Below are 55155 nucleotides of genomic sequence, written 5' to 3'. Positions count from 1 at the left end.
GCCATGTGTTCCCCGCGCCAGCGGGGATGAACCGCCGCCGAGGTTCGCAAGAATGCCCGCGTGGCCGTGTTCCCCGCGCCAGCGGGGATGAACCGCCCCCGAAGTCAGCAGCGAGAAGGCTACCACAGTGTTCCCCGCGCCAGCGGGGATGAACCGCTGTTGATTTATATGGGATTAATGCGTGTTAAGTGTTCCCCGCGCCAGCGGGGATGAACCGCCGACCGCGAGCGGTTCCCTACTGTTGACCAGGTGTTCCCCGCGCCAGCGGGGATGAACCTTGGTGGTGGTCGCGCGAACGGAGCTGTAAAGCGTGTTCCCCGCGCCAGCGGGGATGAACCGGCGCTGGTAGAGAAAATCGCGAAAATCTACAAGTGTTCCCCGCGCCAGCGGGGATGAACCGCGTACTGGCACGTTGTGAGCAACATCGGCAAAGTGTTCCCCGCGCCAGCGGGGATGAACCGGCCGGCAAGAAGTGATCGGCGCCGACGACCTCGTGTTCCCCGCGCCAGCGGGGATGAACCGCTGTCCGCATCCAGTCCGATCTTGATGTTCTTGTGTTCCCCGCGCCAGCGGGGATGAACCGTTCGCTTTCGTTCTGAATCTGTTCGGCTGGGAGTGTTCCCCGCGCCAGCGGGGATGAACCGCCGCTAGACATGCCGAAATGCTCAGCTGTCAAGTGTTCCCCGCGCCAGCGGGGATGAACCGGCTCGGCGGATGCGACTTCGAGCTGCGCGGAAGTGTTCCCCGCGCCAGCGGGGATGAACCGTATTCCAACCTCTTCTGTGCTTATGCGTATTTGTGTTCCCCGCGCCAGCGGGGATGAACCGCTGGTAGTGTCGAAAAAGTGTCGAAAACACTAGTGTTCCCCGCGCCAGCGGGGATGAACCGGGGATCATCCAGGGCATCGAGCGAGACGCCTGGTGTTCCCCGCGCCAGCGGGGATGAACCGGCATATGCAGTCACGGAGCGATCCGAGGCCATGTGTTCCCCGCGCCAGCGGGGATGAACCGATCAGGTTGTCAGTGAACTGGTTGTTACCAACGTGTTCCCCGCGCCAGCGGGGATGAACCCACTTCAACGTCTGGTGCCAGCAGGATGACCGGGTGTTCCCCGCGCCAGCGGGGATGAACCGAACGACCAAAGTGATCGTACTTCTGAGAAAGAGTGTTCCCCGCGCCAGCGGGGATGAACCGCTCCGACATTTCACGGCTGCTCATGGTGCGCGGTGTTCCCCGCGCCAGCGGGGATGAACCGGCTTATGAGGGTTTGGCTGGACGCTAGAGTCCGTGTACCCCGCGCCAGCGGGGATGAACCGGCGAACAGCGGGTCAGCGGAGCAGGTGCGCGAGTGTTCCCCGCGCCAGCGGGGATGAACCGCTGAGTTGGATATGCTCACCAAGGCCCGCGCCGTGTTCCCCGCGCCAGCGGGGATGAGCTTGGAGGGGGGCTCGGCACGCTGTTTTTTAGCCGGGCAGGCGAGTAATCTTGCCGCCGATGGTTCTGCGTGCACGTACATGACGCGGATGAAAAGGGAATAGGGTGCGGCGAATCTCGCCAACGCCCTGGCTGCCCCCGCAACTGTAAGCGGCGAACGATGCCCTCATGCCACTGACTCCGGTCGGGAAGGCGGGCGAAGTGCCAAGCCGTGAGCCAGGAGACCTGCCATCGATAACGGGCGTTTCGCCCATCCTTCATCCGAATCGTCGCGCGGTGGGCGCGGCAAAGGAACTCGCATGCATATCGAACCCGGTGTCGTCGAAGGCGCCAAGATCCTGCTCAGCTACGCAACGGCCGTCACCGCTTTCGGCCTGACCGCCAAACTCGCCCTGGACAGCGTCCGCAACAACGGCGGTGTCGCCGCCCTGGCGCTGCGCAGCCTGCTGACCACCGCGCTGGTGTTCTGCTTCTTCGAGGTGTTTCCGCATCATGCGGTGGGCGTTTCCGAGGTGCACCTGATCCTTGGTTCTACCCTGTTGTTGCTGTTCGGCGCTGGTGCCGCAGCCATCGGTCTGGCGGCTGGCTTGCTGTTGCAGGGCTTGTTGTTCGCGCCGTTCGATCTGCCGCAGTACGGCATGAACGTCACCACCCTGCTGGTACCGCTGTGGGCCATCAGTGTGTTGGCCAAGCGTATCGTTGCGCCGGGCACCGCCTACGTCGACCTGTCCTACAAGCAGGCGTTGGCGCTGTCGACCGCCTACCAGGGCGGCATTGTTGCCTGGGTCGGCTTCTGGGCCTTTTACGGCCATGGCTTCACCAGCGATAACCTGGCCGCTGTGGGCAGCTTCGGCCTGGCTTACATGAGCGTGATCCTGATCGAACCGCTGGTCGACCTAGGCGTGCTGGCCGCTGCCAAGGCGCTGGCGCGTTTCAGTCAGGGGTCGCTGTTCAACGTGCGTCTGCACCAGGCGGCGGTCTGATGCAATGCGCGGTGGCCGCTGATTCGGTCGCCGCGCTAGGTTTTGCCATGAGGATGCAGGCAAGATAGGCGCGTACGTTCAGTCAGGAAGATGCACTGTGAAAGCCTGCTCAGATGATTTCATCATTGCCCATACCCCCGAAGAGGCCGTCGACCGCCTCGCCGCCCTGCACCAGGAAGCCACCGGTGCGTTGAGCCATGCGCTCAAACGCTACCTCAAGGAGCGCATCCGCCCGGATGCCAGCGAGCACTGCCTGTTCCGCTACCCCGAATTGCGCCTGACCTACCTGTGCCAGGGCGAGGTGCCGACCACCGTGCGCGCCTATGCCAAGGTGCAGGTGCCGGGCACCTATGCCATCACCGTGACCCAGCCGGCAGCCTTCCGCAAATACCTGCTGGAGCAGCTGCGCCCATTAATGAACGACTTCACCCTGCGTGTGGAAGTCGGCCGCAGCCAGCAGAACATTCCCTACCCGTACGTGGTCGAGGGCGGCGATGAGCTGGCCGGCAGTGGTGTGACCGCCGCCGAGCTGGCACGAGTATTCCCCAGCACCGATCTGTCCGCCGCCACCGACGGCACCGCCGATGGTCTGTACGACTGGGAGAACATCGACCCACTGCCGCTGGCACTGTTCGACGCAGCGCGCACCGATTTCTCGCTCAAGCGTATCCAGCACTACACCGGCAGCGACTGGCGCCATGTGCAGCCGTGGATCCTGCTGACCAACTACCACCGTTACGTCGACCAGTTCATCCGCCACGGTCTGGACATGTTGGTGGGCGACTCGCGTTTCACCCGCATGGTGCTGCCGGGCAACGTGGTGATCGAGCGCGGCATGGCCGAAGGCGAGATGCAGGCGATCATCGAGAATGTGGTCTGGCACCGCTACCAGATGCCGGCCTATCACTTGCAGGCAGCGGACGGCCATGGCATCACCCTGGTCAACATCGGCGTCGGTCCGTCCAACGCCAAGAACATCACCGACCACCTGGCCGTGCTGCGTCCGCACTGCTGGCTGATGATCGGCCACTGCGGTGGCCTGCGCCAATCGCAGACCATCGGCGACTACGTGCTGGCCCACGCCTATATGCGCCGCGACGGCATTCTGGACCGCGTACTGCCGCCGCATATCCCGCTGCCGGCGCTGGCCGAGGTGCAGCAGGCGCTGCAGGAAGCCGCCAAGCTGGTTACCGGCGAAGAGGGCGACGAGCTGAAGAAGCGCCTGCGCACCGGCACCGTGTTGACCTACGACGACCGCAATTGGGAGCTGCGCTGGGCCCAGGAGCGGCCGCTGATCAACCTGTCGCGCGCGGTGGCGGTGGACATGGAAAGCGGTACCATCGCTGCTCAGGGCTATCGCCTGCGGGTGCCCTACGGCACGCTGCTGTGCGTATCGGACAAGCCGCTGCACAGTGAGATCAAGCTGCCCGGCGCAGCCGGCGCCTTCTACGAGCGCGCGGTGACCCAGCACCTGCATATCGGTATCGCGGCGCTGGAGTTGATGCGCAGCCAGCTCAACTCGCTGCACTCGCGCAAGTTGCGCAGCTTCGACGAGCCGCCGTTCCGCTGAGTCAGGCGGCCGCCGGCGCCTCGTCACGCAGCAGCTCGGCCAGTGCTGCGCGGTCGATATTGGCGCCGCTGAGCACCACGGCCACGCGCTGGCCGGCATTGAGCTTGCGTTCCTGCATCAGGGCGGCCAGCGCTGCTGCGCCGGCGCCTTCGGCGAGGTTGTGGGTGTCCTCGTGATAGGCGCGGATGGCGCCGCGGATTTCCTCGTCGTCGACCCGCACGATGCGTGCGGCGCCGGCGCGAATGATGTCCAGCGCCAGTTGCTGTGGCTGGCGGCAGGCCATGCCGTCGGCCAGGGTGTCGGCGCGTTCGGTCTGCACCAGCCGGCCTTGTTCGAAACTCTGCGCGTAGGCGTCGGCGCCACTGGCGACCACGCCGACGATCTCGGTGTCGAGGCCCAGCAGGTTGCGGGTGCGGATCATCCCGCAGATGCCCGAGCCGAGGCCGATGGGCACGTACACCCGGCGCAGGTTCGGCACCGCCTCCAGTAGCTCCAGCGTGTAGGTGGCCACGCCGCGCACCAGATCCTCGTGCAGTGACGGCACCCAGTGCAGGCCGTCGCGTTCGGCCAGGCGCGCGGCTTCGGCGCGGGCTTCGTCGAAGTCGCGGCCATGTTCGATCACCTCTGCGCCGAGTGCGCGCATCGCCGCGTTTTTCTCGCGGGCGTTGCCGTGTGGCACCAGGATGCGGATCGCCAGGCCTGCGGCACGCGCCGCCAGTGCCAGGCTCTGGCCGTGGTTACCACGGGTGGCGGTGACCAGCCCGCGCACCTGCGGTTCGCGGCGCAGCAGGGCGTCGATGTAGACCAGCCCACCGCGTACCTTGAAGGCGGCGGTGGGGGCATGGTTCTCGTGCTTGACCCAGACCTCGCAGCCTGTGCGCTGGGCGAGCAGCGGCCAGGCCAGTTGCGGTGTGGGCGCCATGTGGCGGTGAACCAGTTCAGAGCTCTGACGCAGTTGGGCGAGATCGAACATGAGGCGTGCTCCGGGTGGTGTTGACCCCGATGCTAGTGCGGCGCATTGTATGGGTAAATCTTTATATTGCATGGCAAGCAATGTGGCTTCCTGACCTGCAAGACAGCGCTCTCCCGACATACCTCGCCCTGGTCGAGGCCATTGCACTGGCCATTGGCCGAGGCGAACTCAAGTCTGGTGAACGGCTACCGCCGCAGCGCCGACTGGCCTGGACGCTGGGCATCAACCCGAGCACGGTGATGCTCGCCTACCGCGAAGCTGCGCGTCGACACCTGGTATCCGGCGAGGTCGGGCGCGGCACCTACGTGCTGTCCGGCAGTCATGAGGCAAGCCTGTTCCGTCTCAAGCAGCCGACCGCGCAGGGCGACCTGATCGACCTGTCGACCAACGTACCGGTGCATGACCCGGACAATCATGATCTCTCCGCCAGCCTCGCCGCACTGGCCGCACGCGGCAAACTCGATGCGCTGCAGGCCTACCCTTCGGCGGCATTGGTCGAGCGTGCGCATCTGGCGGGGGCAATCTGGTTGCGACGGCGTGGTCTGCAATTGGCACCGGGCGAATTGCTGCTCTGTGCTGGCGCCCAGCAGGGCGTGTCGGCGGCCTTGCTGGCGCTGTGCGAGGCCGGCGAGCCGATTCTGGTGGAGCGCTATACCGCGCCGGGGATCAAGGCCGCCGCAAGGCAGTTGCGCCTGCCGCTGCATGGCGTGGCGATGGACGAGCACGGCATTCTGCCCGATGACCTCGACCGCCAGGCCCGCGCTACCGGGGCTCGCGTGGCGGTGCTCACACCCTGTTTGCAGAATCCTACCGGCGCCAGCCTGGACGCCGAGCGCCGCGCGGCCATCGCCGAGGTGGCACGGCGGCGTGGCTTGTGGATCGTCGAGGACGATGTCTACGGCGTGCTCGGCAGCGAGGCGCCACTGGCGGTGCAGCTTGCCGAGCGTTGCCTGTTGATCAGCAGCCTGTCCAAGAGTGTTGCGCCGGGGCTGCGTCTGGGCTTCATCGCCGGCGCGCCGGAGCTGCTCGAACGCATCGACCGCGAGGCACAGGCCACGCGCTGGGCCGTGGCGCCGCTGAGTCTGGCGCTGGCCTGCGAATGGATCGAAAGCGGCGTCGCCGAGCAGCGCCTGGCCTGGCAGATGGAGGAGTTACAGCAGCGCTGGCGCCTGGCCGCGCGCGTGCTCGGGCCACGCATGCCGCAGGGACGGGCGGTGGCGCCGCATCTGTGGCTGGACGACTCGCCGCCCGCCGGCCTGGCCGAAGCCTGCCGGGATCACGGCGTGGAGGTGGTGGCGGCCGAGGTGTTTGCGGTCGACGCCAATCCGGGGCACGCGGTGCGCGTCAGTCTTGCCGCGGCGGCCAGCCGCGCCGAGCTCAAGCGGGCGCTGGAAGGGATAGTGGCGGCCTGGCCGCTCTGACGGTTAGTCCGCCTGGGGCTGTTCCAATAGGTTTGCAACAGCGGATCGTCTAACGAAGATCAATGGATCGAAGGCACCGCCATCGCTGCTGCCTTCGAACGTGCAGTGGCGTGTGTAGCCCGCCATTGGCGCTATGGCGGGTTGCACCCGCACTACGAGGAAGTCCTAGCTCTGTTCATCCGGTGTATCGGGGGCAGCGCTGGCTTGCGCCTGTTCGGCCTGGGCGAAGTTCATGATCACCTCGCGAATGAGCCGTCGGCGGGCTGGCGAGAGCGCCAGGAACGCTTCTATGGCCTCGCGCTCCTGGTGGGGAACGCACTCGTACAGTTGCTGTTGCCTTTTTATCTGCTCAGGAACCTCCTCTCCGAATCTCAGGGTGCGGGGATCTATTCGTAGCCACTGCGCCAACACCAGCAGTTTGTCCTCCGTCGGCAGAGCTTCGCCTTTCAGCCAGCGCCGAACGCCATGCAAAGTCACGGGTTTGCCCCAGTAGCGCAAGTTGAACTCACGCTCGAGTACGGCGGGTTTGGCCTCGTAGCCTGCTTGCTCGAGTGTGCTGCGCAGGCGTGCGGCAAATTTTTGACGTGTGTTTTCCATGACGGGAAACACTACGGAGGAACACGACAGCGTGGCGTAACACAATAGGCAATATTGATTAAGTTAATTACGTAAATTATGGTTACGTTAGTGCTGGCGTAATGATACCATCATGGCTCGATCATCAAGTGCATGCAGAGAGTATCCGATGAGACTGAATACCCCTGTGACGGGGCGAGAGCGTGACTTTCCGTCTGCGCAGCGCTTGATTTCGGCGACAGATACAAGGGGGCTCATCACTTACTGCAACGATGAGTTCGTCAGCGTCAGTGGCTTCGAACGTGAGCAACTGCTGGGGCAACCACACAATATCGTGCGTCATCCGGATATGCCGGAGGCGGTATTCGAACATATGTGGAGTCATCTCAAGGCCGGCAAGGCCTGGATGGGCATCGTCAAGAACCGCTGCCAGAACGGCGATTTCTATTGGGTCAGCGCCTATGTGACGCCGATTTCCGAGAATGGCCGGGTGAGCGGTTACGAGTCGGTGCGGGTGAAGCCGGATGCCGAGCAGGTACGCCGCGCCAGTCAACTCTATGCGCAGATACGCGCGGGTAGGTCGCCGGAGTCGTCGGGGCAAGGCCTGTGGCGTTGGGCCGAGATACTGGGTATCCCCGCCATGACCGGTTTGGCCGTGCTGGCGGCGTATCAGTGGGTTTCGCCTGTCGTGGGTCTGGCCTGTGCCCTGGCGGTGCCGTTCGCCCTGCAGGGGTGGAATGACCTGCGCCGGGAGCGCCTGCTGCAGCGTTTGCTGGATAGCCTGCAGGGGGCTTTCGACAGTGAACTGATCGCACGTACCTATACTGATTTGTCCGGCAGGCCCGCCCAGGTGCAGATGGCCCTGATCAGCGAGCGCGCGCGTATCCGCACGGTGCTCAGCCGCCTGGAGGATTATGCCGACCACAGTGCCGAACTGGCCCAGCGCAGTGGCCGTTTGACCAACAGTTCCGAAGCGTCCCTGCAGGCACAGCGTGGCGAGGCGGATATGGCGGCAACCGCGATGCACGAGATGGCGGCATCGATCGCCGAGGTATCGGCGCATGTTCACCGCACCGCCGATGAAGCCCGTCGGGCCAATATGCTGGCCCACGATGGCTCGGCCGAGGCTGGCAAGACCCGCGAGGTGATCGAGAAGCTGGCGCACACGGTGTCGGGGATCAGTGCATCGGTGGAGGGGCTGGCGCGCGATACCCAGTCCATCGAGCAGGCCGCCAGCATGATCCGGGCGATAGCCGAGCAGACCAACCTGCTGGCCCTGAATGCGGCCATCGAGGCTGCGCGGGCTGGTGAACAGGGCCGGGGCTTCGCAGTGGTGGCCGATGAGGTGCGGGCTCTGGCGTCGAAAACCCAGGATTCGACCCGGGCCATTCAGGACATCATCAAGACGCTGCAGGCCGGAGCACAGGGCTCGGTGGCTATTGCCCAGGCCGGTACGCAGGAGGCCGCCGCCGGTGTGCAGCAGGTAATCGCCACCCAGGACGCGCTGCAGGGGATCAGCAGTGCCGTCGACCTGATCCACGACATGGGTCAGCAGATGGCTGCGGCATCCGAGGAGCAGGCCCATGTCGCCGAGGATATTTCCCAGCAGATCACCCGGATTGCCCAGGCTTCGGATCTCAATGCCGAGCTGGCGGGGGAATCCGCGCAGGTCGGTAACGATCTGCAACAGACTTCGCGCGCCATGCATGCACTGGTCGAGCGTTTCAGCAGTTGAGAGAAATTATGGAAAACAGCGAAGACACTGTGGCCGCTGACCCGGACCAGTGGGATGGTGTCGACTCGGCGCTGGCCGGTGCCATTTTCGATGCTGCGGTGGATGCCATCATGGTCATCAATGCCCGTGGCATTCTCCAGGCGGCGAACCGGGCGACGGAGCAGACCTTCGGTTTCAGCGCCGACGAACTGCTTGGCAAGAACATCTCCATGCTGATGCCCGCGCCGCACGCCGAGGCGCATGACGGTTACCTGGACAACTACTGTGCCGGTGGCGAGCGCAAGATCATCGGGATCGGTCGGGAGGTCATGGGCCGGCGCAAGGATGGCGTCTGCTTCCCCTTGCACTTGAGCGTCGGTGAGTTCCAGCGCGACGGTCAGCGCCTGTTCGTCGGCATCTGTCACGATATCAGCGAGCGGCGCAAGTTCACCGAGCGCATCGCCTTTCTGGCCGCCTACGATGGCCTCACGGGCTGTGCCAACCGGCATGAGTTCATTCAGGGCCTGGCCATGGCCATGGAGGCGTGCGAGGTTTCCGGGCGGCAACTCGCGGTGCTGTTCATCGACCTGGACGGCTTCAAGCAGATCAATGACAACCATGGCCACAGGGTTGGCGACCGTCTGCTCAAGCTGGCGGCTGAACGCTTCCAGAAGAGCCTGCGCGATGGCGACATGCTGGGGCGGGTGGGCGGCGACGAGTTCGTCGCCTCGATCATGCTGGAGTCCGGGGCCGAGACTGCCGAGCGGGTTGCCGCGCGCCTGATCGAGGCGCTCAAGGAGCCCTTCGTTATCGACACCCGCGTTCTGAGCGTCAGCGCGAGCATCGGCATCAGCCTGTACCCGGACCATGGCCAGTCCGCCGACGAGGTGATGAACGAGGCGGATATCGCCATGTACCAGGCCAAGGTGGAGGGCGGGGCGTGCATTCGTCTGTTCGACCAGGCGCTGCGCGAGCGCTCCGAGCGGGTCTACCGGTTGCTCAGCCGCCTGCGCAAGGCCATCTCGCTCGATCAGTTCGAGCTGCACTACCAGTTGCAGTTCGACATGCAGACCTTGCAGCCCTGTGGCATGGAAGCCTTGCTGCGCTGGCGCGACGGCAGCAATGGCCTGGTGGCGCCCGATCAGTTCATTCCGGTGGCGCAGGAGTATGGCCTGATGCCGGCCATCGGCCGCTGGGTCATTCGACGGGCGTGCCGGGACAATGCGGCGCTGATCGAAGCGGGGCTGATGGATGTGGCGGTGGCGGTCAACATCTGCGCGCCGTTGTTCAGCGAGGCCGGCTTCGTCGCACTGGTTCGCCAGACTCTGCGCGACAGCGGCCTGCCGGCCGAACGCCTGGAGCTGGAAATCACCGAGGATGTGGCGATGAACGCCTCGGCGCAGGTATTGCAGACTTCGGTCGAGTTGCACGAAGCCGGAGTCCGTCTGGCGATGGATGATTTCGGCGTCGGCTTCTCGTCACTGGGGCGCTTGAAACAACTGCGTTTCGACAAGTTGAAGATCGACCGCTCGTTCGTCTCGGGCTTGCCCGGCAACCCCAGCGATCAGGCGATCATCCAGGCCATTCTCGGCATCGCCCAGGGGCTGGGTATGCGCACCGTGGCCGAGGGGGTCGAAACCGAGGCGCAACTGGCCCTCTTACAGGAGGGTGGATGCAGTCAGGGGCAAGGCTTCTGGTTCGCCAGGCCGATGCCGCTGGCGGAGTTGGTCGAGTGGCTGCGGGCGCGCTTGTAGGCGCGAATTCATTCGCGAAGGCCTGCTTTGCCGGTTCCGAGGGCCGCTACGCGATCCATCGTACAGTGCAGGCTTGCCTCTGACGTTGGAGCCCCTGGGGCCTGTTGACGTTTCGTCGCGAGCAGCACAGGTGATGCAGGTGCCGGATGCTCCTCCTCGTAGGGCGGGTTGCACCCGCCCTACGGCATCCGACCAGCCCCAGTCTCAAGTGCACCGTGACGGCACCGAAGAATCACAATATTTCTTTCTGGATCAAATTCTTATACTGAAACGTCAACAGCCCCTAGCAACTGGCATCCAGCACCACCCGATAGCGCGCCTTGCCGCTGCGCAGATGGTCGATTGCCGCGTTCACCTGGCTCATGGGGAATTGCTCGACCTGTGGCAGGATCTGATGCCGAGCGCAGAATTCGAGCATGGTCGCCATGCTTGAGGGCGAGCCTACCGGTGAGCCGGACAGGCTCTTTTGCTGCGGGATCAGGTTGAACACGTGCACTGGGATGGCGCTGGGCACGATGCCGACGAAGTGCAGGCGGCCCTTGCCGCGCAGGGTGCCGAGCAGGGCAATCCAGTCGAGGTCGGCGCTGGCGGTGACCAGGAGGAAATCCAGGGTGCCGGCAATGGCCTTCATTGCCGCGCTGTCGGTGGAGGCCACCACCTTGTGCGCGCCCAGGCGTTTGGCTTCATCTTGCTTGTTCAGCGACGAGGTAAAGGCCGTCACCTCACAGCCCCAGGCGTTGAGAAAGCGCAGCGCCAGGTGGCCGAGGCCGCCGATGCCGACCACGCCAACGCGGTCGGTGGGCTTGATGTCGAACTCCAACAGCGGGCTGAATACCGTGGAACCGGCGCAGAACAGCGGGCCGACCAGCGCCGGGTCGAGGCCGTCGGGCAGCGGCACCGCCCAGGCCCAGTGCGAGCGTAGGCGGTCGGCGAAACCACCGTGGCTGCCGACGATGGTCGGTTTCACCGAGCGGCACAACTGGTGCGAACCCTCCATGCACGAGCCGCAATGCATGCAACTGCCCTTGTACCAGCCGATGCCAACGCGCTGGCCCAGCTTGAGTCCGCGCGCCTGCTCGCCGAGACGGACGATGGTGCCGACCACCTCATGGCCGGGAATGAAGGGGTAGCGCGCATTGCCCCATTCGTTGTCGATCATCGACTGGTCGGAATGGCAGATGCCGCAGTATTCCACCGCCACTTCCACCTCTTCGGCGCCGAGCGGGCCGGGGTCGTAGCTCAGGCGTTCCAGTGGCGCCTTGGGTGCCGTGGCAGCCCAGCCGGTGAAGGTAGCGAGTTCGGCACTGTTGCTCATGGGAGGCTCCCGATTGCAGAGGTTGAGTCAGCAGCTTAGCTGCCGCTGCGCAACTGGGAAGCACCATCAGTGCCGCTGATCGTGGGTTACACTGCTTGGCTCATTTTTATCGAAGCCTGTTGCATGTCACGCCCTCGCCCTCCCGCCAATCGCCGTCCTGCCGCGCCACGCCGAGTGGCCAAGGCGCCACCCGCGCAGCCGCGCCTGTTGCTGCTGAACAAGCCGTTCGACGTGCTGACTCAGTTCAATGACGAGCAGGGCCGCGCCACGCTCAAGGATTTTGTCGATGTGCCCGGTGTCTACCCGGCCGGTCGTCTGGATCGCGACAGTGAAGGCCTGCTGTTGTTGACCAACGACGGTCGTCTGCAGGCGCGTATCGCCGACCCCAAGCACAAGCTGGCGAAGACCTACTGGGTGCAGGTGGAGGGCGAGCCGAGCGAGGAGCAACTGCAGCAATTGCGCACTGGCGTGATGCTCAACGACGGCCCGACTCTGCCGGCCGAGGCACGGCGCCTGGACGAGCCCGAGCTATGGGAGCGCAACCCGCCGGTACGTTTTCGCAAGAGCGTGCCGACCAGCTGGCTGGAACTGGTGATTCGCGAGGGGCGCAATCGTCAGGTGCGGCGCATGACCGCTGCGGTTGGCCTGCCCACCCTGCGCCTGGTGCGCGTGGCCATCGGGCCGTGGCGGTTGGATGGGTTGCAGCCTGGGCAATGGCGTGAGGTGCCCGCGCAGTTGCCGTAGAGGCGCGCGGATTGCCTGATGAAGCACTGAAAATCCATATACCGTCACTCCCGCGCAGGCGGGGGCCCAGTTTCTAGGTTCCCGCCTTCGCGGGAATGACGACTGTTTCAGAACCTAGTGTGTCGTGGGACCGCCTGGGCTGCGCGCACCCGTGCTCAGGGCTGCGGTCGATTTGTCGCAGCTGCGACCCTGGCGACCCTGACCTGAATCAATAACCGGCCTTGATCACGGCGATACCTTTGTTCAGCACTTCACGCCAGGCCTGGCGCACGTCTGCGTCGCACTCCTTGTCGTGTTCGCTGATGGTCGCCAGCAGTGCGTCGAGCCACAGGTCGTAGAGTTCCGGGCGAATGTCCAGATGCTGGCGCGAATGCGATTCGCCGAGGGCGCGCAGCTTGGTGTCGGGCATGCCGCGGGCGTGCATCACCAAGTTGAGGATGCCCTGACGCAGCAGCTGCTTCTGCGCGCTCATGTCGGTGTCGACGAACTTCTCGCGAATCAGTGGCGAGCTGGCGAGGAAGTGGCGGTAGAAACTGTCGAAGAAATCCGGGCTGGCGCAGCAGCGTCCATAGCTCTGCATCACCAGATTGGCGGCGCTCATGTGTAACTCCTTGAATAGGCGGCAGGTCGCATCGAGACGATGGCCTGGTTTCAATCAGACGTAGTGCACTGGCCGAGTGGCTTAGCCGTGAATGCCGCGCGCGGTCTCGATGATGTAGGTGATGATCGGCTTGGCGAGGAAGGCGAACAGGCACAGGCCCAGGCCGAGGAACAGGATGGCGGTGCCGAGGCGGCCGGCCTTGGACTTCTTCGCGAGGTCCCAGATGATGAAGAACATGAACAGCATCAGGCCGCCCACCAGGACGTACATCATCAGGGCTTCAAATTGTTCGGTTTCCATGGTGCCTCGTGATTCGGACGGAAAACGCAGGGCGGAAATTATACGCGCCTGACCCAGGGCGCGGCATGATCCGCCTCACCCTGCGACTTTCAGTCGCGCAGGTGCTGCAACGGCAACTGCGTGCTGGACAGAATCTGCTGCAGCACGAAGCTCGAACGCACGCTGGATACTCCGTCGATACGGGTCAGGGTGCCGAGCAGCAGCTTCTGATAATGATCCATGTCCGGCACTACCACTTTGAGCTGGTAGTCAGCGTCCATGCCGGTGACCAGGCAGCATTCCAGCACTTCCGGGCATTTGCGGATTTCATCCTGAAAGTGCTCGAAGCGCTCGGGTGTGTGTCGGTCCATGCCGATCAGCACGTAAGCGGTCAGGCTCAGGCCGAGCTTCTTGCGGTCGAGCAGGGCGACCTGGCCGGTGATGTAGCCGTCGTCTTCCAGCTGCTTGACCCGGCGCGAGCAGGGCGATGGCGAGAGGCCGATACGTTCGGCGAGTTCCTGGTTGGACAGGGCAGCGTTGCGCTGCAATTCGGCGAGAATGTTCAGGTCGTAACGGTCGAGTTTGTCCATTTTTCATCTGGCTCATTATTTGATTGCGCTAGATAGTGCTCCCTTAGTTGTAAATTGCGCAATTGGTAAATTTGTAAGCAATATTAGCAATCTTATTTCGGCGCGGCGGGCGTAAGCTTTCTCTCAGTTTCACGGCCCGGACGACAAGTCCTACCGGCCTCGCCCAACCAGGTGAGCCGGCGCCGACGGTCCTACCGGACCGCACCGGCACCCGGGTCCGCACTGCCCAACCAGGCAGGCGACGAAAGCGGCGACAACATCGCCAGCACCGGACAGATTCCCCGAGGGGGCCGCAAGGCCCCTTTTTCTTGCCTGGCATTTGCGACGGCCGCAAGCCGGGGCGCTCAGGTCAGTGCTGGATCACTTCCTGCGGGTCGGCGTGTACCAGTACCTCGGCACGCGGATAGTGATCATGAATGGCCTTTTCCACGGCGACGCAATGGGCGTGGGCCTGCGACAGGCTCATCTCGCCCGGCAGTTCCAGGTGCAGCTGGACGAACCAGCGCGTGCCGGAGATGCGCGTGCGCAGGTCGTGGGCGCCGAGCACGCCCGGTACGGCTGTGGCCAGCGCGTACATGTGCTGGGTGGTTTCGCCGGGCAGTTCCTCATCCATCAGCACGGCAATCGCGCCGCGCACGATGCTCAGGGCGCTCCAGAAGATATAGACGGCGATACCGATGGCGAAGATCGCATCCATCTGCTGCCAGCCGAAGCGGGTCAGCAGCAGGGCAAGCAGGATGCTGCTGTTGAGCAGGATATCGGAGCGATAGTGCAGCGAATCGGCATGGATGGCCGTGGAGCCGGTTTCCCGCACCACCTTGCGCTGGAACGCCAGCAGGGCCACGGTCAGCGCCAGCGACAGCAGCATCACCGCGATGCCGATACCCTCGGCTGCCAGCGGCTGCGGCGACTGCAGGCGCTCGACGCCTTGCAGGCCGATGAGTACGGCACTGATGCCGATGAACAGCGCCTGGCCGAGCCCGGCCAGCGCTTCGGCCTTGCCATGACCGTAGCGGTGATCCTCATCGGCCGGGCGCAGGGCGAAGTGCACGGCGATCAGGTTGATCAGCGAAGCGGCGCTGTCGAGCAGCGAATCGGTGAGACCCGCCAGCAGGCTGACCGAACCACTCAGCCACCAGGCAATCGCCTTGGCCAGCACCAGGGTCAGCGCCACCGTCAGCGCTGCCCGGGTGGCCAGGCGCATCAGCCTGGCGTGCTGGGGTGTATGCATGCTGTCAGGCTGCCGGACGCAGACCGTAGGCGGCCAGTTGTTCGGCGCTACCGCTGTGCTGGATCAGACGCGGATCGTCGAGTGGCAGTTGATGGCCGGTGCTGGTCTCGATCAGTGTTTTCAGGGCGTACTGGTCGACCTTGCCGTCCTCACCGATCAGCTGCTTGAGCTGCTGCGGATCGATCTGAGCGGTCTGGCCTTCGGGCAGGTAGATGGCGCCGGTGGCGAAGTCGATGGCGAAGGCGATCAGGCCAGGAATCACGTAGAACAGGATACCGATGGCGTTGGCCCCGGCGATCACCGGGTCAATTTTACCTTCGATCTGGCCACGGCGATCCGGATAGAAGATCGAGCCGCAAGCGGTCAGTTGAGCGAGCAGGGTAGCGGCGACAACGCCGACGATAACGCGGGATTTCGTGCGCATGAGCACCTCCAGAAAAAAGTGGCGCAACTATAGCAAGGCGATGATTGCAAAACTGCAGCGCGCTGTTTCAGACCCGCAAGTTGGCAGGCGGTTCGCCGTTATAATCGCCGGCCTGCTGTGGAGAAATGATGAATACCCTGCCGATCGATTCGCTGCTGCCCGCCCTGCGCGATGCCTTGTCCGCCCGTCACGAAGCCGTGCTGGAGGCGCCGCCCGGCGCCGGCAAGACCACCCGCGTGCCGCTGGCGCTGCTCGACGCGCCCTGGCTGGCGGGGCAAACCATCCTCATGCTTGAGCCGCGCCGCCTGGCAGCGCGTGCTGCGGCCGAGCGCCTGGCCAGCGAGCTAGGTGAGCGAGTGGGCGAGACGGTTGGCTATCGCATTCGCCTGGACAGCAAGGTCGGGCCGAACACGCGCATCGAAGTGGTCACCGAGGGCATCCTCGCCCGCCGCTTACAGGACGATCCGGCGCTGGATGGCGTCGGCCTGGTGATATTCGATGAATTTCACGAGCGCAGCCTCGATGCCGATCTGGCCCTGGCGCTGACGCTCAATGGCCGCGCCATGTTCCGCGGCGCAGACAGTGGCGAGGCGCCGCTCAAGGTGCTGCTGATGTCCGCCACTCTCGAAGGCGAGCGTCTGTCGGCATTGCTTGGTGATGCGCCGGTGCTGCGCAGCGAAGGGTGCATGTTCCCGGTGGATATCCGCTGGGGGGCGCCGTTCCAGGCAGGCGAGTGGATCGAACCGCGCGTGCTGCAGACGCTGCAGCAGGCGTTGGCTGATGAATCCGGCAGCCTGCTGGTGTTCCTGCCCGGCCAGGCCGAGATTCGCCGCGTGGCCGAGCAGTTGCAGGAGGCGCTGGGCAATCGGCCGGATGTGCTGGTCTGCCCGCTGCACGGCGAACTGGACCTGGCTGCCCAGCGTGCGGCCATCGAGCCGGCCCCGGCAGGCAAACGCAAGGTGGTGCTGGCGACCAACATCGCCGAGACCAGCCTGACCATCGACGGCGTGCGTGTGGTCATCGATGCCGGCCTGGCGCGGGTGCCGCGCTTCGACCCGGCCAGCGGCATGACACGCCTCGACACCCAGCGCATCTCCCGCGCTTCGGCCACTCAACGTGCCGGTCGTGCCGGGCGCCTGGAGCCGGGCGTCTGCTACCGCTTGTGGTCGCAGGCGCAGCACGAACAGCTCAGCGCCTATTCCAGCGCGGAAATCCTGCAGGCCGATCTGGCCGGCCTGGCTCTGCAACTGCTGCGCTGGGGCGTGACGCCGCAGGAGCTGAGCTGGCTCGATGTGCCACCGCCAGCAGCCTATGCCCAGGCGTTGGATCTGCTCGACCGCCTCGGCGCGCTGGACGAGCGTGGTGCACTCAATGCCCATGGCCAGGCCATGGCCGAGCTGCCGAGCCATCCGCGTATCGCCCATCTGCTGCTGCGTGGCCAGGCGCTGGGGCTCGGTGCGCTGGCCTGCGACCTGGCGGCGCTGCTGTCGGAACGCGATATTCTGCGCGGCGGTGGCGCTGATCTGCAGGGTCGCCTGGCCCTGCTCAGTGGCGAAAGCCGCGCCACTCGCTCTGCCCAAGGCGGCGTGCAGCGTGCGCGGCAACTGGCGAAACAGTTTCACGGGCTGATCAGGCATCGGCCGGTCACTCAGGCGGTGAGCGACCCCGAACATCCGCGCTGGCTCGGCTGCCTGCTGGCTTTCGCCTACCCGGATCGCATCGCCCAGCAGCGCCGCGCCGGTGGCGCCGACTACCGCCTGGCCAATGGCCGCGCCGCGCAGTTCGGTGAAACCGATGCCCTGATGAAGCACGAATGGCTGGTGGTCGCTGACCTGGGCAGTCGCCAGGGCCAGCGCGAGGAGCGCATCTACCTGGCTGCCGATCTCGACCCGGCGCTGTTCGAGCGTGAGCTCGCCGAGCTGGTCGCGACGCTGGACGTGCTCGACTGGGACGAGCGTGAAGGCGTGCTGCGCGCCGAGCGCCAGCGCAAGGTCGGCGAGCTGGTGCTGGAACGCCAGGCGCTGGCCGCGCTGGACGAGGCGGCGCGCGGCCGTGCGCTGGTCGGCCTGGTACGGCGCAAGGGGTTGGAGCTGCTGCCCTGGACGTCGGAGCTGCGCCAGTGGCAGGCGCGGGTGGCGTTGTTGCGCGAGCTGGACCTGCAGCAACAGGGGCAGAGTGAGTGGCCGGACTTGTCCGATGCTGCCCTGCTGGCCAGCCTCGAGCAGTGGCTGACGCCATTCTTAAGCAAGGTCAACCGCCTCAGCCACTTCGCAGGCCTCGATCTGCCCTCGATCCTGCAGACGTTGCTGCCCTGGCCGCTGCCGCAACGCCTCGACGAGCTGGCGCCGCGCGCACTGAGCATGCCGTCCGGCTCGCGCATCGCCATCGACTACACGGAAAACCCGCCGGTGCTCGCCGTGCGCCTGCAGGAGCTGTTCGGCCTGGCCGCGACGCCGCGCATCGCCGGCGGACGCCTCGGCCTCAAGCTGCATTTGCTGTCACCGGCCCGCCGCCCGGTGCAGGTGACCCAGGATCTGGCCAGTTTCTGGGCCAATACCTACGCCGAGGTGAAGAAGGATTTGAAAGGCCGCTATCCGAAGCATTACTGGCCGGAGGATCCCTTGATTGCCGAACCCACGGCGCGCGCCAAACCAAGAAAGTGAGGGGTGAATGTTGACTCTGAACGTCGGGCCGCTGGCCCTGGGTGTCACCCATGTGCTGCTGTTCGCCAGCTTGCTGCTGGCAACCCTGGTCGGCTGGTTGATCGGGCGTCGGCACGGTTGCAACCCCGAACGCCAGCTGTTCCGCGCACTGCTGGTCGGGCTGCTGGTGGCACGCCTGGCCTTCGTGCTGGTGTATGCCGAGTTCTACCGCGATGCGCCCTGGCGTGCCCTGGATATTCGCGACGGTGGTTTCATCGCCTGGCCGGGTGTACTTGCCGGGCTGGCAATGGGTGTCTGGTATTGCTGGCGCCAGGCGCGGGTGCGCCGGCCGTTGGGCGTTGCGATGGCCGTTGGCCTGACGCTGTGGCTCGCTGGCAACCTGATGCTGCACGCGCTGGAGCAGGGCACGCGCTTGCCTGATCTGCAGGTGCGCGACATGCAGGGCCGCCCGGTGAACCTGCGTGATTACGCCGGCCAGCCGTTGGTGGTCAATCTGTGGGCGACCTGGTGTCCGCCGTGTCGGCGTGAGATGCCGGTGCTGATGCAGGCGCAGCAGCGTGAGTCGGCCATCACCATTCTCTTCGTCAATCAGGGCGAAAGTGCTGCGTTGGTGGCTGATTTTCTCGCCGCGCAGCACTTGAGCCTGGATCATCTGCTGCTCGACGAACAGGTCAAGCTGGGGCAACTGGTGGGCTCGCGTGCACTGCCCACCACGCTGTTCTACGACGCCGAGGGGCGGCAGATTGGCAGCCATCTCGGCGAGCTGTCGCACGCGAGTCTCGAGCGAGCGCTGGCCAGGCTGCGCGGCGATTGAAGGGTCAGTACAGCTGCAGATCCTCGCCGGCATCCTGCAAGCGCTGATAGGCCCGGTCCAGATCATCGCGCAGGCGCTCGGCATCAGGCGCACGTCGCGAATAGATCAGCCGCAGCGGCAGACGCTGTACCTCGACGAAGGGCAGTTCAGCCATGCCCAGCGTGCGCATGGCCTGTTCAACGGGCGCCTGGTAGTCCAGCAGGTAGTCGCCACGTCGGCGCTGGAGCATTTCCAGGGCCGAGGTGTGGTTGGCGGTACGGTGATGAGTGATATTGCGCGCCGGATCTGTCAGCCATTGATTGACGTCCTGCCAGTAGCTGTAGCCGGTGATCAGGATCACCCCACGATCCTGCAGATCATCCGGAATGCGCGGTGCAGGTGTGTCGTGGCGAAAATACAGGTTGAGGGTGATCTCCCCCAGCAGGTGCTTGCCTTCGAGGGTGTGCTCGACCAACTGCGGTTTGCCGGATGCGCCAGCCCAGAGCTGGATGCTGCCATCGAGCAGGCCGCTGTAGAGTCGTGCGCCGGGGTAGGAGCGAAAGTCGGCTTCATAGCCTGCCGCCTCGAGCAGGCGCGCCGTCAGATCAAGCCCCGAGCCGCTGGGTTGACCCTGGGCGTCGGTATAGGAAAAGGGCGGAAACTCGTAGTACCCCACATGAATGCGTGGCCTGACCTCGGCAGTGCAGAGAGCCGGCAGCCAGAGCAGGGCAATGAGTAGCAGGCAGAAGCGTTTAGGCATTTGGATCGCGGCGATTGGCCGTCTTGTCTTTTTTTTGTAATACCCGGCTAGCATGGACAAAACCGGGTTGGCTTGTCCAGCCCGGTTCATTCCTGGCTGGGCAGGAAGAAACGCCCGATCACCGGCAAATGATCGGAGATCGCCAAGGTATCGCGCTGGCGAACCTGGCTGGCGAGCGGGGTCAGGCGCGGGCTGTAGAACAGGTAGTCGAGGGTGCGATCCGGGCCACTGGCGGCCGGGTCGTTGGGATAGTGGGTGTACCACCGCGCCTGCTCTGTGCCGCTGGCCTGCTGCAGGGTGGGGATCATCGGGTAGCGACGGGCCAGGTCCCGCAGTTCGCTGTCGGCGGCGTACCAGCTGCGCTGATCTTCCGGCAGACGCTGGAACTGACCCGGTGGCAGCAGGTTGAGGTCGCCACCCAGCACCCAGGTCTTGCCCGCGTCCTGTAGCTGCTGGAGCAGGGCATCGGTCATCTGCACCTGGCGTTGCATGGTGCTCTGGCCCTGAGCAAAGGCATCGAAATGGGTGTTGATCGCCACCAGTTCCTCGCCGCCACGGATAGGCAGGTAGCTGACCAGCAGCGCGCGCTTGAGCTGGAACTGGCTGCTCAGCAGATCCGTTTCGAGCATGGGCAGTTGCAGGCGTTCGGCGCGGGCGATCTGGAAGCGGCTGAGGGTGCCCAGCTTCATGCCGACGCTGCCGAGAATGCGTGGGTGCGGGACGAACGCGGCCTTCCAGTAGAACGCCTGGCTGCTGCAGGGGTAGAGGTCGCCCAGGCGCGCCTGCAGCAGGGCCAGTTGATCCTGGTGGTCGCTGGCCCTGGCGTTATCGTGCAGCTCCTGCAACAGCACCACATCCGGTTGCTCGGCACGCAGCACACGCACCACTTCATCGAGCGTCAGCGCCAGCGCTTCACTGCTCGGGCGCTCGTCCGGTCCATCGCCGCCGGGCAGGTCGTACCAGAACACGTAGCGCTTGCCGGCCAGGTACTGCACGTTCCAGGTCATCACCTTGAGTGCCTGGCCGGGCTGCAGCTGCGCAACCTGCCCGCTGCATGACACGGCTGCTTCTTCATGGGGCAGCGGGCGCCAGGTCAGGCTGTACACCAGCGCAATCAGCACAGCGAGCAATGGCAACACAATGAGCAGGAGCAGGCGAAGCGGGCGAGGCAGGGACATGGCGAAACGGGCGACTATGCTGGAAGGAGGCGAGGATACCTGACTGCGGCCTGTCGGCCCAGGCATGCGCGATCCTGCCGGGAGGTTGCGATGAACCAGCCGCTGATCGCTCAGCGTGGCCCCTACGCGGTGGATGTGGAGGTCGGGCGGGATTATTTCTGGTGCCGTTGTGGGCGCAGCGCCAGCCAGCCATTCTGCGATGGCAGCCACAAGGGCAGCGGGCTGACGCCACTGAAGTACCATGCCGAGCGCGCCGAACAGGTATTTTTCTGTGGCTGCAAGCACACAGCCACGCCGCCCTGTTGCGATGGCAGCCATAACAGGTTGTAGTGTCGCCGAGTCCAGGGCAGCGGGAGCAGCGCATGTATCGCAAGGTATTCGCCAACAAGGTGTTCGACCGCAAGGTCGTACTCATCACGGGTGGTTGTGCCGGCATCGGTCGCGCCTTGGCGATACGCCTGGCCCAGGCTGGTGCGCGCCTGGTGATTCTCGATCTGCAGCAGGCAGCGCTGGACAGCCTGGTGCAGCACCTGGCCGATCATCACAACGCCGAGGCGCTGGGGCTGCTCTGCGACGTGGCTGACGCCGAGGCGGTGCAGCGCGCGGTGGCGCTGGTGGTGGAACGTTTCGGCGGTATCGATGTGTTGGTCAACAATGCCGGCATCACTCATCGCAGCACCTTCGCCGAGACCAGTCTGGAAGTGTTCCAGCGGGTCATGGCGGTCAACTATTTCGGCGCGCTCTACTGCACCCAGGCAGCGCTGCCCAGCCTGATTGCCCGCGGCGGGCAGATCATCGTCCTCAGCTCACTATCGGGTATCGCGCCGTTGCTCTATCGCAGCGCTTACAACGCCAGCAAGCACGCGCTGCATGGCTTGTTCGAGACGCTGCGCTTTGAGCTCAAGGGCTCGGGTGTGAACGTGATGCTGGTGTGCCCAGGTTTTACCGCGACCGACCTGCGCAAGAACGCTCTGGTCGGTGACGGCTCGGTGGCTGCCCAACCGCCCTTGGCGATGGGCAAGGTGGCCTCGCCGCAGGATGTCGCCGAGGCCATCTATCATGGGGCACTCAAGCGTCGGCGGCTGCTGGTGTTGTCCAACGTCGATTGGCGCGCCCGGGTGCTGGCGCGCTTCTTCCCGAGGTTGTTCGAGCGGGTGTTGCTACCGCGGCTTTCCGGGTTGCGGCCACAGCGTTCGGGGCGCAATTGATGCGTCTTTGGCTACTCGCACTGTTGATTCTGACGCCTCTGTGCCGGGCTGGCGAAGGCGAATCCCTACGGGTGATGACCGACCTCTGGCCGCCCTTTCGCATGGAGGACGAGAACGGTCAGTTGCAGGGGCTGGATATCGATCTGCTGGCCTTCGTCCTGGCCGCCGGCTGCCAAAGCTGCCTCGTGAAAGGCATGCACCGAGGCCTTGTCCGGGGCGACGAAGCCGAAGTGACTGCCGTTGCCGAGGGTCGCCGGCTGACCATTGATTGGCGTCTGCATCCAGAACTCCGGGTAATCGCGGCCGAAGGCCACCGCCCCAGGATGGCGCATGATTTCCCGACAACCGAGGGTGGCAAGCACCTTGGCGTAGAGGGTGCTGGTAGCCTCGAAGTCATTGGTGCCGATGGATACGTGGGACAGGATGCTGGGGTTCGTTTCGCTCATGGCGCGCTCCGGGCCGGGGAAAACAGCAAGCCTAGTCACTGTTCTCACCATTTGCCGCCTGCTGCGGTTCGAGCAGCATGAACAGGCGGAACAGCACCACGATGGCGAACAACTGCAGGAAGCCGTTGCCGGTCTGATGCAGCACCCATAGCAGGGTGTCGCTCTGGCTCGGCTGCGTCCACCAGTCGAGCAGCCACAACGGCACCAGCACGTTGGCCAGGCAGGTGAACACCGGCCAGAAGCGCCCCTCGGTCAACGTGAAGCTGGCCTGCAACGCGCGTAGCGGCGGCTCCTGGCGCAGTACCAGAATCAGTTCGGAGAAGGCCAGGCGCATCATGATCCAGATGCCCGGCACGATGAACAGCGACAGGCCGAGCATGATTGCCAGAGTGCTCAATCCGGTCATCAGGGCGAAGGTCGGCCACAGTTGCAGCCCGGCCGCGAACAGCTGCGCGTTGCCGGGCGTCTGGCCGATGCTGCGCGCATGCAGGAAGAGAATCAGCGGTGCGGCATACAGCGGGTAGAAGAGTATGCCGAGCAGCACGCCATAGGCCGGGTTGGCGCCTTCGCCGAGCTGGGCGGCGAGGATCGTCTGGGCGATGGCTTCGAGCAGCAACAGCGGCAGGGTCAGGCGGGCAATGGCCAGCAGGTTGTGGCTGGAGAAAAACCAGGCGTCGCGCAGCACGGACAGAGGCTTCATCGGCAGGTTACCAAGTGTGAGGGCGTGGGCGCTGTGGCCGTTCGCCGGGGCAGTCGAATGGGTTCAAGAGTACTCCAGCTGCGCGTTGGGCTGCGCCTTGAGCAGACGCGGCAGTTCGCTGCCGGGCACTTCCAGGGTCAGTTCGGGTGGGCCGGGTGAATACAGCAGGAAGTCGCAGGCCAGCACCGCGCGGTCGATCAGCAGGGTGATGCCGGCGTCATGGCCGAACGGACAGGCACACATCGGCACGCAGCCGGTTTGCTCGATCAGTTCCTCGTCGCTGGCGATGCGCGGGCGACTGCCGAGCAGCGTCTTGAGCCTGGCCCAGTCGGCGCGGGCGCCTTCGAGGCTGATCAGCATGGCGTAGCGTTGAGCACCGGTGCGCAGGAACAAACTCTTGCTCTCCACGCCGCGCAGGCCGAAACGTTGGCGCACGGCATGGGCGGTGGGGTAATCCAGCACCGGCTCATGCTCGACCAGGCGGTGGCTGATTCCCTGGCTCTGGAGCAGGTCGAGGTTACGCTGGCACAGCTGTTGTAGAAACGTCATGGCGCCAAGGATAGGGGCTGCGCCGCGCTCGGGCCAGCCCCGGCCGCATCCGCGGCCCAGCTCTGGCATACTGGTGCCTTCGTCGCCCCCGAGGACTCCCGGTGAAGAAGATCGCCGTATTCGCCGATGTGCAGAACCTCTACTACACGGTGCGCCAGGTCTATGGCTGCCACTTCGACTACAGCGTGCTGTGGGCCGAGGTCAGCCGCCGTGGCGTAATCGTCGAGGCGTACGCCTATGCCATTGACCGTGGTGACGCCAAACAGCAGCAGTTCCAGCAGACCCTGCGCAAGCTGGGCTTCACCGTGAAGCTCAAACCCTACATCCAGCGCAGCGACGGCTCGGCCAAGGGCGACTGGGATGTCGGCATCACCATTGACGTGCTCGATGCCGTCGAGCGCGTCGACGAGATCGTCCTGGCCTCCGGTGACGGCGACTTCGACCTGCTGCTCGAGCGCGTGCGCAGTCGTGGCGTCGAGGCCATCGCCTATGGCGCGCCCGGGCTGACGGCGCAGTCGCTGATTCGCGCGGCCAGTTTGTACGTGCCCATCGAGGGTGAATTGTTGCTGCGCAATCACTGAGACGCTGTCAGCAGGTTCACCGCTGTGCTCGCCATGCTCATGTATTTCAATACACTCCGCTTGCTGCGCGCAGGCGAAACGCGACCTGCCATCGCTCGCGACGACTTTTTCACATGTTCTGAGGTTTTACGTGGAATCCATTGCCGTCATCGACTTCGAAACCACTGGCGTGTCGCCGGCTCAGGCGCGCGCCACCGAAATCGGCGTGGCGATCATCGAGGACGGGCGCATCGTCGACCGCTACCAGAGCCTGATGAATAGCGGCGCCTGGGTGCCGCCATTCATCGAGCAGCTCACCGGTATCAGCAACGCCATGCTGCGCAAGGCGCCGCCGTCGGAGCAGGTGATGAACGAGGTGGCCGACTTCATCGGCGAAAGGCCGTTGCTGGCGCATAACGCTTCCTTCGACCAGAAATTCTGGGACGCCGAGCTGGCGCGGGTACGCCGGCGTCGTGCGCAGCCCTTCGCCTGTTCGCTGCTGCTGTCGCGCCGTCTGCTGCCCGAGGCGCCAAGCCACAAGCTGGGCAACCTCAATGCCTGGGCCGGCCTGCCGGATACCGGCCGCGCCCACCGTGCGCTGGCCGATGCCGAGATGGCAGCGAACCTGACACTGCACCTGTTCGGCCTGTTGCGCGAGCGCCATGGCCGGCACCAGGCCGATCATGCCTTTCTCTGCCAGTTGCAGAATCTGTCGGCGGCCAAGGTGCGGGCGTTGTTGGCCACATCGTAGCCCGGCTTACATCGTACGCCGCTTCTTGTGTAGGAGCCCGCTTGCGGGCGATTGGCAACGGATCGCCCGCAAGCGGGCTCCTACAAGCGGGTTGGCACGGGTAAACTACGCGCCAGTTCTTTTACTTCCTGCGGTTACCCGTCATGACCTTCGCCTCTCTCGGTTTGATCGAGCCGTTGCTGCATACCCTTGCTGATCTCGACTACCAGACCCCGACCCCGGTACAGAGCCAGGCCATCCCGGCCGTGCTCAAGGGTCGTGATCTGATGGCCGCGGCGCAGACCGGCACCGGCAAGACCGCTGGTTTCGCCCTGCCGCTGCTGCAGCGCCTGACCCTGGAAGGCCCGCAGGTCGCCAGCAACAGCGTGCGCGCGCTGGTGCTGACGCCGACCCGCGAGTTGGCCGAGCAGGTGCTGCAGAGCCTTTTGAGCTACGGCCAGCACCTGCCGCTGACCAGCTATGCGGTGTACGGCGGGGTCAGCATCAACCCGCAGATGATGAAGCTGCGCAAGGGCGTCGATGTGCTGGTGGCCACGCCGGGGCGACTGCTCGACCTGTATCGGCAGAACGCGGTGAAGTTCTCCCAGTTGCAGACCCTGGTGCTGGATGAGGCCGACCGCATGCTCGACCTGGGTTTTGCCCGCGAGCTGGACGAGCTGTTCAGTGCACTGCCGAAAAAGCGCCAGACCCTGCTGTTCTCCGCCACCTTTTCCGATGCCATCCGGCAGATGGCCGGCGAGCTGCTGCGCGACCCGCTGTCGGTCGAGGTCAGTCCGCGCAACGCTGCTGCCAAGACCGTCAAGCAATGGCTGATCCCGGTGGACAAGAAGCGCAAGAGCGAGCTGCTCCTGCACCTGCTGCAGGAAAAACGCTGGGGCCAGGTGCTGGTGTTCGCCAAGACCCGCAAGGGTGTCGATCAGCTCGAACAGGAGCTGCTGGCCATGGGCGTGTCAGCCGATTCGATTCACGGCGACAAGCCACAGCCGAGCCGCCTGCGCGCACTGGAACGCTTCAAGGCTGGCGAGGTGCAGATTCTGGTGGCCACCGACGTGGCCGCGCGTGGCCTGGATATCGATGACCTGCCGCTGGTGGTCAACCTCGACCTGCCGATCAACGCCGAAGACTACGTGCACCGTATCGGTCGTACCGGCCGCGCCGGCAGTACGGGCGAGGCGATCTCCCTGGTCTGCGCCGACGAGGTGGATCAACTGGCGGCGATCGAGAACCTGACCCAGCAATTGATCAAGCGTGTCGATGAGCCGGACTTCATCCCCGATCACCGCGTACCGCTGACGGCGGTCGGTGGCCAGGTGCTGAAAAAACCGAAGAAACCCAAGCAGAAGCTGATCCCCGGTGCGGGCGCCGCGAAGAGCGGCGGCAGGGGCAATATTCACCTCGGCCGCTGGTTCGAGGAAGAGGACGCCAAGCCCAAGGCCAAGGCTGTGCGCAAGGTACCGAGCTTCGGCAGCAAGCCCAAAGGCGGCAAGAAGTAGGGCAGCGCACTCAGTTGTAGCACGGGTGAAATCCGGGGCAGATCGCTCGCGGCTAAAGCCCCTCCCACATGGCAGGACATGTTCCGTGGGAGGGGCTTTAACCGCGACGGCCATGGCGCATGGAAACCTAGAACCGTAGCCGGGTGCCCAATTGCACCACGCTTTCCACTTTGCGCTCCAGCCAGGGGCGGTCAATGTCCGGGAACAGCTCGAACAACGAACGCCCCTGTACCTGGTCCGGCCCCAGCCCGGAATGGTTCTCCATGAAGGCATTCCACACTTCGAGGCGGTATTGGCGGTCGAGCACCACCACGCCGACGTCGATGCATTGCGCGATGTCGAGCAGCCGGTGAACTTCCTTGATATCGATCTGTGCGGGCATCGCCTCACTCCATCAGGTAGTCGATCTTGTTGGTCAGGCGTTTGATCGAATCTTCGGTGAACAACAGCAGATCGAAGTGGATGGCATGGCCTTCCAGGCTATAGCTGATCTCCACGGCCAGGGTTTTGCCCCAGCGCTGGCGGTTGACCTGGATCAGCTGGTCGAGACTGGCATGCTGGCCTGGTCCAGTAACATCTCCGAGGTTTGCGCTTTGTTCTCCGGCTGCCAGCCGAGCAGGCACGCCATGTCGTCCACTTCCGAGTCATGGAACAGCAGCAGCGCCTCTCCGGCGATGGTCTCGCCGATGAAACCCTGGCAGATGGCGCTGAAGCGCTCGCCGCCCGGCCCACCCTACAACTACACGGCATGCAACCAGTCGAGTAGGCCCAGCGCCGCGACCCGCCCGCTGGCGAAGCAGGCGGTGAGCAGGTAGCCGCCGGTGGGCGCTTCCCAGTCGAGCATTTCACCGGCGCAGAACACGCCGGGCAGGGATCTGAGCATCAGTCCTTCGTCCAGCGCCGCGAAGGGCACGCCGCCAGCGCTGCTGATCGCCTCATCTAGCGGCCGAGGGCGCAGCAGGGTGATCGGCAGCGCCTTGATCCAGGACGCCAGAGCAGCCGGTTCGGCAAATGCGGCAGCCGGCGCCAGTTCACGCAGCAGGGCAGCCTTCACGCCGTCCAGCCCGGCCTGGCGATGCAGGTGCTTGGCCATCGAGTGCTTGCCGCGTGGCTTGGCCAGCGCCTGCAGCAGCTTGACCAATGGCATCCGCGGCAACAGGTCGAGGTGAATCACGGCCTGGCCGTCGGCCTCGATGGCGCTGCGGATATCGGCGGAAAAGGCGTACACCAGGCTGCCTTCGATGCCGCCTGCAGTTAGCACGAACTCGCCGATGCGAGGCGCCTGGCCAGGCAGGCTCAAGGCGACGTTCTTCAGTGGCGCCCCGGCGAATTTTTCCCTGAGATGATCGCTCCAGCCCTCGACCTCGAAGCCGCAGTTGCTCGGCTTCAACGCCGCGACCTCGATACCGCGCGCCTGCAGCAGCGGCACCCAGGCGCCATCCGAGCCCAGTCGCGCCCAGCTACCACCGCCCAACGCCAACAGGCAGGCATCGGCGGCCAGGGCGCGCTCGCCGTCCGCGCTGGCGATGCGCAGGCTGCCATCGGCGTTCCAGCCCAGCCAGCGGCTGCGGGTGTGGATCATCACGCCCAGCTCGCGCAGCCGGCGCAGCCAGGCGCGCAGCAGCGGCGCGGCCTTCATGTCGCAGGGGAACACACGGCCGGAGGTGCCGACGAAGGTGTCGATACCCAGGCCATGAATCCACTCGCGCAAGGCATCAGCGTCGAATTCGCGCAGCAGCGCTGCGATCTCGGCCTGACGCTCGCCATAACGGCCGATGAAGGCGTCCTTGGACTCGGAGTGGGTGATGTTCATGCCGCCGACGCCGGCCAGCAGGAATTTGCGCCCCACTGAGGGCATGGCATCGAACAGCTCCACGCGCACGCCGCCTTGCGCCAGCACTTCGGCAGCCATCAGCCCGGCAGGGCCGCCGCCGATGATGGCGACGTGATGAGCGGTGGTCGGGCTGTCTGTGGTCATGGTGGCGGGGCGGTCAGGGAACGGCTGTGCATTCTACCAGGCAGTTGAAATACGTAGGCGAGGCAGGCAAGACAATACCTATGGCGGCCCCGCAAAAACAGCCGAAAAACGGTCGGAGTCGCGCTCGACTTTACGTGCTGTAAATGAGCATTTTGACTGGGCTCGCACGCGAGGCTGTTTTTAACGCAGTATTGCCAACGCAGGTAGTTTTTCAGCAGCCTGGTACCCGAGTGCTCCCCGGCCTTGTCATTTGCCCTGGGTTGGGGCAGGTTCAGCTCGAACCTTTTCGGCTGGAGCCTGTTATGTCCCAAATCTGCCCCGACATCGATCCCGATGGCCTGCTCGAATATTCGGTGGTCTACACCGACCGCTCGCTGAACCATATGTCGCAGTCGTTCCAGGGCGTGATGCGCGATATTTCGTCCACCCTGAAGCAGGTCTACAACGCCCACGCCGTGGCAGTCGTGCCCGGCAGCGGCACCTACGGCATGGAGGCGGTGGCGCGGCAGTTGGCGACCGAGCAGACGTGCCTGGTGATCCGCAACGGCTGGTTCAGCTACCGCTGGACGCAGATCTTCGAGATGGGCCGGATTCCCGCCGAAGCCCATGTGCTCAAGGCGCGCCCAGTCGCCGAAGGCCCGCAAGCCGCCTTCGCTCCGGCGCCGCTGGACGAGGTGCTGGCGAGCATCGCCGCCGAGAAACCGCAGGTGGTGTTCGCCCCGCACGTGGAAACCTCCTCGGGGATGATCCTGCCGGACGACTACCTGCGCGCGGTGAGCGATGCGGTGCACGCCGTCGGCGGCCTGTTCGTGCTCGACTGCATTGCCTCCGGCACCCTCTGGGTGGACATGCAGGCCTGCGGCATCGACGTGCTGATCAGCGCCCCGCAGAAGGGCTGGAGCGCCTCGCCGTGTTGCGCGCTGGTGATGCTCAGCGAAGCCGCCCAGGCGCGCGTCGAAGCGACGCAGAGCACCAGCTTCGCCTGCGACCTGAAGAAATGGCTGCAGATCATGCAGGCCTACGAGCAGGGCGGCCACGCCTACCACGCCACCATGCCCAGCGATGCCCTGGCGCGTTTCCGCGACGCCATGCTGGAGGCCAAGGCCATCGGCTTCGCCAAGGTGCGCGAGCAACAGCAGGAACTCGGTGATAGGGTGCGCGCACTGCTGGCCGCGCGCGGCTTCAAGAGCGTCGCCGCCAAGGGCTTCGAGGCGCCGGGCGTGGTGGTCTGTTACACCGACGATGCGCAGATCAAGACCGGCGCCAAGTTCGCCGCCGTCGGCCTGCAGATCGCCGCCGGTGTGCCGCTGCAATGCGACGAGCCGGCCGACTTCCAGACCTTCCGCCTGGGCCTGTTCGGGCTGGACAAGCTGGGCAATATCGAGCGCACCGTGGCGACCCTGGAGCAGGCGTTGGACAAGGTGCTGGCCGGCTGATCGTCAGGATCACGTAGGGCGGGTGCAACCCGCCACTGGCGAATTGGCGGGTTTCACCCGCCCTACAGGGCTAGTCCAATCCTCGCGCTGCCATACCGTGGTTGCTCTGTGAGGGGAGATGCTGTCGCGGAGGGGGATGCCTTCTGGAGGCGGGTGCAACCCGCCACTGGCGAATTGGCGGGTTTCACCCGCCCTACGAGTGTCTAGCCCAACCCGCGCGCAGCCCAAACCCTCGCCGCGCTGTGATGCAGGATACCGTGGCGGCGGGCGAGGGCGGCGTGGTCCTTGGAGTAGCCGCCGCCAATCACCCCGAGTACCGGGATATCGCGGCCCAGGCAATGCTGCAGCACGGCTTCGTCACGGGCGGCAAGGCCCGCGTCAGTGAGTTGCAGGTAGCCCAGGGCATCGTCCTTGTGCACGTCGACACCCGCATCGTAGAGCACCAGGTCCGGTTGGTAGATCGGCAGCAGGTAGTTGAGGATGTCGTCCACCACCTTTAGGTAGTCCTCGTCGCCCATGCCGCGCGGTAGGGGGATATCCCAGTCGCTCTGCGCCTTGCGTGCCGGGAAGTTCTGCTCGCAATGCAGCGACACGGTAACGGCGTCCGGTTCGTCTTCCAGCAGCCGCGCGGTGCCGTCGCCCTGATGCACGTCGCAGTCGAAAATCAGTACGCGGTGCACGCGGCCAGCTTCGAGCAGATAACGGGCGATCACCGCCAGGTCGTTGAAGATGCAGAAACCGGAGGGGAAGTCGTAGTGCGCGTGGTGCGTGCCGCCAGCCAGGTGGCAGGCCAGGCCGTGACGCAGCGCCAGTTCGGCGGTCAGTAGCGAGCCGCCCACGGCGCGCACGGTACGTCGTGCCAGGGCATTGCTCCAGGGCAGGCCGAGGCGGCGTTGGTCCTCGTATGACAGCTCGCCAGCCATGTAGCGGGCGATATAGTCCGGGCAGTGAACCAGGGCGAGAATCTCCGCCGGGCACAGCTCGGGACGTTGCAGTTCAGCATCGGTGGTCAGGCCGCTGTCGACCAGGTGATCGCGCAGCAGACGGAATTTCTCCATGGGGAAACGATGCCCGGCCGGGAAGGGCGGGCTGTAATCCTCGTGGTAGACCAACGGTAGTGGCATGCAGTGCGTGCTCATCGAATCGACGCGCTATGGTCGCAGCCAATCGAGACAATCGCCACGCCCCTGATCGAAACCTTCTCCGAGCCTGGCCCACAGTACTGGCTAGTGCCAGCGCTGTGGGCGTGGCCTGGTGGGCAACGACTCAAGTGGTGCAATCGGCGATCAAACCGTCAGAGCACGGATAGTGGGGTCGCTTATTCTCCCGGCCACACGCGCATCACGCGATAAGGCGGTTTGCCGCTGTCGGTGCCACCGGTGAAGGCCGGGGTTTTGTACAGCTGATTGACCGAGATATACAGCCAGCCGTCGTGGCCCACATGCACGCTGTCCGGCCAGTCCAGTCGGGCGTCGCGTACCAGCGGCTTGAGCGCGCCGTCGGTATCGAGCAGGTCGATGCCATTGTCGTTGAGATTGGTGAAAAAATGCCGTCCCTTGGCGTCGGTGCCGGCGCCGTCGGAAACGGGCTTGGCGCCGACTCGCTGGATGGCCGCCGCGATTTGCTCGTCGCTGGCGCCGTCACGCAGCAGCTTGCTGGGCAACGAGTACCAGGTCTTGCCGTTCATGGCGCCGAAGTACAGGGTGGCATGGTCGACCGACAGGGTGATCGGATTGACCGCCACGTTGGCAGGCTTGCCCTGGAACTGAATCGGCACGCCGCCGATGACCATCCTGGCGTCGGGTTCTGCTTGCAGCGCGGCATGACCGCTGAAGCGCCGCGTCTTGCCGCTGCTGATTTCTACGGCGATCAGCCCGGGGTTGGCAATGTCCGCCAGGTAGATCCAGCCCTCTTTGTCGTCGACGGCCAGGTCCTGGATAAAGCTGTCTTTGGGCGCGATATCGGCAGGCAGTTCGATACGATACAGCTCACTGCCAGTCGCAACATCGAAGCCCCACAGGCGTGTCTTGCCCAGGTTCAGGCCCATGTCGGTTATCCACAGGCGGTTCTTGCCATCGATGGCGATGCCCAGCGGCGTATCGATCTGCGCATCGTTGGCAGCGGCGGTGCCGCGTTGCAACTTGCTGGTGGGCCAGGGTTTGTAGCTGTCGCGGCCGGTGATTTCGATCAGTTGAGCGGTAGTAGGCTCGCCGAAGGGATGGACCGTGGCAAACACCCGGTTGTCCGCGCTGGGGGCGACGTTGCCGGGGCGGATCGGCAGTTCGGCGACCACTTCCAGGTCGCCGACCTTGGCAGCAAGGGCCGAGTTGAAAAACGGCAAGGACAGAGCCAGCAGGGTGGCGCTGGCTGCACGGCGGATGGGGCGAGAAAGAGATGTCATTACAGGTTTCCTGTTGTGCGCTGGGAAGGGCGAATAGGCTAAAAATGCGTTATCCGCTGTCGCGGCTGCCTCGGTGATCAACGACGGCGGAGATTCGCCCTGCGTCAGGTAGGCAGTGGGGCACAGTTTGGCTTTATCACCACACGCGAAACAGACCGCCCAGGTTGAACGTCTTTCAATCGGCGCAAGAAAGTCGTCACAGCACGTAGAACAGAATCGCCACGAAGTGCAGCAGGCTGCCGGCCATGACGAACAGGTGCCAGATGCCATGCCAATGACGAAAGCGGCTGTCGTAGGCGAAGAAGATGATGCCCACGGTGTAGAGCACGCCACCGGCCGCCAGCCATTTGAAGCCGGTCATGCCCAGGGCGGCGATCAGGGGCTTTACCGCCACCAGCACAATCCAGCCCATCACCGCGTAGATGATCAACGACAGCACGCGTGCTTCGGAGCGGGGTTTGATTTCCTGCAGCATGCCGATCAGCGCCAGGCTCCATACGATGCCGAACAAGGTCCAGCCCCAGGGGCCGCGCAGGGTTACCAGGCAGAAAGGGGTGTAACTGCCGGCAATCAGCAGGTAGATCGACAGGTGATCGAGTTTTTGCATCACCCGTTTCGCCGGGCCGCGCATGCTGTGGTAGAGGGTGGAGATGCTGTACAGCAATAGCAGGGTGACACCGTAGATGGCCACTGCGACAATCTTCCACAGGTCGCCCGTGGAGCTGGCCAGTACCAGCAGCCATACCGCACCGATGGCCGCCAGAACGGCGCCAATCAGGTGGCTCCAGGCGTTGAATTTTTCTCCGTGGTACATGCTATCTGCCGTCTTCCGTTACGCCTGGCTTTGCCAGACCTTTTCTGTGCGGGTTCTCGTATGACAGTTCGCCAGTCATGTAGCAAGCGATGTGGTCGAAGGGTGAGGGCCTCCGCTGGAGACTGTTCGGGCCGATGCAGCTCGGCATCGGTGGTCAGGCCGCTGTCGACCAGGTGATCGTGCAGCAGGCGGAATTTCTCCATGGGGAACGATGCCTGGCCGCGAAGGGCGGGCTGTATGCGGCATACAATAAGTGCTCATCGAGTCGACGCCATATGGTCGCAGCCAATCGAGACAATCGCCATGCCCCTGATCGAAACCTCCACCGAGCGCCTCTTGCTGCGTGCCTGGCGCGACAGTGACCTGCCGGCGCTGGTCGCACTCAATGCCGATGCCGAGGTGATGCGTCATTTTCCCGCGCCTATGGACGCCGAACAGAGCGCGCAACTGCTGGCGCGCATCCGGGCGCATTTCGATGAGCACGGCTTTGGCTTCTGGGCGTTGGAGCGGCGTGACACTGGCGAACTGATCGGTGTCACCGGCCTGGCACAGGTCGGCTTCGATGCGCCGTTCGTGCCTGTCGTGGAAATCGGCTGGCGTCTGGCGCGGGCGCACTGGCGTCAGGGTTATGCCAGTGAGGCGGCGCGCGCTTCACTGGCCGTGGCCTTCGAGCAGCTTGGGTTGGACGAGGTATTGAGTTTCACCGTGCCGGCCAACCTGCCGTCGCAGGCGGTGATGCGTAGCATCGGTATGCAGCGCGACGATAGCGGCGATTTTCTCCATCCGCGCGTACCGTCCGGTCATCCCTTGCAGCCGCACGTGCTCTACCGCATAAGCCGTGAGCAGTGGGAGGCGCAGCGATGACGGACGTGCTCGCCTATCACCAGCTCAGCAAACACGCCCCCGAGCGCTTCGCACCGGGGCCGGGGCAGTTGGATTGGGCGACTCAGCCGGCACCGTTTCGTCGCTACGACGGTGCCCGGCTGATCGAGCTGTACCACCGCCCGCTGGAAGAGGGGCCGGCCTACGATGTTGCATTCGCCGGACCGCAGGCGCCGCCCGCGCCACTGAATCGAGCCAGCGTCTCGCAACTGCTGTACGACAGCCTGGCCATTTCCGCCTGGAAGGAGGCTGGCGGCAATCGCTGGGCGCTGCGGGTCAATCCGTCATCCGGCAACCTGCACCCGACTGAAGCCTATCTGCTGCTGCCACCGGGTGTCGTGGATGAGGACGGTGTGCTGGCGCACTACGCGCCGGATGTCCATGGCCTGGAGGTGCGCAGCAAGCTGCCGCCGCCGCTCGGCCAGCTACTCGCCAACAGCCTGCCGCCCGGCGGTTTTCTCCTCGGCCTGAGTAGCATTGCCTGGCGCGAAGCCTGGAAGTACGGCGAGCGCGCCTACCGCTACTGTCAGCACGATCTCGGCCATGCCCTGGCGGCGTTGGCCATCGCCGCCAGCGTGCAGGGCTGGCAGGTGCGCATGCTGCATGGCGTGGCCGAAGTGCGTCTGGACGGCCTGCTGGGGCTGGATGATGAGGGCTTTCATGAGGCCGAACACGGCGACTGTCTGCTGTGGATCGGCCCGGCGCAGACGATGGAGTTTGCGCTGCCCGAGCCCCTGCTGACCGGGCTGGCGCAGCTTGAGCGGGCCGGTGTGCCCAATCGTCTGTCACGCGACTATCGCCACTGGCCCGAGCTGCGGCGCATACATGGGCTATGCCGTGCACCGGCACGTCCTCGCGCCGCCTGGAGCGTAGATGCTGCTGGTGTTCGCAATGACAACCCCGGCCTGCCCTTGAGGCCTATCCTGCATCGCCGGCGCAGTGCGCAAAGCATGGACGGCCGCAGCGGTATTCAGGCTGCACTGCTGCTGGCCTGGCTGCGCCGCCTGATGCCGGTGCAATCGCCGGTGCCGTTCGCCGTCAGCGGTGAGCCGAGCGAGATCGACCTGCTGCTGTTCGTCCATCGTGTGCAGGGGCTTGCGCCTGGCCTGTACTGGCTGGATCGCACGGGCAGCGGTGTGCAGCCGCTGCGCGAGGATTACCTGTGGCAGCGGGTGGACGAGGAGCTGCCGCTGTATCGTCTGCTCGAAGGCGATGCGCGTGGCCTGGCGGGGTTTCTCAGCTGCGGCCAGGACATTGCCGCCGACGGCTGTGTGGCCTTGGCCATGCTGGCACGGGTGGAGGGCGCCGTGGCAGATGGCGCCTGGCGTTATCCACGGCTCTACTGGGAATGTGGCCAGATTGGTCAGGTGCTCTATCTGGAAGCCGAGGCGGCCGGGCTTTCGGGTACTGGCATCGGTTGTTATTTCGACGACGCTTTGCGGGAATTGCTCGGCGATGCCGACAGCGGCTGGCAAAGTCTTTACCATTTCACCCTTGGCCGCGCTGTATGGGATGAACGCCTGACGTCCCTGCCGGCCTATTCCCAACCGCGATTCCCAGACCGTTGAAAAAACGTAGGCGAGGCAGGCAAGACAAGGCAAAAACGGCCGAAAAAGCGCAGTTTAGTATACTAAATGAGCATTTTGAGGGCGTTTTTAACGCAGTATTGCCAACGCAGATAGTTTTTCAACGGTCTGTTACCCCTGCACGAGGAGACACTCCATGACCCAGGTACTCGACGATCTGGTCGCGCTGCTGAGCCTGGAACAGATCGAGGAAAACCTGTTCCGTGGCCGCAGCCAGGATCTCGGTTTTCGTCAACTGTTCGGCGGCCAGGTGCTTGGCCAATGCATTTCCGCCGCCAGCCAGACGGTCGAGGAGGCGCGCCACGTGCACTCCATGCACGGTTATTTCTTGCGTCCCGGCGATGCCAGTTTGCCGGTGGTCTATCAGGTCGAGCGCACCCGCGATGGTGGCAGTTTCAGCACCCGCCGCGTGGTGGCGGTACAGAAGGGCCATCCCATCTTCTTCTGTAGTGCCTCGTTCCAGTACGAGGAGGAAGGTTTTCACCACCAGAGCCCGATGCCGGACGTTCCCGGCCCCGAGGGCCTGAAGTCGGAAACCGAGCTGGCACGCATGGTGGCGCCGATGATTCCCGAGCGCATACGTGAGCGATTGATCAGCGACAAGCCGATCGAGATCCGCCCGGTGACGCTGATCAACCCCTTTGCCCCGCAGCCCTGTGAACCGGTCAAGTACGTGTGGTTCCGCGCTGCCGGCGAGCTCCCGGACGACCCGCAACTGCACAAGTACCTGCTGGCCTACGCCAGTGACTTCAACCTGCTGACCACCTCGATGCAGCCGCATGGCGTGTCGGTGTTCCAGAAATTCATGCAGGTGGCCAGCCTCGACCATTCGCTGTGGTTCCACCGCAACCTGCGTATGGATGACTGGCTGCTCTACGCCATGGACAGCCCCTGGGCCGGCAACGCCCGTGGTTTCTCCCGTGCCAGCATCTATAACCGCCAGGGCGAGCTGGTGGCCTCGGCCGCGCAGGAAGGCCTGACCCGCGTGCGCGAGGACTGGAAGTGAATAGATTGCGCGAAGCACGTCACTGGGTGTTCGACATGGACGGCACCCTGACCCTGGCCGTGCATGATTTCCCGGCGATCAAGCGGGCGCTGGGCATTCCCCAGGAGGAGGACATCCTTCATCACCTGGCGGCGCTACCGGCAGAGGAGGCCGCGGCCAAGCATGCCTGGCTGCTCGAGCACGAGCGCGAACTGGCGGTGGCCTCGCGCCCGGCGCCGGGCGCCATCGAGCTGGTGCGCACCCTGTGCGAGCGTGGCTGCCAGCTCGGCATCCTCACCCGCAATGCTCACTCGCTGGCGTTGCTGACGTTGCAGGCCATCGGCCTGGATGACTGCTTTGCCAGGGCGGACATTCTTGGCCGCGACGAGGCTCCACCCAAACCGCATCCGGGTGGGCTGCTGCACCTGGCCGAGCGCTGGAGCGTTACGCCGCGTGAGCTGGTAATGGTCGGCGACTACCGCTTCGACCTGGAGTGCGCCCAGGCCGCCGGTGCGCGCAGCGTGCTGGTCAACCTGCCGGACAACCCCTGGCCGGAGCTGACCGAGCTGCACGCGCAGGATTGCGCGCAGCTGTTGGCGGGGCTGAGCTGAGCGCAGAACAGCGCCATGCTGTCCATGTCGCGCCGACACCCAGGCAGCGCCAATGGCCCCCGGATTTCATCCGGGCTACGGTATGGAGCCCAGTCCCGTCAGGACTCGTAAAAAAACGCCCCCGCAAAGACTGCGGGGGCGGCGCGTTGGATAAGGTCGTCCTTGAAGCGGGTTACGCGCGGTCAACCTTGTGGGGCGTTGCTCCCCGTATTGCTCCAGCCACCACCTAAGGCCTTGTACAGCTCCACTTCGCTGCTGAGCTGGGCCAGGCGGTCGGCGATCAGTTGCTGGCGCACGCTGAACAGCTGACGCTGGGCGTCGAGCAGGGTCAGGTAGCTGTCCACGCCGGTGCGGTAGCGCCGTTCGGCCAGGTCGTAATAGGTCTCGGTGGTTTCCAGCAGGGCGCGCTGGGCGTCCAGTTGCTGGCGGTAGGTGGTGCGCGCAGCCAGGCGGTCGGCGACTTCCTGGAAGGCCACCTGGATGGCCTGCTCGTACTGCGCGACGCGGATGTCGCTCTGCAGCTCGGCGTAGTCGAGGTTGGCGCGCAGGCGGCCGGCGTTGAAGATCGGCAGGCTGATCTGCGGCTGGAACAACCAGGTGCCGGAACCACTGTCGAACAGGCCGGACAGCTGGCTGCTGGCCGTGCCGGCGTTGGCGGTCAGGCTGACGCTGGGGAAGAATGCCGCGCGGGCGGCGCCGATGTTGGCATTGGCCGCCTTGAGCTGGTACTCGGCCTGCAGCAGGTCGGGGCGACGCTGCAGCAGGTCAGCGGGCAGGCCAGCCGGCACCTGTTCCAGCAGTTCGGCGTTCAGGGCCAGACCTTGCGGCAGCTCGGCCGGCAGGCCGGTGCCGAGCAACTGGGTCAGGGCATTGCGGTCCAGGGCGACCAGGCGCTGGTACTGCGCCAGGCTGACGCGGGCGCTGTCCACGGCACTGCGCGCCTGGCTCAGGGCCAGGGCATCGGCCACGCCGACGTCGAAGCTGCGCTGGGTCAACTGGTAGCTTTCTTCGAAGGTCTTCAGGGTGTCCTGTGTCAGTTGCAGCAGGGCGAGATCCGCTTGCCACTGCAGATAGGCGTTGGCCACGCTGGCGACCAGGCTGATCTGCGTGCTGCGTGCCGCCTGCTCGGTGGCCAGGTACTGCTGCAGGGCCTGCTCGCTGAGGCTGCGGATGCGGCCGAAGAAGTCCAGTTCCCAGGCATTCACCCCCAGGGTTGCGCTGTACTGGCTGGCCGTGGCGCGCTCGCCGGTCTGGCTCAGGTCGGCCGGCAGGCGCTGGCGAGTGCCGGCGCCGTCGGCGGAAACCGAGGGCAGCAGGTCGGCGCGCTGGATGCGGTACAGCGCGCGGTAGGCCTCGACGTTCAGCGCGGCGACGCGCAGGTCGCGGTTGTTTTCCAGTGCCACCTGCACCAGTTGTTGCAGTGCCGGGTCGCGGAAGAATTCGCGCCATTGCAGGTCTGCTGCTGCACGGCTGCCTTCACTGGTGGCGCTGCCATAGGCTTCGCCTTGCGGCCAGTCGGCGGCCACCGGAGCGTCAGGGCGCTGATAGTCGGGAATCAGGCTGCAGCCGCTGAGCAGAGCGGCGGCCACGGCGAGGGACAACAGGGACTGCCTCATTGCAGTGCCTCCTTCTCTTTTTCATTGGCCGGCTCGGGGCGCTTCTTCTCGAAAATCGAGCAGACCACGACGTAGAACAGCGGAATCCAGAAAATCGCCAGCACCATCGCGCTGAGCATGCCGCCGATCACCCCGGTGCCGATGGCGTGCTTGCTGCCCGCGCCGGCGCCGCTGGCGATGGCCAGTGGCACTACGCCGAGAATGAACGCCAGCGAGGTCATGATGATTGGGCGCAGACGCATGCGGCAGGCTCCGATGGCCGCGTCGACCAGGCTCATGCCCTGTTCGTACTGGGCCTTGGCGAACTCGACGATAAGGATCGCGTTACGCGCCGACAGACCGATGGTGGTGAGCAGGCCGACCTGGAAGAACACGTCGTTGGACAGGCCGCGACCGTAGGTGGCCAGCAGCGCGCCGATAACGCCCAGCGGTACCACCAGCATCACCGAGAACGGGATCGACCAGCTCTCGTACAGCGCCGCCAGGCAGAGGAACACCACCAGCAGCGACAGGGCATACAGCGCAGGCGCCTGCGAGCCGGACAGACGTTCCTCGTAGGACAATCCGGTCCAGGAGAAGCCGACGCCCTCGGGCATCTGCGTGGCGATTTCCTCGACCGCGGCCATGGCGTCGCCCGAGCTGTAGCCGGGGGCCGGGGCGCCGAGGATCTCCACCGCCGAGACGCCGTTGTAGCGCTCCAGCTTCGGCGGGCCGTAAGTCCACTCGCCACTGGCGAAGGCGCTGAACGGCACCATGCGGCCCTGGTCGTTGCGCACGTACCACTTGTTCAGGTCTTCCGGGCTCATGCGCGCTTCGGATACGCCTTGCAGGTAGACCCTTTTCACCCGGCCGCGGTCGATGAAGTCGTTGACGTAGTTGGAGCCCCAGGCAATCGACAGGGTGTTGTTGATGTCCGCCAGTGACAGACCGAGGGCGCGGGCGCGCTCGTCGTCGATCAGCAACTGGTACTGCGGCTCGTCACGCAGGCCGTTGGCGCGCACGCTGTCGAGCACCGGATGCTGGTTGGCCAGTTGCAGGAAGCTGTCACGCGCTTCGTTCATCACCTGGTGGCCGACGCCGGCCTGGTCCTGCAGGAACAGGTTGAAGCCGGTGGCGTTGCCCAGCTCCATTACCGCTGGTGGGGCGAAGGCGAACACCAGGGCGTCGCGGAAGCTGAAGAAGTGCGTCTGCGCACGTTGCGCCAGCGCGGCTACGCCATTCTCCTCACCCGGGCGTTCACCCCAGGGCTTGAGCATGATGAAGGCCATGCCGGAGCTCTGCCCGCGGCCGGCGAAGTTGAAGCCGGTGACGGTGAACACCGATTGGACCGTGCTCGCCTCGTCCTCCAGCAGGTACTGGCGCATCTGATCCACGACCACCTGGGTGCGTTCGGCACTGGAGCCGGCCGGCGTCTGCACCTGGGCGAAGAGCACGCCCTGGTCTTCCTCGGGGAGGAAGGCGGTGGGGATGCGGGTGAACATGAAGGCCATGATGCCGACGATGGCGAGGTACAGCAGTAGGTACGGCGCCTTGCGTTTGAGTACGGCGGCCACACCGCGCTGGTAAGCGTTGGTGCTGCGCTCGAAGGTGCGGTTGAACCAGCCGAAGAAGCCGCGCTTCTCATGGTGCTCGCCCTTGGCGATGGGCTTGAGCATGGTGGCGCACAGGGCCGGGGTGAAGATCAGCGCCACCAGCACCGACAGGGCCATGGCCGAGACGATGGTGATGGAGAACTGCCGGTAGATCACCCCGGTGGAGCCGCCGAAGAAGGCCATCGGCAGGAATACCGCCGACAGCACCAGGCCGATACCCACCAGGGCACCCTGGATCTGCCCCATGGACTTGCGCGTCGCTTCCAGTGGCGACAGGCCTTCCTCGTGCATCACCCGTTCGACGTTCTCCACCACCACGATGGCGTCGTCCACCAGCAGGCCGATGGCCAGGACCATGGCGAACATGGTCAGGGTATTGATGGAGAAACCGAACGCGGCAAGTATGCCGAAGGTCCCGAGTAGTACCACCGGCACCGCCATGGTCGGGATGATTGTGGCGCGCAGGTTCTGCAGGAACAGGAACATCACCAGGAACACCAGCACGATGGCCTCGAACAGGGTCTGTACCACCCCTTCGATGGAAGCCGAGATCACCGGTGTGGTGTCGTAGGGGAAGACCACTTCCATGCCGGCCGGGAAGAACGGCTCGAGATTGGCGATGGTTTCACGCACCGCCTTGGCGGTGTCCAGGGCGTTGGCACCGGTGGCCAGGCGAATCGCCAGACCGGAGGCCGGCAGGCCATTGAACTGCGCGTTGATCGCGTAGTTTTCACCGCCCAGCTCGACCTTGGCGACATCACCCAGGCGCACCTGGGAGCCATCGGCCTGCACCTTGAGCAGAATCTTGCGGAACTCTTCCGGGGTCTGCAGGCGGGTCTTGCCGATGATGGTGGCGTTGAGCTGATTGCCCGGCGACGCCGGCAGCTCGCCGAACTGGCCGGAGGAAATCTGCACGTTCTGCGCCTGGATGGCGCTGCGCACGTCCACCGGGGTCAGTTGGAAGCTGTTGAGCTTGGCCGGGTCGAGCCAGATGCGCATGGCGTACTGCGCACCGAACACCTGGAAGTCGCCGACGCCGCGGGTACGAGAGATCGGGTCCTGCAGGTTGGAGACGATGTAGTCCGACAGGTCCTCGCGGGTCATGCTGCCGTCTTTCGACACCACGCCGATGACCATGAGGAAGTTGCGCACCGACTTGGTCACGCGGATACCCTGTTGCTGCACTTCCTGTGGCAGCAGCGGTGTCGCCAGTTGCAGCTTGTTCTGCACCTGAACCTGGGCGATATCCGGGTTCACCCCCTGTTCGAAGGTAACGATGATCTCCATGCTGCCGTCGGAGTTGCTGGCCGAGCTGACATAGCGCAGGCCGTCGATACCGTTGAGCTGCTGCTCGATCACCTGAACCACGGTGTCCTGTACCGTCTGCGCCGAGGCGCCCGGGTAGCTGACCTGGATGGAAACGGCGGGCGGCGCGATGCTTGGATACTGGTTGATCGGCAGCTTGAGGATGGACAGGCCACCCGCCAGCATGATCACCAAGGCGATCACCCAGGCGAAGATCGGCCGGTCGATAAAGAATCTGGACATTCAGTACTTCTCCGTTAGTCCTGGCCGTTGGCTGGTTCGGCGTCTTGGGCAGGCTGTTCGGTCTTGACGTTCGTCGCCGGCACGGCCTTGACCTCGGCGCCGGGCTGTACGAACTGCAGGCCCTCGGTGATCAGGCGGTCGCCTGCGTTCAGGCCTTCCTCGACCAGCCAGGCGCTGCCGGCGGTGCGATCGGCCTTGAGCACGCGCAGTTCAACCTTGTTGTCTGCACCCACCACCATCGCCGTCGGCTCACCACGCTGGTTGCGGGTCACACCCTGCTGCGGGGCGAGGATGGCGTTTTCCTTGACCCCCGACAGCAGCTCGGCGTGCACGAACATGCCCGGCAGCAGCAGGTGATCTGGGTTGGGGAATACCGCGCGCAGGGTCACCGAGCCGGTGCTTTCGTCCACTGCCACCTCGGAGAATTCCAGGGTGCCTTCATGGGCGTAGCGGCTGCCGTCCTCCAGCTTCAGCGCGACCTTGGCGGCGTTCTCGCTAGCCTTCTGCAGGCGGCCCTCGGCCAGGTCACGGCGCAGGCGCAGCAGTTCCTTGCTCGACTGGGTGACGTCGACGTAGATCGGGTCGAGCTGCTGAATGGTGGCCATGGCGCTCGCCTGGCCGTTGCTCACCAGCGCACCTTCGGTCACGGCGGAGCGGCCGATGCGACCGCCGATCGGCGCCAGCACCTTGGTGTAACGCAGATCGATGCGTGCCTGTTCCAGTGCGGCGTCAGCCTGCAGGGCGGCGGCGTGAGCTTCATCATAGGCCTGTTGGCTGACGGCCTTGTCATTGACCAGCAGCTTGTAGCGATCAGCCAGTGACTTGGCGGACAACAGCGTGGCCTGGGCGCTCTTGTAGGCAGCCTCGTAGGTGGCCGGGTCGATCTGATACAGCTGCTGCCCCGCCTTGACCTCGCTGCCCTCGGTAAACAGGCGCTTCTGAATGATGCCGTTGACCTGTGGGCGCACCTCGGCGATGCGATAGGCGCTGGTGCGCCCCGGCACTTCACTGGTCAGTGCGAAGGGTTTGGCTTCGAGCGTGACCACGCCGACTTGCGGGGTTTGCTGGGGCGGTGGGGCGCTGGATTCCTGGCAGCCGGTGAGACTGAGCATTGCCACGGCGATGGCGGAAACCAAGACAGCGGAGGCTGGCTTCGAGTGCATCTGAGAACCTCGTTTTTATCGAATCATGGCCCAAGGGGCGCGAAGGGGACGAAGGCAGGGGAAAAATCGATGCAGGAATATACTTACATGCGTGAATGTTTGTAAATGCCTAAAGCTGCCTGCATACTCTCGCCCGTCCTTCCTTAGCGAAGGATTACTGCAAGGCAAAAGTAGGTGACAAATGGCCAGAAGAACCAAAGAGGAAGCGCAGGCGACGCGGGTGCAAATACTCGATGCTGCTGAGCGGGTGTTCCATGCCCAGGGCGTTTCCCGTGCGTCGCTGGCCGAAGTGGCGAAAGAAGCCGGCGTCAGTCGCGGCGCCATCTATTGGCATTTCGAGAACAAGGTAGACCTGTTTCAGGCGATGCTCGAACGCCTGCGCCTGCCGCTCGAGGAGCTGGCGCGTGCCAGCGAGAGTGAGGACGAGCCCGACCCGCTGGGCTGCATGCGTGAATTGCTGATCACGGCGCTGACTCGGCTGGCTTGTGAGCCACAGACTCACCGCACCTATGACATCCTGCGCTACAAGTGTGAATACACCGGTGAGCTGCTCGGACTGCGTGAACGCATGCAGGCGCTGAGCCTGGAATGCGACCAGCGCATCGCCAAGGCGCTGAGCAACGCCGTCAACAAGGGCCAGTTACCGAGCGACCTGGACTGTGCGCGGGCGGCCGTCTGTCTGCATGCCTATATGGAAGGTATCGAGTCCAACTGGTTGCTGTTGCCCAACTTCGACCTCGCGCAGCAGGCGCCAGCGCTGGTCGATACCGTGCTGGACATGCTGCGCAGTCCGGCGTTGCGCCTGATGACGGGCGACCTGGCGAGGTAGGGGGCGCCGAGCGCACCGAGGGCTAGCCCGTTTTTTCGGTGCGCACAGCACATCCTGCGTCATTGCAATCAGGGCTGAGGTTCAGCTCGCCTGACGCTGCAAGGGCCAGTCGGGCAGGTTATGCGGCGCGCGCAGCCGCGCTTCGAGTTTGGCAACGAACTGGTGCGCCTCTTCTTCGCTGCGAAAACTCACGCAATGCTGATCCAGGCGCACCTGCCACAGGCATTCGCCGCCCTGATTCTGCGGTTGGACGACAATCTTCATGCTGACCACCTCCTTGAGCTGCGACGAGTCGTCGACGCTACTTGGGGATAGTCAGGATAGTCCGCTTGCATGACCTTTATTCTGACGTGGGTCAAAGGGTCGACCAGCGTTAAGAACGCTTTGCGATAAGCAGCGTGATGGCGGGGGTGGGATGCAAGAGCTGGTGGGCTGAAGCCCACCCTACGCCCACCTTACGGTCGTGCCGTGGGTTGTAGGGTGAGCCAGGCGGCGTTCCGCTTTAGCCCACCACACCGACCCACCACATTCGACTTCACAAACCGCCAGCCTCAGAACCCTTCGAGCACGATCTTGCCCTTGGCCTTGCCACTCTCCAGCAATGCATGGGCGCGACGCAGGTTGGCGGCATTGATGGTGCCGAAATGCTCACCGAGGGTAGTCTTGAGCACGCCGGCGTCGACCAGATCGGAGACCCGCTCCAGCAGACGATGCTGCTCGATCATGTCTGCGGTCTGGTACAGCGAACGGGTGAACATCAGCTCCCAGTGCAGCGACAGGCTCTTGAGCTTGAGTTGCATCACGTCCAGCGGTTGCAGCGGGTCGTCGATTAGCGCCAGACGCCCCTGCGGCGCCAGGCACTCGACCAGTTGCGCGTAGTGCTGGTCGGTCTGGGTCAGGCTGGCGACATGGGTGACCTGGCCGATGCCAATGCGCGCCAGTTCCTCGCTCAGCGGCTTGCTGTGATCGATCACATGATGTGCGCCCAGATCACGGACCCAGGCCTGGGTTTCCGGGCGCGAGGCAGTGCCGATCACGGTCAGGCCGGTCAGGTGGCGCGCCAGTTGGGTGAGAATCGAACCGACGCCACCGGCGGCGCCGACGATCAGCAGGCTCTGGCCTTGATCGGCCGAGCTTTCGGCAACCTGCAGACGTTCGAACAGCAGTTCCCAGGCGGTGATGGCGGTCAGCGGCAAGGCTGCAGCTTCGGCGAACGACAGGCTGCCCGGCATATGGCCAACGATGCGTTCATCGACCAGGTGCAGTTCGCTGTTGGCGCCGGCACGGTCGATGGCGCCGGCGTAGAAAACCTTGTCGCCCGGCTTGAACAGGCTGACCTCACTGCCTACCGCCTTGACGGTTCCGGCTGCATCCCAACCGAGCACCTTGGCGGCACCGTTGTCCGGCGCATCGCCAAGGCGGATAACGCCATGGCGGATCTTGGTGTCGACCGGGTTGACCGAGATGGCTCGAACCTCGACCAGCAGATCGTGCGGGCCCGGAGTGGGATCGGCCAACTGCACGTCCTGCAGCGCTTCGGGATGCTCGGCAGGCAGGGGTTGGTAGTAAGCGACGGCTTTCATGGAAATGCTCCTCTGTGAGAAATCAGGTAAGGGGTTGCAGGGGGAGCAGATCGATGCCCGCAAGCCGCTCGCCGAATGTGTTGGTGAAATGTACAAAGTGAGGCGCTGCGCGGTGCTGGTCCAGTGCCTCGGCGTCGCGCCATTGTTCGATCATCACGAACTGGTGCGAGTCCTCCTTGTTGCGGTGCAGTGCGTACTGCAGGCAGCCTGGCTCGGCGCAAGTGGCCGTGACCAGACGTTGCAGGCCCGCGGCCACTGCCTCGGCATGTCCTGGCAGGGCATTGATGGTGGCGATCAGTGTGAGAGCGGTGGTCATGGTTGGCTCCGGTGGAGGTATTGGAACCATGTTCGTTTATTTGTGTGGCAAGAAAAATAGGCTGGTAATAGAGTCTCTTTCATCATTTTTTTGAAAGTGAATGGCCATGCTTCGCTTCGACGACCTGCAACTCTTCGTGCGTACCGCCGAAACCGGCAGCCTGTCCGCTGCGGCGCGGCTGCTGGATGTTTCGCCAGCTGTGGCCAGCGCCGCCCTCAAGCGTCTGGAGCAGCAGCTGCAGGTGCGCCTGCTGGCGCGTTCGACGCGCAGCCTGCGCCTGACGCCCGAGGGCGAGCTGTATCTGGTGCATGCCCGGCTGGCGTTGCAGAGCCTCGAGGAAGGGCGCCAGCAACTGGTCGGCAGCCAGGAGGGGATTTGCGGCGTATTGCAGCTGTCGGCGCCGTCGGATCTGGGGCGCAATACGTTGTTGCCCTGGCTCGACGCGTTCCAGGACGAGCATCCGCAACTGCAGCTGCGTCTGCTGCTGGCCGACCGGGTGGCCGACCTGTTCCGTGAGCCGGTGGACATCGCCCTGCGTTACGGCGCACCGGAGGATTCCAGCCTGGTGGCGCTGCCGGTGGCACCGGAGAATCGTCGGGTGCTCTGCGCTTCACCTTCCTATCTCGCCCGGCACGGTTCGCCGCGCAGCGTAGAGGAGCTGCATCAGCACAACTGCCTGCTCTATATGTTGCATGGCCGTGCTTATGATCGCTGGCACTTTCAGGATGGCAAGCGCGAGGTACTGATGAATGTCGCGGGTGACCGCGTCTGCGACGATGCCGATGTCACCCGGCGCTGGGCCGTGGCCGGGCGGGGTGTGGTGTACAAGTCCTGGCTGGATGTCGCCGAAGACGTGTGCGAAGGGCGCCTGCAGGTGCTGCTGCCGAACTGGCTGGGCGAGCCGACGCCCCTGTATCTGGTGTGCGCGCACCGTGCTCAGCTGAGCAAGGCGGTGCATCTGCTGCGCGAATTCGTGCAACTGCGCTGCCAGCGTTTGCTGGACGCTGCGCCATGGCGTTAGCACTTGATGCGATAAAGCCAGCAAGCCCTGCTAGACTCTCGTATGCAGTGCCTGCGGCAACGCACCGCAGTGTCGCGCTGCCATCCTCTGTTTAGAGTCGCGCCCCATGAAACTGGCCCGCCAAGACCGCTCACTGACCGCCTGGGTGCTGTACTTCAGCATCCTGTTCAGTGCATTCGTCTGCGCGATCAGCCACGGCCAGATGGCCGGCATGCAGCTCAGTGGTCTGGATGGCCAGTACTGCTCGTTCGATGGCAACTTCGGCGCGGGCGCCGACCTCGACGGTTCCGGCATCGTCGCGCCGAACCCGGCCACCGGTTCCAACTGTGCGCTGGCCAGCCTGTTCAGCGCGATCATTCTCGCTGCCTTCTTCGGCCTGCTCGGCCTGCTCGGGTTGCTGGCTGCCGAGCGCAGTTGGTCGGCATCCGCGCTGCATCTGCCGCGCATCACCCGTTATCGTTGGCCTCCGGCCAATCCCCGCGCTTCTCCTTTCTTCGCCTGATCCATCCGCCCGTTCCGGGCGTCCCTATCATGCGAATGCCTGACCGCGCGTCGACGACCGCGGTGGGCTGGAGAAAGCTTCATGGCGTCTTCCCCCGATTGCACCGCGCCTGCTCGTGCGGCCCCGCCTTTCTACAACCTGGCCTGGCGCTGGCATTTCTATGCCGGGTTGTTCGTTATCCCGTTCATGATCCTGCTGTCGATCACCGGGATCATCTACCTGTTCAAACCGCAGCTCGATACCTGGATGTATGCCGACCTGATGCAGGTGTCGGTCGCCGAGCAGCGCCTCAGTGCCGATCAGCAACTGGCTATCGTCCGCGAAGCCTATCCGCAGGCAGTGGTCAGCAAATACCTGCCACCCGCTGCACAGGATCGCAGTGCGCAGTTCGTGATCAACCGGGACGGCCAGGAGCTGAACCTGTTCGTCGATCCCTACAACGACAGCGTTCTCGGCACCCAGGACGCTCTGTGGAATCTGCAGACGGTGGTGCGCAAGCTGCACGGTGATCTGCTGATCGGCACCGTTGGTGACCGTCTGATCGAACTGGCCGCGGGCTGGGGCATCGTGCTGGTGGTATCCGGCCTGTACCTGTGGTGGCCGCGCGGCAGCGGCGGGGCGGGTGTGTTGTGGCCACGTCTGAGCGCAGGGGGGCGCCTAAGGCAAGTTGTTCGGCCTGGCCAACCAACTGCTGATGGCGGCGGTCTGCCTGCTGATCATCTTCAGCTACGTCAGCGGCCTGGTGCTGTGGTGGAAACGCCGCCCGGCCGGACGCTTCGGTGTGCCGCCGCTGCGCCACGATCTGCCGCGCTGGAAGACCGCCATCGGCGTGATGATCGTGCTCGGTGTGATCTTCCCGCTGGTCGGCGCTTCGCTACTGCTGGTCTTCGTTCTTGACTGGTTACTCTCGCGCTTTCGCCAACTGCGGCCATCGACCCGGCCGCTGGCATGAGTGAACAGTTTGCTCGTCGCAAGACGTTGTACGCTCGACCCATGATTCGATTCCAAACCAGGAGGCAACACCCCATGACCCTGAAGAAAACCCTGCTCGGCCTCACCCTGCTGCTGCCGACGCTGTTGGTGCAGGCCCACGAGTACGATGCAGGCCAACTGCATATCGACCACCCCTGGTCGCGCGAGATGCCGCCGGTGGCGCCGACTGCTGCCGCTTATTTCGTCATCCACAACAAGGGCAGCGAAGCCGATCGTCTGCTCAGTGTCAGCACCCCGGTGGCCGGCAAGGCCGAGTTGCACGAGCATGTGCATGCCGATGGCGTGATGAAGATGCAGCAGGTGCAGGACGTGGCCATCCCCGCTGGTGGCGAGGTGAAGTTCGAGCCCATGGGCTATCACGTCATGCTGTTCAACCTGAAGCAGCAGGCCAAGGATGGTGAGCGCTTCCCGCTGACCCTCAACTTCGAGAAAGCCGGTGCTGTCGAGGTCGAGGTCGCCGTGCAGAAAGATGCGCCGGCAGGCCATGATCATGCTGCCGGTCATGATGCAGGCAAGCACCAGCACTGATGCTGTTCACGGCACGCAGGCGCACGCTCGCCGCCCAGCTTGGGCTGCTGGCGTTCGTCCTCATCATGCTGGCGCCACTGGCGTCGCAACTGTGTGCCGAGCCAGCTGACTGGCGCTGGCTGAACGAGCTTGGCTGTCATGACGGGGCGGGCAGCGTGCCGGCCCCAACGAGCAGCTCCAGCCCAGTGTTGCAGGTGGATGCCTGCGGCTACTGCTCGCTGCTCTCGCATTGTCCGGTGCTGGCCGACAATGGCTCGGTGCTAGCGAGCCGCTTGGAGTTATCTCGCGATACCACCCTGAGGTTGCCTGAGCGACCGCTGCCGGGCGCCAACTTTCCTCATGCGCTGTCACGCGCACCGCCGATGCGCACCTGAAGTCACCACTCCCATGAGGCCGTTACCAGGCCTCTTCGCCAATCGACTTTTCAGGTATCCGCATGTCCGTTTCCTTCGTTTCGGGCGCCGCTTCCGTGCGCGCTCGTTTTCCCCTGTCCGTTCTGGCCGTAGCCTGCGGCCTGTGTTCCATGACTGCCCTGCAGGCTGCCGAGGAGCCTGTGCACGAACTGCCGCCCACGGTGATCACGGCAATCCAGCAAAGCTCGCCGCTGACCGTGGTGGCCGACCCCAAGGATCCACGCCAGCCGGTGCCGGCCAGCGATGCGGCCGACTACCTCAAGACCATTCCCGGTTTCTCCGCGATTCGCAGCGGTGGCAGCAACAGCGGTCCGGTGTTGCGCGGCCTGTTCGGCTCGCGTCTGCTTCTGCTCACCGATGGTGGGCAGATGATCGGCGCCTGCCCGGGGCGGATGGATGCACCCAGTTCCTACATCTCACCGGAAACCTTCGATCGGCTGACCGTGACCAAGGGGCCGCAAACCGTGATCTGGGGGCCGGGCGCGGCAACGTGGTGGGGCAGGACTTCGCCGACAGCGCCGGCTTCGGCGTGCTCTCGCTCAATGGCGCCTACCGCGTCAGCCAACAGGTCAAGCTCAGCGCCGGTGTGGATAACCTGCTCGACAAGAACTACGCCGAGCACCTCAACCTGGCTGGTGATGCTGGCTTCGGCTTCCCGGCCGACACCCGCATCGACGAGCCGGGCCGCACCTTGTGGGCCAAGGTCGATTTCGACTTCTGAGCCTTCGCTAGCCCGGAGCTACGAAGCGTAGCGATCCTCTCGTAGGAGCCCGCTTGCGGGCGATTGGCGCTTGCACAATGCGGATCGCCCGCAAGCGGGCTCCTACGTTTGGCCGGGCACGGTAGCCACCTTTCCCGGATTGCATCCGGGCTACGGTTTTGTGTGCGCTAATAGAGCCTTAAGGTTCAGGCGCGAGAGTGGTCCTCGCAGACACATTTTCCCCTGCACCGAAGAGGACTACACCATGCGCAAACTGCTTCTGCTGTCTCTGGCTCTGGCCAGCCCGTTGACCTTCGCTGCCACGCAATGCACCACTGCCGACAAGTCGCAGTGGCAGGATCAGGACAAGTTCCAGGCCGACCTCAAGGCTCAGGGCTACCAGATCAAGAAGTTCAAGGTCACGGGCGGCAACTGCTACGAAATCTACGGTTTCGACAAGGACGGCAAGAAGGTCGAGATTTACTTCGATCCGGTCAGCGGCAAGCCGGTCAAGAGCAACGTAGAAGGCTGATGAGCGCCGCGACCGTGCGCCTGTGGGACCCAGTGGTGCGCTTGTTCCACTGGTCCCTGGCCGGCGCTTTCCTGGCCAACTACTTCTTTACCGAAGAGGGTGAAGACTGGCATCGCTGGCTCGGCTATTACGCCGTGGCCTGGCTGGCGATCCGCCTGGTATGGGGTTTCGTCGGCACGCCGGCGGCGCGCTGGGCGGATTTCTGGCCGACCCCGGCACGCCTCGGTGCGCATCTGCGTGCATTGATTGGCGGGCAGCCGTATCACCGTCTCGGGCACTCGCCGCTGGGCGCGCTGGTGATGATCCTGATGATGGGGTTGATGCTCGGCCTGGGTGTGACCGGCTTTCTGATGGAGGAGGTCGATTATTTCTGGGGCGCGGATCTGCCGCTGCAAATCCACAAATTCTGTGCCAACGGCCTCATGGCAGTGGTCGGCTTGCATATCGCCGCCGCCTTGTTCGAGAGCTATCGGCTGCGCGAGAACCTGCCGTTGTCGATGGTGACTGGCAAGCGGCGCAAGCTCTCGGAACACTGATACTACAGTCGCGGCTGAAGCCCCTCCCACAGTACCCGCGCTCCGTGGGAGGGGCTTTAGCCGCGATGAGCCTTGCTCAGGCCAGGCGCGCGTCCAGGCTGTTCTGTGCCAGGCGTTTGGCCTGTGCCTCGGTCATGCCCAGGTGTTCGTGCAGAGCGGCGAAGTTCTCGCCGACGTAGCCGCCGAAGTAGGCCGGATCATCCGAGTTCACCGTCACCTTCACGCCGCGCTCGAGCATCTCGAGGATGTTGTGCTGGCCCATGTGCTCGAACACACAGAGTTTGATGTTGGACAGCGGGCAGACGGTCAGCGGAATCTGTTCGTCGATGATGCGCTGCATCAGCCGTTCGTCTTCGATGGCGCGCACGCCATGGTCGATGCGCTTGATCTTGAGCAGGTCCAGCGCTTCCCAGATGTACTCGGGCGGGCCTTCCTCGCCAGCGTGCGCCACCGCGTGCAGACCTTCGCTACGTGCCTTGGCGAACACCCGCTCGAACAGCCGTGGCGGGAAGCCCTTCTCCGAACTGTCGAGGCCGACGCCGATAAAGGCATCGCGGAACGGCATGGCCTGCTCCAGGGTCTTGAACGCCTCGTCCTCGGGCAGGTGACGCAGGAAGCTGAGGATCAGGCCGTGGCTGATGCCCAGTTGCTTCTCGCCGTCGCGCAGCGCCTGCTGGATACCGCGCAGTACCACCTCGAAGGGAATGCCGCGGTCGGTATGGGTCTGCGGGTCGAAGAAGGGCTCGACGTGAATGACGTTCTGCGCCTTGCAGCGCTGCAGGTAGGCCCAGGTCAGGTCGTAGAAATCCTGCTCGCTGCGCAGCACGTTGGCGCCGGCGTAATACAGGTCGAGAAATTCCTGCAGGTTGTTGAAGGCATAGGCCGCGCGCAGGGTCTCGACATCGGCCCAGGGCAGGGCGATCTGGTTGCGTTCGGCCAGGGCGAACAGCAGCTCGGGCTCCAGCGAGCCCTCCAGGTGCAGGTGCAGTTCGGCCTTGGGCAGGGCGTTCAGCCATTCGGGCATGGTCGGTTCTCGTTGTCAGGCTTTGTAATGGGCAAAGTTTAACCGGTGGGACAGGATTGTGCTGCGTCGATGGGGAGCGCTCAGGGGGTACGGCTTTTCTTCTCTCCTCCCGCACGCTGCAACTGGAACTTATATCCCGGTCCGCTCTGCCTGTAGGAGCCCGCTTGCGGGCGATCAATTTGTCCGAGCTCTTATCGCCCGCAAGCGGGCTCCTACAGAACGGCTGTCAACTGGGTAGCTCCTCACGGCGATCGCTTCGCTCTTATCGTTCCCACGCCGGAGCGTGGGAGCCATCATCAGCCCTGCGCTTCCTCACGCCGATAGGCATAGGTATCGGCGAAGCGCGACAGCAGGTACTCGGCGCTGGTCACCGGCGTGTACTTGGCTGGGTCATCCGCGCTGGAGCAGTTCGGCAGGCAGTCGATCAGCGTGTCGGGATGCGGTTCGGCGAAGAACGGCATCGAGTAGCGATCCACTCCCAGCGGGCTGATCACGCGATGTGGCGTCGAGGTGTAACGGTTGTTGCTCCAGCGCGCCATCATGTCGCCGATGTTGACCACGAAGCTGCCGGCAATCGGTGGTGCGTCGATCCACTCGCCATCGCGTGCACGCACCTGCAGGCCGCCGGCATCGTCCTGGTAGAGCAGGGTGATGCAGCCGTAATCGGTGTGCGCGCCAGCGCCCTGTTGCTCGGCGCTGGTGGCGGTGTGGCGCGGCGGATAATGGATCATGCGCAGCACGCTGATCGGCTCATGGAAGCGCGCCTCGAAGAAGTCGTGCTCGATGTCCAGCGCCATGGCCATGGCGCGCAGCAGGGTCTTGGCCAGGTCCTGCATGTCGGCGTAATGCTGTTCCATCAGCTCGGCCCAGCCGGGCATATCCGGGTGACGGTTCGGCCCGCGCAAGGGTTTGCCTGCCAGCACCTCGGGGTGATCGGCGGGCATGTGAAAACCCATGTCGAAGGTTTCCTTGAGGTCGCTCGGCTTGCTCGGGTCGAGCTGCTCGGTGGCGATGGCGCCGTAGCCACGATGGTGGGTGGTCTGGGTGATATCGATCCTGAGTTTCTCTTCGGCGGGCAGTGCGAAGAAGGTCTTCGCCGCACTGAGCAGGGCGTCGATGCGCTCGACGCCGATAGGGTGACCGACGATGTAGAAGAAGCCCCAGTCGCGGCAGGCGCGATCGATCTGCTCGGCGACGGCAGGCCAGGCCGAAGCGTCGTCGGCGTAGAGCGGGGCGATGTCGATGATGGGTAATGCGTTCATGTTGAGCCTCGGGTGGGCGTTGCTGCGAGTCTTCTCGTACCCAGGGCAGCGGAAAGGGGGATCGGGTGAGATCCCCTTGATGCGGTTCTGCTTTTGCAGGGACGGCATCGGTGGTTGCTCGGTGGCGGGTTGCACCCGCCCTACAGTGCGACGGTGCATGTAGGGCGGGTGCAACCCGCCAATCGTTTACTTCGGCATTTCAGCCTTCACGTTTTCCACGTAGTAGTTCATCGAGGCCAGCTCGGCGTTGGTCGCGCTCACGCCCTCGGCGATGCGCACCGCGCCGCTCTGATCCTTGATCGGGCCGGTGAAGGGGTGGAACGCGCCGCTGCGAATGTCGGCGATGATCTGCTCGGCCTCGCCCTTCACGTCAGCCGGCACCAGGTCGCTGATCGGCAGCTCGATGGTGTCCTCGGCCAGGCCGCCCCAGAAGTCCTGCGGCTGCCAGGTGCCGTCGATCACCGCCTGGGTGGATTTGACGTAGTGCGGGCCCCAGTCGTTGACGATGGAGGTGAGCACGGCCTTCGGCCCGAAGTGGGCCATATCCGAGGCGTAGCCGACGGAGTAGATGCCACGGCGCTCGGCGGTCTGGATCGGCGCCGGGCTGTCGGTGTGCTGGAACATCACGTCCACGCCCTGATCGATCAGCGCGTTGGCGGCGTCGGATTCCTTGCCCGGATCGAACCAGGTGTTGACCCACACCACCTTGATCTCGGTGCCCGGGTTGTATTTGTCCAGGGCCAGCTGGATGGCGTTGATATCGCGGATCACCTCGGGGATCGGGAAGGAGGCGACGTAGCCGACTTTCTTGGTCTTGGTCATCTTCGCCGCGAGGAAGCCGCCAACGTAGCGACCCTCATAGGAGCGCGACAGGTAGGTGCCGACGTTCTTGTCCTGCTTGTAGCCGGTGGCGTGTTCGAAGGTCACCTTGGGGAATTGCTTGGCCACCTTGATGGTGGGATTCATGTAGCCGAAGGAGGTGGTGAAGATCAGGTCGAAACCACCCTTGGCCATGTTGCGGATCACCCGCTCGGCGTCGGCGCCTTCCGGTACGTTCTCGACGAAGCTGGTGGTGACCTTGTCGCCCATTTCCTTGATCAGCATTTGCCGGCCCTGTTCGTGCTGGTAGGTCCAGCCGTGGTCGCCGATGGGGCCGATGTAGACGAAGCCGACCTTCAGCGGGTCGGCGGCGGAGGCGCTGAGCATGGCGCCAAAGCCCAGGGCGGCGACGAGGGTGCGCAGCAGCGGTTTCTTGCTCTTCTTGTGCATGGTGGGTACAGCTCCAGTCTTGGTGTTGGGGTGGCCGTTGGTTGGCTGATCCCCTGACTGCAAAAAGCTGACCAACAAGACAGATAGGCGAGGCAACGGCGTTCTGCTTGTGCGCCTGCTCAGGAGTTGGGGCGGTATTGGTGCGCGGCAGACTTGTATGGCGTGTTGTGGTGCGTCGCTCCTGGGCTCGCACTGATGAAACGACGGTCGCGGCTGAAGCCCCTCCCACAGGTTGGCGCTGTTCTTGTGGGAGGGGCTTTAGCCGCGACCTAGCCAGTGCTGCTGCCTTGTGGTGTACAAAGAATGACTGGTCTTGCGAGCCACCA

Annotated in this window: 52 protein-coding genes, 5 pseudogenes, 1 CRISPR repeat array and 1 riboswitch (1 of these 59 only partly in view); of the genes and pseudogenes, 28 read left to right on the top strand and 29 right to left on the bottom strand. The window is 64.5% G+C overall.

What is annotated here, in order from left to right; genetic code table 11:
• A CRISPR array of direct repeats spans positions 1-1437; the repeat unit is 29 nt; unit sequence GTGTTCCCCGCGCCAGCGGGGATGAACCG; it reaches 56 nt to the left of the window's first position.
• Between the two features lie 40 nt (positions 1438-1477).
• Positions 1478-1680: riboswitch (cobalamin riboswitch) on the top strand.
• Between the two features lie 52 nt (positions 1681-1732).
• Positions 1733-2416 (top strand): energy-coupling factor ABC transporter permease, encoded by a 684-nt coding sequence (locus N5J71_RS12650; protein ID WP_004424707.1) that lies wholly within the window; start codon positions 1733-1735, stop codon positions 2414-2416.
• A gap of 97 nt (positions 2417-2513) precedes the next feature.
• On the top strand, positions 2514-3986 hold the full coding sequence (gene amn, locus N5J71_RS12645) for an AMP nucleosidase (protein WP_004424704.1): 1473 nt from the start codon (positions 2514-2516) through the stop codon (positions 3984-3986).
• 1 nt (position 3987) lies between these two features.
• Here amn and N5J71_RS12640 read toward each other — a convergent pair whose 3' ends face one another.
• Positions 3988-4959 (bottom strand): threonine dehydratase, encoded by a 972-nt coding sequence (locus N5J71_RS12640; RefSeq protein WP_279916960.1) that lies wholly within the window; start codon positions 4957-4959, stop codon positions 3988-3990.
• 80 nt (positions 4960-5039) lie between these two features.
• Between N5J71_RS12640 and N5J71_RS12635 the strand changes: the two genes are divergently transcribed.
• Positions 5040-6380 (top strand): aminotransferase-like domain-containing protein, encoded by a 1341-nt coding sequence (locus N5J71_RS12635; protein WP_279916959.1) that lies wholly within the window; start codon positions 5040-5042, stop codon positions 6378-6380.
• A 165-nt stretch (positions 6381-6545) separates the two neighbouring features.
• On the opposite strand, the gene N5J71_RS12630 is transcribed toward N5J71_RS12635, so the two are convergent.
• A complete protein-coding gene (locus N5J71_RS12630) occupies positions 6546-6977 on the bottom strand; it encodes a hypothetical protein (protein ID WP_055987221.1) in 432 nt (143 codons plus the stop codon).
• Positions 6978-7125: 148 nt separating this feature from the next.
• On the opposite strand from N5J71_RS12630, the gene N5J71_RS12625 reads away from it, so the two are divergent.
• Positions 7126-8691: a methyl-accepting chemotaxis protein gene (locus tag N5J71_RS12625; protein WP_055987218.1), complete on the top strand. Its 1566-nt coding sequence runs from the start codon at positions 7126-7128 to the stop codon at positions 8689-8691.
• 8 nt (positions 8692-8699) lie between these two features.
• A complete protein-coding gene (locus N5J71_RS12620) occupies positions 8700-10424 on the top strand; it encodes a putative bifunctional diguanylate cyclase/phosphodiesterase (protein WP_279916958.1) in 1725 nt (574 codons plus the stop codon).
• Between the two features lie 283 nt (positions 10425-10707).
• Here the strand turns inward: N5J71_RS12620 and ahr are convergent, their stop codons facing one another.
• Positions 10708-11739, bottom strand: coding sequence for an NADPH-dependent aldehyde reductase Ahr (ahr, locus tag N5J71_RS12615; protein ID WP_279916957.1), 1032 nt, complete (start codon positions 11737-11739; stop codon positions 10708-10710).
• A 123-nt stretch (positions 11740-11862) separates the two neighbouring features.
• Here ahr and N5J71_RS12610 point away from each other — a divergent pair, with 123 nt between their 5' ends.
• Complete coding sequence (locus N5J71_RS12610; RefSeq protein WP_424960567.1) at positions 11863-12483, top strand: pseudouridine synthase; 621 nt, start codon at positions 11863-11865, stop codon at positions 12481-12483.
• A gap of 208 nt (positions 12484-12691) precedes the next feature.
• Here the strand turns inward: N5J71_RS12610 and N5J71_RS12605 are convergent, their stop codons facing one another.
• The 5 genes from N5J71_RS12605 to N5J71_RS12585 form a co-directional block, all read right to left on the bottom strand.
• On the bottom strand, positions 12692-13084 hold the full coding sequence (locus N5J71_RS12605; RefSeq protein WP_099526229.1) for a globin: 393 nt from the start codon (positions 13082-13084) through the stop codon (positions 12692-12694).
• Positions 13085-13165: 81 nt separating this feature from the next.
• Positions 13166-13384 carry a DUF2788 domain-containing protein gene (locus N5J71_RS12600; protein ID WP_003240295.1) on the bottom strand — a complete coding sequence of 73 codons (219 nt, stop codon included), beginning with the start codon at positions 13382-13384 and terminating at the stop codon, positions 13166-13168.
• An 89-nt stretch (positions 13385-13473) separates the two neighbouring features.
• Positions 13474-13953: an Lrp/AsnC family transcriptional regulator gene (locus tag N5J71_RS12595; RefSeq protein WP_004424680.1), complete on the bottom strand. Its 480-nt coding sequence runs from the start codon at positions 13951-13953 to the stop codon at positions 13474-13476.
• A gap of 349 nt (positions 13954-14302) precedes the next feature.
• Positions 14303-15184, bottom strand: a complete 882-nt coding sequence (locus N5J71_RS12590) for a cation diffusion facilitator family transporter (RefSeq protein ID WP_004424676.1) — start codon at positions 15182-15184, stop codon at positions 14303-14305.
• Between the two features lie 4 nt (positions 15185-15188).
• Positions 15189-15608 (bottom strand): periplasmic Zn2+ metallochaperone PmcY, encoded by a 420-nt coding sequence (locus N5J71_RS12585; RefSeq protein ID WP_257597992.1) that lies wholly within the window; start codon positions 15606-15608, stop codon positions 15189-15191.
• Between the two features lie 128 nt (positions 15609-15736).
• Here N5J71_RS12585 and hrpB point away from each other — a divergent pair, with 128 nt between their 5' ends.
• The gene (gene hrpB / locus N5J71_RS12580; protein ID WP_279916956.1) at positions 15737-18271 is read left to right on the top strand and encodes an ATP-dependent helicase HrpB; all 2535 of its coding nucleotides are present in this window, start codon (positions 15737-15739) and stop codon (positions 18269-18271) included.
• A gap of 7 nt (positions 18272-18278) precedes the next feature.
• Positions 18279-19085, top strand: coding sequence for a TlpA disulfide reductase family protein (locus N5J71_RS12575; protein WP_147810768.1), 807 nt, complete (start codon positions 18279-18281; stop codon positions 19083-19085).
• Positions 19086-19089: 4 nt separating this feature from the next.
• Here N5J71_RS12575 and N5J71_RS12570 read toward each other — a convergent pair whose 3' ends face one another.
• Positions 19090-19824 carry a substrate-binding periplasmic protein gene (locus tag N5J71_RS12570; protein WP_279916955.1) on the bottom strand — a complete coding sequence of 245 codons (735 nt, stop codon included), beginning with the start codon at positions 19822-19824 and terminating at the stop codon, positions 19090-19092.
• 86 nt (positions 19825-19910) lie between these two features.
• Entirely contained in the window at positions 19911-21002 is a 1092-nt protein-coding gene (locus N5J71_RS12565; protein ID WP_279916954.1) for an endonuclease/exonuclease/phosphatase family protein, read from the bottom strand.
• A 90-nt stretch (positions 21003-21092) separates the two neighbouring features.
• On the opposite strand from N5J71_RS12565, the gene N5J71_RS12560 reads away from it, so the two are divergent.
• Together N5J71_RS12560 and N5J71_RS12555 are read left to right on the top strand one after the other, a co-directional pair.
• Positions 21093-21332 (top strand): CDGSH iron-sulfur domain-containing protein, encoded by a 240-nt coding sequence (locus N5J71_RS12560; protein WP_116617940.1) that lies wholly within the window; start codon positions 21093-21095, stop codon positions 21330-21332.
• Between the two features lie 32 nt (positions 21333-21364).
• The gene (locus N5J71_RS12555) at positions 21365-22210 is read left to right on the top strand and encodes an SDR family oxidoreductase (RefSeq protein ID WP_116617941.1); all 846 of its coding nucleotides are present in this window, start codon (positions 21365-21367) and stop codon (positions 22208-22210) included.
• 65 nt (positions 22211-22275) lie between these two features.
• Here the strand turns inward: N5J71_RS12555 and N5J71_RS12550 are convergent, their stop codons facing one another.
• The 3 genes from N5J71_RS12550 to N5J71_RS12540 all read right to left on the bottom strand — a co-directional run bounded on the left by N5J71_RS12550 (position 22276) and on the right by N5J71_RS12540 (position 23905).
• Entirely contained in the window at positions 22276-22656 is a 381-nt protein-coding gene (locus N5J71_RS12550) for a VOC family protein (RefSeq protein ID WP_242408893.1), read from the bottom strand.
• A gap of 31 nt (positions 22657-22687) precedes the next feature.
• Positions 22688-23356, bottom strand: a complete 669-nt coding sequence (locus N5J71_RS12545; RefSeq protein ID WP_004424651.1) for a YciC family protein — start codon at positions 23354-23356, stop codon at positions 22688-22690.
• 63 nt (positions 23357-23419) lie between these two features.
• A complete protein-coding gene (locus N5J71_RS12540; protein WP_039965044.1) occupies positions 23420-23905 on the bottom strand; it encodes a YbaK/EbsC family protein in 486 nt (161 codons plus the stop codon).
• A 101-nt stretch (positions 23906-24006) separates the two neighbouring features.
• On the opposite strand from N5J71_RS12540, the gene N5J71_RS12535 reads away from it, so the two are divergent.
• The 3 genes from N5J71_RS12535 to rhlE1 all read left to right on the top strand — a co-directional run bounded on the left by N5J71_RS12535 (position 24007) and on the right by rhlE1 (position 26709).
• A complete protein-coding gene (locus N5J71_RS12535) occupies positions 24007-24486 on the top strand; it encodes a LabA-like NYN domain-containing protein (RefSeq protein WP_004424647.1) in 480 nt (159 codons plus the stop codon).
• Between the two features lie 130 nt (positions 24487-24616).
• Positions 24617-25216, top strand: a complete 600-nt coding sequence (locus N5J71_RS12530; protein ID WP_004424645.1) for a 3'-5' exonuclease — start codon at positions 24617-24619, stop codon at positions 25214-25216.
• Between the two features lie 143 nt (positions 25217-25359).
• Positions 25360-26709 carry an RNA helicase RhlE1 gene (rhlE1, locus tag N5J71_RS12525; protein WP_084340285.1) on the top strand — a complete coding sequence of 450 codons (1350 nt, stop codon included), beginning with the start codon at positions 25360-25362 and terminating at the stop codon, positions 26707-26709.
• A gap of 139 nt (positions 26710-26848) precedes the next feature.
• Here rhlE1 and N5J71_RS12520 read toward each other — a convergent pair.
• The 3 genes and pseudogenes from N5J71_RS12520 to N5J71_RS12510 form a co-directional block, all read right to left on the bottom strand.
• Positions 26849-27091, bottom strand: a pseudogene (locus N5J71_RS12520) (PAS domain-containing protein); the annotation flags it as partial.
• 4 nt (positions 27092-27095) lie between these two features.
• Positions 27096-27430, bottom strand: a pseudogene (locus tag N5J71_RS12515) (response regulator); the annotation flags it as partial.
• A gap of 18 nt (positions 27431-27448) precedes the next feature.
• Positions 27449-28687, bottom strand: coding sequence for a TIGR03862 family flavoprotein (locus tag N5J71_RS12510; protein WP_092377600.1), 1239 nt, complete (start codon positions 28685-28687; stop codon positions 27449-27451).
• A gap of 302 nt (positions 28688-28989) precedes the next feature.
• Here N5J71_RS12510 and N5J71_RS12505 point away from each other — a divergent pair, with 302 nt between their 5' ends.
• Positions 28990-30123 carry an aminotransferase class V-fold PLP-dependent enzyme gene (locus N5J71_RS12505; RefSeq protein ID WP_074855307.1) on the top strand — a complete coding sequence of 378 codons (1134 nt, stop codon included), beginning with the start codon at positions 28990-28992 and terminating at the stop codon, positions 30121-30123.
• Positions 30124-30326: 203 nt separating this feature from the next.
• Here the strand turns inward: N5J71_RS12505 and N5J71_RS12500 are convergent, their stop codons facing one another.
• From N5J71_RS12500 to N5J71_RS22535, 4 genes and pseudogenes are all read right to left on the bottom strand, one after another.
• On the bottom strand, positions 30327-31247 hold the full coding sequence (locus N5J71_RS12500) for a histone deacetylase family protein (protein ID WP_279916953.1): 921 nt from the start codon (positions 31245-31247) through the stop codon (positions 30327-30329).
• 194 nt (positions 31248-31441) lie between these two features.
• Positions 31442-32524 carry an L-dopachrome tautomerase-related protein gene (locus tag N5J71_RS12495; protein WP_279916952.1) on the bottom strand — a complete coding sequence of 361 codons (1083 nt, stop codon included), beginning with the start codon at positions 32522-32524 and terminating at the stop codon, positions 31442-31444.
• Positions 32525-32720: 196 nt separating this feature from the next.
• Positions 32721-33338 (bottom strand): PAQR family membrane homeostasis protein TrhA, encoded by a 618-nt coding sequence (gene trhA, locus N5J71_RS12490; RefSeq protein WP_128579772.1) that lies wholly within the window; start codon positions 33336-33338, stop codon positions 32721-32723.
• A 34-nt stretch (positions 33339-33372) separates the two neighbouring features.
• A pseudogene (locus tag N5J71_RS22535) lies at positions 33373-33588 on the bottom strand (histone deacetylase); the annotation flags it as partial.
• Between the two features lie 53 nt (positions 33589-33641).
• Between N5J71_RS22535 and N5J71_RS12480 the strand changes: the two are divergent.
• The 4 genes from N5J71_RS12480 to N5J71_RS12465 all read left to right on the top strand — a co-directional run bounded on the left by N5J71_RS12480 (position 33642) and on the right by N5J71_RS12465 (position 37402).
• Positions 33642-34202: a GNAT family N-acetyltransferase gene (locus tag N5J71_RS12480; protein ID WP_279916951.1), complete on the top strand. Its 561-nt coding sequence runs from the start codon at positions 33642-33644 to the stop codon at positions 34200-34202.
• Entirely contained in the window at positions 34199-35788 is a 1590-nt protein-coding gene (locus N5J71_RS12475) for a SagB/ThcOx family dehydrogenase (RefSeq protein WP_279916950.1), read from the top strand. The genes N5J71_RS12480 and N5J71_RS12475 overlap by 4 nt, the downstream gene beginning before the upstream one ends.
• Before the next feature lie 154 nt (positions 35789-35942).
• On the top strand, positions 35943-36812 hold the full coding sequence (gene tesB, locus N5J71_RS12470) for an acyl-CoA thioesterase II (RefSeq protein WP_108234100.1): 870 nt from the start codon (positions 35943-35945) through the stop codon (positions 36810-36812).
• Positions 36809-37402 carry an HAD family hydrolase gene (locus tag N5J71_RS12465; RefSeq protein ID WP_092377589.1) on the top strand — a complete coding sequence of 198 codons (594 nt, stop codon included), beginning with the start codon at positions 36809-36811 and terminating at the stop codon, positions 37400-37402. Before tesB ends, N5J71_RS12465 begins: the two co-directional genes overlap by 4 nt.
• A 182-nt stretch (positions 37403-37584) precedes the next feature.
• Here N5J71_RS12465 and adeC read toward each other — a convergent pair whose 3' ends face one another.
• From adeC to N5J71_RS12450, 3 genes are read right to left on the bottom strand one after another with little or no spacing between them, the layout of a single operon-like run.
• A complete protein-coding gene (adeC, locus tag N5J71_RS12460; protein WP_279916949.1) occupies positions 37585-39018 on the bottom strand; it encodes an AdeC/AdeK/OprM family multidrug efflux complex outer membrane factor in 1434 nt (477 codons plus the stop codon).
• Positions 39015-42158 carry an efflux RND transporter permease subunit gene (locus N5J71_RS12455; RefSeq protein WP_279916948.1) on the bottom strand — a complete coding sequence of 1048 codons (3144 nt, stop codon included), beginning with the start codon at positions 42156-42158 and terminating at the stop codon, positions 39015-39017. Before N5J71_RS12455 ends, adeC begins: the two co-directional genes overlap by 4 nt.
• A 14-nt stretch (positions 42159-42172) precedes the next feature.
• A complete protein-coding gene (locus N5J71_RS12450) occupies positions 42173-43321 on the bottom strand; it encodes an efflux RND transporter periplasmic adaptor subunit (RefSeq protein WP_279916947.1) in 1149 nt (382 codons plus the stop codon).
• A 181-nt stretch (positions 43322-43502) separates the two neighbouring features.
• Between N5J71_RS12450 and N5J71_RS12445 the strand changes: the two genes are divergently transcribed.
• Positions 43503-44150 (top strand): TetR family transcriptional regulator, encoded by a 648-nt coding sequence (locus N5J71_RS12445; protein WP_279916946.1) that lies wholly within the window; start codon positions 43503-43505, stop codon positions 44148-44150.
• A gap of 81 nt (positions 44151-44231) precedes the next feature.
• Here N5J71_RS12445 and N5J71_RS12440 read toward each other — a convergent pair whose 3' ends face one another.
• The 3 genes from N5J71_RS12440 to N5J71_RS12430 form a co-directional block, all read right to left on the bottom strand.
• The gene (locus N5J71_RS12440) at positions 44232-44414 is read right to left on the bottom strand and encodes a hypothetical protein (protein WP_004424604.1); all 183 of its coding nucleotides are present in this window, start codon (positions 44412-44414) and stop codon (positions 44232-44234) included.
• 287 nt (positions 44415-44701) lie between these two features.
• A complete protein-coding gene (locus N5J71_RS12435; RefSeq protein ID WP_004424601.1) occupies positions 44702-45733 on the bottom strand; it encodes a zinc-binding alcohol dehydrogenase family protein in 1032 nt (343 codons plus the stop codon).
• A 22-nt stretch (positions 45734-45755) separates the two neighbouring features.
• Complete coding sequence (locus N5J71_RS12430; RefSeq protein ID WP_092377570.1) at positions 45756-46049, bottom strand: putative quinol monooxygenase; 294 nt, start codon at positions 46047-46049, stop codon at positions 45756-45758.
• A gap of 106 nt (positions 46050-46155) precedes the next feature.
• Here N5J71_RS12430 and N5J71_RS12425 point away from each other — a divergent pair, with 106 nt between their 5' ends.
• The 9 genes and pseudogenes from N5J71_RS12425 (at position 46156) to N5J71_RS12385 (ending at position 51274) form a co-directional block, all read left to right on the top strand.
• The gene (locus tag N5J71_RS12425; protein ID WP_004424597.1) at positions 46156-47070 is read left to right on the top strand and encodes a transcription regulator VimR; all 915 of its coding nucleotides are present in this window, start codon (positions 46156-46158) and stop codon (positions 47068-47070) included.
• A gap of 106 nt (positions 47071-47176) precedes the next feature.
• Complete coding sequence (locus N5J71_RS12420; RefSeq protein WP_074855297.1) at positions 47177-47572, top strand: DUF2946 domain-containing protein; 396 nt, start codon at positions 47177-47179, stop codon at positions 47570-47572.
• Positions 47573-47653: 81 nt separating this feature from the next.
• A pseudogene (locus tag N5J71_RS12415) lies at positions 47654-48524 on the top strand (PepSY-associated TM helix domain-containing protein).
• Between the two features lie 74 nt (positions 48525-48598).
• The gene (locus N5J71_RS12410; RefSeq protein WP_004424590.1) at positions 48599-49093 is read left to right on the top strand and encodes a copper chaperone PCu(A)C; all 495 of its coding nucleotides are present in this window, start codon (positions 48599-48601) and stop codon (positions 49091-49093) included.
• Complete coding sequence (locus N5J71_RS12405; RefSeq protein WP_108234019.1) at positions 49093-49467, top strand: DUF2946 domain-containing protein; 375 nt, start codon at positions 49093-49095, stop codon at positions 49465-49467. Before N5J71_RS12410 ends, N5J71_RS12405 begins: the two co-directional genes overlap by 1 nt.
• Before the next feature lie 62 nt (positions 49468-49529).
• A pseudogene (locus tag N5J71_RS12400) lies at positions 49530-49994 on the top strand (TonB-dependent receptor plug domain-containing protein); the annotation flags it as partial.
• 2 nt (positions 49995-49996) lie between these two features.
• Positions 49997-50227, top strand: a complete 231-nt coding sequence (locus tag N5J71_RS12395; RefSeq protein ID WP_039965033.1) for a TonB-dependent receptor — start codon at positions 49997-49999, stop codon at positions 50225-50227.
• A 244-nt stretch (positions 50228-50471) separates the two neighbouring features.
• Positions 50472-50738, top strand: a complete 267-nt coding sequence (locus N5J71_RS12390; protein WP_279916944.1) for a PepSY domain-containing protein — start codon at positions 50472-50474, stop codon at positions 50736-50738.
• The gene (locus tag N5J71_RS12385) at positions 50738-51274 is read left to right on the top strand and encodes a cytochrome b/b6 domain-containing protein (protein WP_004424586.1); all 537 of its coding nucleotides are present in this window, start codon (positions 50738-50740) and stop codon (positions 51272-51274) included. Before N5J71_RS12390 ends, N5J71_RS12385 begins: the two co-directional genes overlap by 1 nt.
• Before the next feature lie 76 nt (positions 51275-51350).
• On the opposite strand, the gene N5J71_RS12380 is transcribed toward N5J71_RS12385, so the two are convergent.
• From N5J71_RS12380 to N5J71_RS12370, 3 genes are all read right to left on the bottom strand, one after another.
• The gene (locus N5J71_RS12380) at positions 51351-52298 is read right to left on the bottom strand and encodes an adenosine deaminase (protein ID WP_116617956.1); all 948 of its coding nucleotides are present in this window, start codon (positions 52296-52298) and stop codon (positions 51351-51353) included.
• Positions 52299-52594: 296 nt separating this feature from the next.
• A complete protein-coding gene (locus tag N5J71_RS12375; protein WP_039965028.1) occupies positions 52595-53560 on the bottom strand; it encodes a 2-oxoglutarate and iron-dependent oxygenase domain-containing protein in 966 nt (321 codons plus the stop codon).
• Between the two features lie 186 nt (positions 53561-53746).
• Positions 53747-54829 carry a BMP family ABC transporter substrate-binding protein gene (locus N5J71_RS12370; protein ID WP_084340261.1) on the bottom strand — a complete coding sequence of 361 codons (1083 nt, stop codon included), beginning with the start codon at positions 54827-54829 and terminating at the stop codon, positions 53747-53749.
• Between the last annotated feature and the right edge of the window lie 326 nt (positions 54830-55155).

The organism is Ectopseudomonas oleovorans (genome assembly GCF_029845265.1).
Taxonomy (GTDB): Bacteria; Pseudomonadota; Gammaproteobacteria; order Pseudomonadales; family Pseudomonadaceae; genus Aquipseudomonas; species Aquipseudomonas oleovorans.
The sequence above is the reverse complement of the archived record's forward strand: the minus strand, read 5'-3'. Positions and strand labels throughout refer to the sequence as shown.

What these genes read in the sequence shown, in the direction of transcription:
- N5J71_RS12650 (WP_004424707.1), top strand. Translation starts at nt 1,733, where the DNA reads ATGCATATCGAACCCGGTGTCGTCGAAGGCGCCAAGATCCTGCTCAGC.
- N5J71_RS12640 (WP_279916960.1), bottom strand. Translation starts at nt 4,959, where the DNA reads ATGTTCGATCTCGCCCAACTGCGTCAGAGCTCTGAACTGGTTCACCGC.
- N5J71_RS12635 (WP_279916959.1), top strand. Translation starts at nt 5,040, where the DNA reads ATGTGGCTTCCTGACCTGCAAGACAGCGCTCTCCCGACATACCTCGCC.
- N5J71_RS12630 (WP_055987221.1), bottom strand. Translation starts at nt 6,977, where the DNA reads ATGGAAAACACACGTCAAAAATTTGCCGCACGCCTGCGCAGCACACTC.
- N5J71_RS12625 (WP_055987218.1), top strand. Translation starts at nt 7,126, where the DNA reads ATGAGACTGAATACCCCTGTGACGGGGCGAGAGCGTGACTTTCCGTCT.
- N5J71_RS12620 (WP_279916958.1), top strand. Translation starts at nt 8,700, where the DNA reads ATGGAAAACAGCGAAGACACTGTGGCCGCTGACCCGGACCAGTGGGAT.
- ahr (WP_279916957.1), bottom strand. Translation starts at nt 11,739, where the DNA reads ATGAGCAACAGTGCCGAACTCGCTACCTTCACCGGCTGGGCTGCCACG.
- N5J71_RS12610 (WP_424960567.1), top strand. Translation starts at nt 11,863, where the DNA reads ATGTCACGCCCTCGCCCTCCCGCCAATCGCCGTCCTGCCGCGCCACGC.
- N5J71_RS12605 (WP_099526229.1), bottom strand. Translation starts at nt 13,084, where the DNA reads ATGAGCGCCGCCAATCTGGTGATGCAGAGCTATGGACGCTGCTGCGCC.
- N5J71_RS12600 (WP_003240295.1), bottom strand. Translation starts at nt 13,384, where the DNA reads ATGGAAACCGAACAATTTGAAGCCCTGATGATGTACGTCCTGGTGGGC.
- N5J71_RS12595 (WP_004424680.1), bottom strand. Translation starts at nt 13,953, where the DNA reads ATGGACAAACTCGACCGTTACGACCTGAACATTCTCGCCGAATTGCAG.
- N5J71_RS12590 (WP_004424676.1), bottom strand. Translation starts at nt 15,184, where the DNA reads ATGCATACACCCCAGCACGCCAGGCTGATGCGCCTGGCCACCCGGGCA.
- N5J71_RS12585 (WP_257597992.1), bottom strand. Translation starts at nt 15,608, where the DNA reads ATGCGCACGAAATCCCGCGTTATCGTCGGCGTTGTCGCCGCTACCCTG.
- hrpB (WP_279916956.1), top strand. Translation starts at nt 15,737, where the DNA reads ATGAATACCCTGCCGATCGATTCGCTGCTGCCCGCCCTGCGCGATGCC.
- N5J71_RS12575 (WP_147810768.1), top strand. Translation starts at nt 18,279, where the DNA reads ATGTTGACTCTGAACGTCGGGCCGCTGGCCCTGGGTGTCACCCATGTG.
- N5J71_RS12570 (WP_279916955.1), bottom strand. Translation starts at nt 19,824, where the DNA reads ATGCCTAAACGCTTCTGCCTGCTACTCATTGCCCTGCTCTGGCTGCCG.
- N5J71_RS12565 (WP_279916954.1), bottom strand. Translation starts at nt 21,002, where the DNA reads ATGTCCCTGCCTCGCCCGCTTCGCCTGCTCCTGCTCATTGTGTTGCCA.
- N5J71_RS12560 (WP_116617940.1), top strand. Translation starts at nt 21,093, where the DNA reads ATGAACCAGCCGCTGATCGCTCAGCGTGGCCCCTACGCGGTGGATGTG.
- N5J71_RS12555 (WP_116617941.1), top strand. Translation starts at nt 21,365, where the DNA reads ATGTATCGCAAGGTATTCGCCAACAAGGTGTTCGACCGCAAGGTCGTA.
- N5J71_RS12550 (WP_242408893.1), bottom strand. Translation starts at nt 22,656, where the DNA reads ATGAGCGAAACGAACCCCAGCATCCTGTCCCACGTATCCATCGGCACC.
- N5J71_RS12545 (WP_004424651.1), bottom strand. Translation starts at nt 23,356, where the DNA reads ATGAAGCCTCTGTCCGTGCTGCGCGACGCCTGGTTTTTCTCCAGCCAC.
- N5J71_RS12540 (WP_039965044.1), bottom strand. Translation starts at nt 23,905, where the DNA reads ATGACGTTTCTACAACAGCTGTGCCAGCGTAACCTCGACCTGCTCCAG.
- rhlE1 (WP_084340285.1), top strand. Translation starts at nt 25,360, where the DNA reads ATGACCTTCGCCTCTCTCGGTTTGATCGAGCCGTTGCTGCATACCCTT.
- N5J71_RS12510 (WP_092377600.1), bottom strand. Translation starts at nt 28,687, where the DNA reads ATGACCACAGACAGCCCGACCACCGCTCATCACGTCGCCATCATCGGC.
- N5J71_RS12505 (WP_074855307.1), top strand. Translation starts at nt 28,990, where the DNA reads ATGTCCCAAATCTGCCCCGACATCGATCCCGATGGCCTGCTCGAATAT.
- N5J71_RS12500 (WP_279916953.1), bottom strand. Translation starts at nt 31,247, where the DNA reads ATGCCACTACCGTTGGTCTACCACGAGGATTACAGCCCGCCCTTCCCG.
- N5J71_RS12495 (WP_279916952.1), bottom strand. Translation starts at nt 32,524, where the DNA reads ATGACATCTCTTTCTCGCCCCATCCGCCGTGCAGCCAGCGCCACCCTG.
- trhA (WP_128579772.1), bottom strand. Translation starts at nt 33,338, where the DNA reads ATGTACCACGGAGAAAAATTCAACGCCTGGAGCCACCTGATTGGCGCC.
- N5J71_RS12480 (WP_279916951.1), top strand. Translation starts at nt 33,642, where the DNA reads ATGCCCCTGATCGAAACCTCCACCGAGCGCCTCTTGCTGCGTGCCTGG.
- N5J71_RS12475 (WP_279916950.1), top strand. Translation starts at nt 34,199, where the DNA reads ATGACGGACGTGCTCGCCTATCACCAGCTCAGCAAACACGCCCCCGAG.
- tesB (WP_108234100.1), top strand. Translation starts at nt 35,943, where the DNA reads ATGACCCAGGTACTCGACGATCTGGTCGCGCTGCTGAGCCTGGAACAG.
- adeC (WP_279916949.1), bottom strand. Translation starts at nt 39,018, where the DNA reads ATGAGGCAGTCCCTGTTGTCCCTCGCCGTGGCCGCCGCTCTGCTCAGC.
- N5J71_RS12455 (WP_279916948.1), bottom strand. Translation starts at nt 42,158, where the DNA reads ATGTCCAGATTCTTTATCGACCGGCCGATCTTCGCCTGGGTGATCGCC.
- N5J71_RS12450 (WP_279916947.1), bottom strand. Translation starts at nt 43,321, where the DNA reads ATGCACTCGAAGCCAGCCTCCGCTGTCTTGGTTTCCGCCATCGCCGTG.
- N5J71_RS12445 (WP_279916946.1), top strand. Translation starts at nt 43,503, where the DNA reads ATGGCCAGAAGAACCAAAGAGGAAGCGCAGGCGACGCGGGTGCAAATA.
- N5J71_RS12440 (WP_004424604.1), bottom strand. Translation starts at nt 44,414, where the DNA reads ATGAAGATTGTCGTCCAACCGCAGAATCAGGGCGGCGAATGCCTGTGG.
- N5J71_RS12435 (WP_004424601.1), bottom strand. Translation starts at nt 45,733, where the DNA reads ATGAAAGCCGTCGCTTACTACCAACCCCTGCCTGCCGAGCATCCCGAA.
- N5J71_RS12430 (WP_092377570.1), bottom strand. Translation starts at nt 46,049, where the DNA reads ATGACCACCGCTCTCACACTGATCGCCACCATCAATGCCCTGCCAGGA.
- N5J71_RS12425 (WP_004424597.1), top strand. Translation starts at nt 46,156, where the DNA reads ATGCTTCGCTTCGACGACCTGCAACTCTTCGTGCGTACCGCCGAAACC.
- N5J71_RS12420 (WP_074855297.1), top strand. Translation starts at nt 47,177, where the DNA reads ATGAAACTGGCCCGCCAAGACCGCTCACTGACCGCCTGGGTGCTGTAC.
- N5J71_RS12410 (WP_004424590.1), top strand. Translation starts at nt 48,599, where the DNA reads ATGACCCTGAAGAAAACCCTGCTCGGCCTCACCCTGCTGCTGCCGACG.
- N5J71_RS12405 (WP_108234019.1), top strand. Translation starts at nt 49,093, where the DNA reads ATGCTGTTCACGGCACGCAGGCGCACGCTCGCCGCCCAGCTTGGGCTG.
- N5J71_RS12390 (WP_279916944.1), top strand. Translation starts at nt 50,472, where the DNA reads ATGCGCAAACTGCTTCTGCTGTCTCTGGCTCTGGCCAGCCCGTTGACC.
- N5J71_RS12385 (WP_004424586.1), top strand. Translation starts at nt 50,738, where the DNA reads ATGAGCGCCGCGACCGTGCGCCTGTGGGACCCAGTGGTGCGCTTGTTC.
- N5J71_RS12380 (WP_116617956.1), bottom strand. Translation starts at nt 52,298, where the DNA reads ATGCCCGAATGGCTGAACGCCCTGCCCAAGGCCGAACTGCACCTGCAC.
- N5J71_RS12375 (WP_039965028.1), bottom strand. Translation starts at nt 53,560, where the DNA reads ATGAACGCATTACCCATCATCGACATCGCCCCGCTCTACGCCGACGAC.
- N5J71_RS12370 (WP_084340261.1), bottom strand. Translation starts at nt 54,829, where the DNA reads ATGCACAAGAAGAGCAAGAAACCGCTGCTGCGCACCCTCGTCGCCGCC.